At 69.2% G+C, this 57,671-nt stretch carries 40 protein-coding genes and 1 riboswitch (1 of these 41 running past the window's edge); of the genes, 23 read left to right on the top strand and 17 right to left on the bottom strand.

Annotated features, from left to right (window positions below; all coding sequences use genetic code 11):
• The 4 genes from glgB to ACWCP8_RS19725 all read right to left on the bottom strand — a co-directional run.
• Nucleotides 1-2,026, bottom strand: partial view of a 1,4-alpha-glucan branching enzyme gene (glgB, locus tag ACWCP8_RS19740; protein ID WP_451117153.1) — the 5' portion only. Its footprint begins 422 nt before the window's first position; 2,026 of the gene's 2,448 nt are visible here — the first part of the coding sequence; it begins with the start codon at nucleotides 2,024-2,026; its stop codon lies beyond the left edge, outside the window.
• 98 nt (nucleotides 2,027-2,124) lie between these two features.
• Nucleotides 2,125-3,543, bottom strand: coding sequence for a maltokinase N-terminal cap-like domain-containing protein (locus ACWCP8_RS19735; RefSeq protein ID WP_352262916.1), 1,419 nt, complete (start codon nucleotides 3,541-3,543; stop codon nucleotides 2,125-2,127).
• 318 nt (nucleotides 3,544-3,861) lie between these two features.
• Nucleotides 3,862-5,568 (bottom strand): maltose alpha-D-glucosyltransferase, encoded by a 1,707-nt coding sequence (gene treS, locus ACWCP8_RS19730; protein ID WP_352262918.1) that lies wholly within the window; start codon nucleotides 5,566-5,568, stop codon nucleotides 3,862-3,864.
• On the bottom strand, nucleotides 5,565-7,631 hold the full coding sequence (locus ACWCP8_RS19725; protein WP_352262920.1) for an alpha-1,4-glucan--maltose-1-phosphate maltosyltransferase: 2,067 nt from the start codon (nucleotides 7,629-7,631) through the stop codon (nucleotides 5,565-5,567). The genes treS and ACWCP8_RS19725 overlap by 4 nt, the downstream gene beginning before the upstream one ends.
• Before the next feature lie 868 nt (nucleotides 7,632-8,499).
• Between ACWCP8_RS19725 and glgP the strand changes: the two genes are divergently transcribed.
• Entirely contained in the window at nucleotides 8,500-11,103 is a 2,604-nt protein-coding gene (glgP, locus tag ACWCP8_RS19720) for an alpha-glucan family phosphorylase (RefSeq protein ID WP_352262922.1), read from the top strand.
• A gap of 201 nt (nucleotides 11,104-11,304) precedes the next feature.
• Nucleotides 11,305-12,537: an alginate lyase family protein gene (locus ACWCP8_RS19715; RefSeq protein ID WP_451117149.1), complete on the top strand. Its 1,233-nt coding sequence runs from the start codon at nucleotides 11,305-11,307 to the stop codon at nucleotides 12,535-12,537.
• A 109-nt stretch (nucleotides 12,538-12,646) separates the two neighbouring features.
• Here the strand turns inward: ACWCP8_RS19715 and ACWCP8_RS19710 are convergent, their stop codons facing one another.
• The 5 genes from ACWCP8_RS19710 to ACWCP8_RS19690 form a co-directional block, all read right to left on the bottom strand.
• On the bottom strand, nucleotides 12,647-14,671 hold the full coding sequence (locus tag ACWCP8_RS19710; protein ID WP_451117147.1) for a M4 family metallopeptidase: 2,025 nt from the start codon (nucleotides 14,669-14,671) through the stop codon (nucleotides 12,647-12,649).
• A 471-nt stretch (nucleotides 14,672-15,142) separates the two neighbouring features.
• Nucleotides 15,143-16,954 (bottom strand): ABC transporter ATP-binding protein, encoded by a 1,812-nt coding sequence (locus ACWCP8_RS19705; protein WP_451117145.1) that lies wholly within the window; start codon nucleotides 16,952-16,954, stop codon nucleotides 15,143-15,145.
• Nucleotides 16,951-18,741 carry an ABC transporter ATP-binding protein gene (locus ACWCP8_RS19700; RefSeq protein ID WP_451117143.1) on the bottom strand — a complete coding sequence of 597 codons (1,791 nt, stop codon included), beginning with the start codon at nucleotides 18,739-18,741 and terminating at the stop codon, nucleotides 16,951-16,953. Before ACWCP8_RS19700 ends, ACWCP8_RS19705 begins: the two co-directional genes overlap by 4 nt.
• A gap of 62 nt (nucleotides 18,742-18,803) precedes the next feature.
• Entirely contained in the window at nucleotides 18,804-20,783 is a 1,980-nt protein-coding gene (locus ACWCP8_RS19695; RefSeq protein WP_451117141.1) for an ABC transporter ATP-binding protein, read from the bottom strand.
• Between the two features lie 98 nt (nucleotides 20,784-20,881).
• Nucleotides 20,882-22,810, bottom strand: a complete 1,929-nt coding sequence (locus ACWCP8_RS19690) for an ABC transporter ATP-binding protein (RefSeq protein WP_352262932.1) — start codon at nucleotides 22,808-22,810, stop codon at nucleotides 20,882-20,884.
• Between the two features lie 142 nt (nucleotides 22,811-22,952).
• Between ACWCP8_RS19690 and ACWCP8_RS19685 the strand changes: the two genes are divergently transcribed.
• The 4 genes from ACWCP8_RS19685 to ACWCP8_RS19670 all read left to right on the top strand — a co-directional run bounded on the left by ACWCP8_RS19685 (nucleotide 22,953) and on the right by ACWCP8_RS19670 (nucleotide 26,701).
• On the top strand, nucleotides 22,953-23,885 hold the full coding sequence (locus tag ACWCP8_RS19685; RefSeq protein ID WP_451117139.1) for an ABC transporter ATP-binding protein: 933 nt from the start codon (nucleotides 22,953-22,955) through the stop codon (nucleotides 23,883-23,885).
• 1 nt (nucleotide 23,886) lies between these two features.
• Nucleotides 23,887-24,666 carry an ABC transporter permease gene (locus tag ACWCP8_RS19680; protein ID WP_451117137.1) on the top strand — a complete coding sequence of 260 codons (780 nt, stop codon included), beginning with the start codon at nucleotides 23,887-23,889 and terminating at the stop codon, nucleotides 24,664-24,666.
• Between the two features lie 32 nt (nucleotides 24,667-24,698).
• On the top strand, nucleotides 24,699-25,982 hold the full coding sequence (locus tag ACWCP8_RS19675; RefSeq protein ID WP_355997602.1) for a sensor histidine kinase: 1,284 nt from the start codon (nucleotides 24,699-24,701) through the stop codon (nucleotides 25,980-25,982).
• Nucleotides 25,983-26,050: 68 nt separating this feature from the next.
• On the top strand, nucleotides 26,051-26,701 hold the full coding sequence (locus tag ACWCP8_RS19670) for a response regulator transcription factor (RefSeq protein WP_355997604.1): 651 nt from the start codon (nucleotides 26,051-26,053) through the stop codon (nucleotides 26,699-26,701).
• Between the two features lie 41 nt (nucleotides 26,702-26,742).
• Here ACWCP8_RS19670 and glgX read toward each other — a convergent pair whose 3' ends face one another.
• Nucleotides 26,743-29,010 (bottom strand): glycogen debranching protein GlgX, encoded by a 2,268-nt coding sequence (gene glgX / locus ACWCP8_RS19665; RefSeq protein WP_451117135.1) that lies wholly within the window; start codon nucleotides 29,008-29,010, stop codon nucleotides 26,743-26,745.
• Between the two features lie 152 nt (nucleotides 29,011-29,162).
• Between glgX and ACWCP8_RS19660 the strand changes: the two genes are divergently transcribed.
• The 6 genes from ACWCP8_RS19660 to ACWCP8_RS19635 all read left to right on the top strand — a co-directional run bounded on the left by ACWCP8_RS19660 (nucleotide 29,163) and on the right by ACWCP8_RS19635 (nucleotide 35,996).
• Nucleotides 29,163-30,440 (top strand): Ig-like domain-containing protein, encoded by a 1,278-nt coding sequence (locus ACWCP8_RS19660; protein ID WP_451117133.1) that lies wholly within the window; start codon nucleotides 29,163-29,165, stop codon nucleotides 30,438-30,440.
• Nucleotides 30,441-30,671: 231 nt separating this feature from the next.
• On the top strand, nucleotides 30,672-31,922 hold the full coding sequence (locus ACWCP8_RS19655) for a L,D-transpeptidase (protein ID WP_451117131.1): 1,251 nt from the start codon (nucleotides 30,672-30,674) through the stop codon (nucleotides 31,920-31,922).
• 87 nt (nucleotides 31,923-32,009) lie between these two features.
• A complete protein-coding gene (locus ACWCP8_RS19650; RefSeq protein ID WP_352262945.1) occupies nucleotides 32,010-32,777 on the top strand; it encodes an enoyl-CoA hydratase/isomerase family protein in 768 nt (255 codons plus the stop codon).
• Between the two features lie 251 nt (nucleotides 32,778-33,028).
• Nucleotides 33,029-33,544 carry an ATP-binding protein gene (locus ACWCP8_RS19645; RefSeq protein WP_352262947.1) on the top strand — a complete coding sequence of 172 codons (516 nt, stop codon included), beginning with the start codon at nucleotides 33,029-33,031 and terminating at the stop codon, nucleotides 33,542-33,544.
• A 422-nt stretch (nucleotides 33,545-33,966) separates the two neighbouring features.
• On the top strand, nucleotides 33,967-34,797 hold the full coding sequence (locus tag ACWCP8_RS19640) for a polysaccharide deacetylase family protein (protein WP_352262949.1): 831 nt from the start codon (nucleotides 33,967-33,969) through the stop codon (nucleotides 34,795-34,797).
• Nucleotides 34,797-35,996, top strand: coding sequence for a YVTN family beta-propeller repeat protein (locus ACWCP8_RS19635; RefSeq protein WP_352262951.1), 1,200 nt, complete (start codon nucleotides 34,797-34,799; stop codon nucleotides 35,994-35,996). The genes ACWCP8_RS19640 and ACWCP8_RS19635 overlap by 1 nt, the downstream gene beginning before the upstream one ends.
• Nucleotides 35,997-36,045: 49 nt before the next feature.
• Here ACWCP8_RS19635 and ACWCP8_RS19630 read toward each other — a convergent pair whose 3' ends face one another.
• On the bottom strand, nucleotides 36,046-36,687 hold the full coding sequence (locus ACWCP8_RS19630) for an N-acetyltransferase (protein WP_355997622.1): 642 nt from the start codon (nucleotides 36,685-36,687) through the stop codon (nucleotides 36,046-36,048).
• A gap of 140 nt (nucleotides 36,688-36,827) precedes the next feature.
• Here ACWCP8_RS19630 and ACWCP8_RS19625 point away from each other — a divergent pair, with 140 nt between their 5' ends.
• Nucleotides 36,828-37,043 carry an EF-hand domain-containing protein gene (locus ACWCP8_RS19625; RefSeq protein ID WP_073963851.1) on the top strand — a complete coding sequence of 72 codons (216 nt, stop codon included), beginning with the start codon at nucleotides 36,828-36,830 and terminating at the stop codon, nucleotides 37,041-37,043.
• Nucleotides 37,044-37,201: 158 nt separating this feature from the next.
• Here ACWCP8_RS19625 and ACWCP8_RS19620 read toward each other — a convergent pair whose 3' ends face one another.
• The 6 genes from ACWCP8_RS19620 to gcvT form a co-directional block, all read right to left on the bottom strand.
• Nucleotides 37,202-38,086: a terpene synthase family protein gene (locus tag ACWCP8_RS19620; protein ID WP_451117128.1), complete on the bottom strand. Its 885-nt coding sequence runs from the start codon at nucleotides 38,084-38,086 to the stop codon at nucleotides 37,202-37,204.
• A gap of 705 nt (nucleotides 38,087-38,791) precedes the next feature.
• The gene (locus tag ACWCP8_RS19615) at nucleotides 38,792-41,191 is read right to left on the bottom strand and encodes a SpoIIE family protein phosphatase (protein WP_451117126.1); all 2,400 of its coding nucleotides are present in this window, start codon (nucleotides 41,189-41,191) and stop codon (nucleotides 38,792-38,794) included.
• Between the two features lie 418 nt (nucleotides 41,192-41,609).
• Nucleotides 41,610-42,992, bottom strand: coding sequence for an L-serine ammonia-lyase (locus tag ACWCP8_RS19610; RefSeq protein WP_352262957.1), 1,383 nt, complete (start codon nucleotides 42,990-42,992; stop codon nucleotides 41,610-41,612).
• Nucleotides 42,993-43,148: 156 nt separating this feature from the next.
• Entirely contained in the window at nucleotides 43,149-44,408 is a 1,260-nt protein-coding gene (glyA, locus tag ACWCP8_RS19605; protein WP_352262959.1) for a serine hydroxymethyltransferase, read from the bottom strand.
• Nucleotides 44,409-44,428: 20 nt separating this feature from the next.
• Nucleotides 44,429-44,806, bottom strand: a complete 378-nt coding sequence (gcvH, locus tag ACWCP8_RS19600; protein WP_030931004.1) for a glycine cleavage system protein GcvH — start codon at nucleotides 44,804-44,806, stop codon at nucleotides 44,429-44,431.
• Between the two features lie 69 nt (nucleotides 44,807-44,875).
• Nucleotides 44,876-45,991 (bottom strand): glycine cleavage system aminomethyltransferase GcvT, encoded by a 1,116-nt coding sequence (gcvT, locus tag ACWCP8_RS19595; RefSeq protein WP_352262962.1) that lies wholly within the window; start codon nucleotides 45,989-45,991, stop codon nucleotides 44,876-44,878.
• A gap of 141 nt (nucleotides 45,992-46,132) precedes the next feature.
• A riboswitch (glycine riboswitch) is annotated at nucleotides 46,133-46,230 on the bottom strand.
• A 158-nt stretch (nucleotides 46,231-46,388) separates the two neighbouring features.
• Here gcvT and ACWCP8_RS19590 point away from each other — a divergent pair.
• The 10 genes from ACWCP8_RS19590 (at nucleotide 46,389) to ACWCP8_RS19545 (ending at nucleotide 57,404) form a co-directional block, all read left to right on the top strand.
• Nucleotides 46,389-47,069, top strand: coding sequence for an AAA family ATPase (locus ACWCP8_RS19590; protein WP_451117123.1), 681 nt, complete (start codon nucleotides 46,389-46,391; stop codon nucleotides 47,067-47,069).
• An 80-nt stretch (nucleotides 47,070-47,149) separates the two neighbouring features.
• Nucleotides 47,150-47,920: an enhanced serine sensitivity protein SseB gene (locus ACWCP8_RS19585; protein ID WP_352262965.1), complete on the top strand. Its 771-nt coding sequence runs from the start codon at nucleotides 47,150-47,152 to the stop codon at nucleotides 47,918-47,920.
• Between the two features lie 185 nt (nucleotides 47,921-48,105).
• On the top strand, nucleotides 48,106-48,882 hold the full coding sequence (locus ACWCP8_RS19580; RefSeq protein ID WP_352262967.1) for an enhanced serine sensitivity protein SseB C-terminal domain-containing protein: 777 nt from the start codon (nucleotides 48,106-48,108) through the stop codon (nucleotides 48,880-48,882).
• A gap of 392 nt (nucleotides 48,883-49,274) precedes the next feature.
• Nucleotides 49,275-50,267 carry an ABC transporter permease gene (locus tag ACWCP8_RS19575; RefSeq protein ID WP_352262969.1) on the top strand — a complete coding sequence of 331 codons (993 nt, stop codon included), beginning with the start codon at nucleotides 49,275-49,277 and terminating at the stop codon, nucleotides 50,265-50,267.
• Nucleotides 50,268-50,371: 104 nt separating this feature from the next.
• Complete coding sequence (locus ACWCP8_RS19570; protein WP_352262971.1) at nucleotides 50,372-52,135, top strand: ABC transporter substrate-binding protein; 1,764 nt, start codon at nucleotides 50,372-50,374, stop codon at nucleotides 52,133-52,135.
• A gap of 121 nt (nucleotides 52,136-52,256) precedes the next feature.
• Nucleotides 52,257-53,258, top strand: coding sequence for an ABC transporter permease (locus tag ACWCP8_RS19565; RefSeq protein WP_352262973.1), 1,002 nt, complete (start codon nucleotides 52,257-52,259; stop codon nucleotides 53,256-53,258).
• Nucleotides 53,259-53,266: 8 nt separating this feature from the next.
• Nucleotides 53,267-54,364, top strand: coding sequence for an ABC transporter ATP-binding protein (locus tag ACWCP8_RS19560; RefSeq protein WP_451117171.1), 1,098 nt, complete (start codon nucleotides 53,267-53,269; stop codon nucleotides 54,362-54,364).
• Nucleotides 54,365-54,375: 11 nt separating this feature from the next.
• On the top strand, nucleotides 54,376-55,779 hold the full coding sequence (locus ACWCP8_RS19555; RefSeq protein ID WP_451117119.1) for a dipeptide ABC transporter ATP-binding protein: 1,404 nt from the start codon (nucleotides 54,376-54,378) through the stop codon (nucleotides 55,777-55,779).
• A gap of 18 nt (nucleotides 55,780-55,797) precedes the next feature.
• On the top strand, nucleotides 55,798-56,469 hold the full coding sequence (locus ACWCP8_RS19550) for a trimeric intracellular cation channel family protein (RefSeq protein WP_267001591.1): 672 nt from the start codon (nucleotides 55,798-55,800) through the stop codon (nucleotides 56,467-56,469).
• An 89-nt stretch (nucleotides 56,470-56,558) separates the two neighbouring features.
• Complete coding sequence (locus tag ACWCP8_RS19545; RefSeq protein WP_355997640.1) at nucleotides 56,559-57,404, top strand: thioesterase family protein; 846 nt, start codon at nucleotides 56,559-56,561, stop codon at nucleotides 57,402-57,404.
• The last annotated feature ends 267 nt before the right edge of the window (nucleotides 57,405-57,671 follow it).

Raw genomic sequence — 57,671 nt, 5'->3', positions numbered from 1 at the left:
GGTCGAGCAGCCACCAGTCCGGGCCGTGCCCCTCCGACCACTCGGCGCCCTGGGCGAACTCCTGCCCCATGAACAGCAGTTGCTTGCCCGGGTGCGCCCACATGAAGCCGAGATACGCCCGGTGGTTGGCGCGCTGCTGCCACCAGTCGCCGGGCATCTTCGACGCCAGCGCCCGCTTGCCGTGCACCACCTCGTCGTGCGAGATCGGCAGCACGTAGTTCTCGCTGTACGCGTACACCATCGAGAAGGTCATCTCGTTGTGGTGGTACTTGCGGTGCACGGGCTCCTTCGACATGTACTCCAAGGAGTCGTGCATCCAGCCCATGTTCCACTTCAGGCCGAAGCCGAGCCCGCCGAAGCCGCCGGGGCCGACATGGTGGGTGGCGCGCGTGACGCCGTCCCAGGCGGTGGACTCCTCGGCGATGGTGACGACGCCGGGATTCCGCCGGTACACGGTGGCGTTCATCTCCTGGAGGAAGGCGACAGCATCCAGATTCTCCCGGCCGCCGTGCTCGTTCGGAGCCCACTCCCCGTCCTCGCGCGAGTAGTCGAGGTAGAGCATCGAGGCGACGGCGTCGACCCGCAGCCCGTCGATGTGGAACTCCTCGCACCAGTACGTGGCGTTGGCGACCAGGAAGTTGCGCACCTCCGTGCGGCCGAAGTCGAACTCGAGCGTGCCCCAGTCGGGGTGCGCGGCGCGTGCCGGGTCCGAGTGCTCGTACAGCGGGCGGCCGTCGAACTCGGCGAGCGCCCAGTCGTCGCGCGGGAAGTGCGCGGGCACCCAGTCGACGATGACGCCGATGCCGGACCGGTGCAGCGCGTCGACCAGATACCGGAAGTCGTCAGGGGTGCCCATGCGCGAGGTGGGGGCGAAGAAGCCGGTGACCTGATAGCCCCAGGAGCCGCCGAAGGGATGCTCGGAGACCGGCATCAGCTCCACATGTGTGAACCCCAGATCCCTTACGTAGGCCGGAAGTTGCTCGGCGAGCCGGCGGTACGTGAGTCCCGGCCGCCAGGACGGCAGATGCACCTCGTACACGGACAACGGTGCCTCGTGCACGGGTACGTCCCCGCGGCGCGTCATCCACTCCTGGTCCTGCCACTCATGGTGCGAGGCCGTCACGACCGAGGCATTGGCGGGCGGGACCTCGGTGTGCCGGGCCATCGGGTCGGCGCGCACCGTGTGCGTACCGTCCGGGCGGCAGATGTCGAACTTGTAGAGCGCACCCTCGCCGATCGCGGGGAGGAACAGCTCCCAGACCCCGCTGGAACCGAGCGAACGCATCGGGAAGCCCGTGCCGTCCCAGTAGTTGAAGTCCCCGATGACCCGCACACCGCGGGCATTGGGCGCCCAGACGGTGAACCGCGTACCGGCGACCCCCTGGTGCTCCATGGGCTGTGCGCCGAGGGCGGTCCACAGCTCCTCGTGCCGCCCCTCGCCGATCAGATGCAGATCGAGATCGCCGAGCGCGGGCAGGAAGCGGTAAGGATCATGGACCTCGATCTCGTTGTCCGCGTAGCCGACCAGGAGTTGGTACTCGGGGACGGACGGCATCGGCAGCAGTCCGGAGAAGAGGCCGTCGCCGTCGTCGTGCAGCTCGGTCCGCAGCCCCTTGGCGAGCACGGTCACCGATCGCGCGTACGGACGGAGCACCCGGATCACCACACCGTCGCGGACCATGTGCGCGCCGAGCAGATCGTGCGGGGCATGGTGCTCACCGGCGAGCAGCCGTCCCCGGTCGGCGTCGTCGAGGGCCCGCACCGGCCGGACGCCGCGACCGCCGCCACGACGCGGCCGCGAGGGTGAGGCATCGGCCCGCTTCTCCGCTGTCTTCTTCCGCTTGGCCGGGGAGGTCGTCGAGCCCGCGGGTGCCAAGGGTGCTGCAGTGGCCTTGGAGGCTGAGAGTGCCGCGGTGGCCGCTGGGGCTGCGGTGGCCGGCTGGGCCGCTGGGGTCGGCTTGGTCGCGGGCGCTGATGGGGTCGCGGTGGGATCGGGCGCGTTGCGGGACGGCTTGCGGGCGGTCACAGGGACGGCCTCCTCGAGGGCTGTTGGTGAGGCAGGGATCAGGTGGCCGGGCAGGGAAGAAGCCGCCCGGCCGAAGAAGGCGCGCACCGCGCAGGGCATCAGTCGACGGCGGCGGCCAGGCGGTGGATCGCGGCCATCGGGACCGGCAGCCAGTCGGGCCGGTGCCGGGCCTCGTACACCACCTCGTACACCGCCTTGTCGGTCTCGTGGGCCCGCAACAACTCCGGTTCACTGCGCGGATCGACGCCCGCGGTCTCCGCGTACCCGTCGCAGTAGGCCGCTCGGCAGCGGGCCGCCCACTCGGCGTTCCACGGCCGGTGCGAGCGGGCCGCGTAGTCGAAGGAGCGGAGCATGCCCGCGATGTCGCGCACCGGCGGCTGCGGACGGCGGCGTTCCAGGAGCGGGCGCGCCGGTTCGCCCTCGAAGTCGATCAGTGACCAGAAACCGTCGGCCGCGCGCAGCGTCTGGCCGAGATGGAGGTCGCCGTGGACGCGCTGTGCGGCCCAGCTGCGGCCCTTGTGGCCCAACGCGGCAACGGCGTCGAACGCGGTGCGCAGTCCGGGGACGTAGGGCACGAGCGCCGGCACGGCCTGGGCGGCCGCCTCCAGCCGCTGCAGCATACCGGCGGCGAGATGCTCGGTCTGGGCGCTGCCCAGCACGGGCGTCGGCAGGGCGCTGGCGAGCGCCGTGTGCACCTCGGCCGTGGCCCGTCCGAGGGCGCGGGCCTCGCGGGTGAAGTCATGGCCCGCGCCCAGCGCACGCAGCGCCAGCTGCCAGCCGTCCTCCGCGCCGCGCAGGAATGGCTGGAGAACGCCGAGGGTGAGTGGCTCCGGGGCTGTCGCCTCGAACCAGGCGACGGGTTCCGGCACCCGCCCGCAGCCTTCCCGGGAGAGCGCGAGCGGCAGTTCCAGATCCGGGTTGGTGCCGGGGAAGACCCGGCGGAAGATCTTGAAGATATAGGCGTTGCCAAAAACGAGGGAGGAGTTGGACTGCTCGGTGTCGAGCACGCGGGGGGTGAGCCCGGCTGGGATGGGGGCCACGCCCCGGTCGAACCGGAGGGTGCCGAGGGTGCCGGGGGTACGGAGCCGTTCCAGCAGGAGTTCGGCGAGGCGAGGATCGTGCAACCCCTCGTAGACCGTCCGGCCGGCGAGCGGACCGCCCGCCACATGGCCGATGAGGGCCGGGGCGAGCCGTGGCGGCAGCGTGGACCGTACCCCGAGCAGCATTTGGTAGCAGTCGTCGGGCGACTGGGCGGGCAGGGACGGCTGGTGAACCCGGATCAGCAGATGGAGCAGCCCCGGCCCCGTCCCGGAGCCGGTCCCCTGGCCGATGCCGGGGGAATCGGCATCCACCGGCAGTATTTCGGTCGCCGAGACAAGGGAGAAGGCCGTGACCGGCCGTCCCTTGCCCGCGAACCACCGCTGCCGGGGCAGCCATTCATGCAGCAGTGGGGCGAGTGACGGGAGCAGGGCTGTGCTGTTCGCGAGGGCGACCCGAGTGGATGCAGCCTCCGACATGGCATCGCGTCCTTTCCCCGGGCACACCACAGGATGCGAAGAGTGTCCCGGATTGCGGCAATAGCTGTCCGGCTGTGCGGGACGTGTCGGGTCAGGATGGTCCGTACGGACTCGACGTGAGGGCCTCGAAAAGGCACGAGGCCCCGGAAGGACTCGATCGACTCCGGGAGAGCCGCCCCGAAGGGCCCCGAAGTTCTGCAACTCTCTGAAGAGCCCTGAAGAACCCCGAAGAGCCCTGAAGAGCTCGATGTGGGTGAGAGTGCCCCGTGCGGGGCGGCGGAAACCGCCCCGCTGTCAGTGGTGGGAATTGACGCCGTATCAGCTCGGTGGTGCGTCCTTCCGCAACCGGAACCAGTAGAACCCGTGCCCGGCGAGAGTCAGCAGGTAGGGCCACTGGCCGATCGCGGGGAAGCGCACCCCACCGATCAGCTCCACCGGATGACGCCCGTTGAACAACTGCAGATCGAGCTCCGTCGGCTGCGCGAACCGCGAGAAGTTGTGTACGCACAGGACGAGATCGTCCTTGTACTCACGGGTGAAGGCGAGCACGGCGGGGTTCGATGACGGCAGTTCGCTGTACGAGCCGAGACCGAACGCCCGATTCTGCTTACGGATCTCGATCATCCGCCGTGTCCAGTGCAGCAGCGACGACGGCGAGGCCATCGAGGCCTCGACATTGGTCACTTGGTAGCCGTAGACCGGATCCATGATCGTGGGGAGATAGAGGCGTCCCGGATCGCTGGAGGAGAATCCCGCGTTCCGGTCGGGCGTCCACTGCATCGGGGTCCGTACGGCATCCCGGTCGCCCAGCCAGATGTTGTCGCCCATCCCGATCTCGTCCCCGTAGTACAGAATCGGGGAGCCCGGCAGGGACAGGAGCAGCGCCGTGAACAGCTCGATCTGGTTGCGGTCGTTGTCCAGCAGGGGTGCGAGCCGCCGGCGGATGCCGATGTTCGCCCGCATCCGGGGATCCTTGGCGTACTCGGCGTACATGTAGTCGCGCTCTTCGTCCGTGACCATTTCGAGTGTGAGCTCGTCGTGGTTGCGCAGGAAGATGCCCCACTGACAGCCGGACGGGATCTCCGGGGTCTTCGCCAGGATTTCGGAGACCGGGTAGCGGCTCTCGCGCCGTACGGCCATGAAGATCCGCGGCATCACCGGGAAGTGGAAGGCCATATGGCATTCGTCGCCGCCGGCCGGGAAGTCGCCGAAGTAGTCGACGACGTCTTCCGGCCACTGATTGGCTTCGGCCAGCAGCACGGTGTCCGGGTAGTGTGCGTCGATCTCCTTGCGGAGCCGCTTGAGGAACTGGTGGGTCTCCGGGAGGTTCTCGCAGTTGGTGCCCTCCCGCTGGTAGAGATACGGCACGGCGTCGACGCGGAAGCCGTCGATGCCGAGATCCAGCCAGAAGCGGAGTGCGGAGATGATCTCCTCCTGCACCGCCGGGTTCTCGTAGTTGAGATCGGGCTGGTGGGAGAAGAACCGGTGCCAGTAGTACTGCTTGCGCACCGGGTCGAAGGTCCAGTTGGACGTCTCGGTGTCGACGAAGATGACCCGGGCGTCCTGGAACTGCTTGTCGTCGTCGGCCCAGACGTAGTAGTCGCCGTACGGGCCGTCGGGGTCGCTGCGGGACTGCTGGAACCAGTCGTGCTGATCGCTCGTGTGGTTCATGACGAAGTCGATGATCACGCGCATGCCGCGCTGGTGCGCGGCATCGACGAACTCCACGAAGTCGGCGAGATCGCCGAACTCCGGCAGTACCGCGGTGTAGTCGGAGACGTCGTAGCCGCCGTCGCGCAGCGGCGACTTGAAGAACGGTGGCAGCCAGAGGCAGTCGACGCCCAGCCACTGCAGGTAGTCCAACTTGGCGGTGAGACCCTTGAGGTCACCGATGCCGTCACCGTTGGAGTCCTGGAAGGACCGGACGAGGACCTCGTAGAAGACGGCGCGCTTGAACCAGTCGGGATCGCGGTCCTTGGCGGGGGTGTCCTCGAACTTGTCGTGGACAGGCTCATTGACAATCATGGTGTGGGTGACCCTCCGGTCGGCGGGGACGGTCGCAGGACGACGACGTGCGCGGGCGTGACGCCCGGCTCTAGGCGCACATAGAAGTTCCTGCCCCAGTGATAGGTGTGGCCGGTGAGCTCGTCGCGCACCGGCACGGTCTCGTGCCAGTCGAGGCCGAGTTGCGGCATGTCCAACGAGACCGTGGCCTCCTGGGTGTGGTGAGGGTCGAGGTTGACGACCACCAGAACGATGTTCGAACCCGAGCGCTTGCTGTACACGATCAGCGCGTCGTTGTCCGCGGCGTGGAAGTGCACGTCGCGCAGCTGCTGCAGAGCGGGGTGGCGGCGCCTGATCCGGTTGAGCGAGGTGATGAGCGGAGCCAGGGAATGGCCTTCGCGCTCCGCCGACTCCCAGTCCCTGGGCCGGATTTCGTACTTCTCCGAGTTCAGGTACTCCTCACTGCCGGCCCGCACCGCGGTGTTCTCGCACAGCTCGTACCCCGCATACACGCCCCAGGTCGGCGACAGCGTCGCGGCGAGCACGGCCCGGGCCTCGAAGGCCGGACGTCCGCCGTCCTGGAGATAGCCGGGCAGGATGTCCGGAGTGTTCACGAAGAAGTTGGGCCGCATGTAGGAGGCCGCGTCACCCGACAGCTCGGTGACGTACTCCGTGAGCTCCTGCTTGGTGTTGCGCCAGGTGAAGTACGTGTACGACTGCTGGAAACCGACCGTCGCGAGCGTGTGCATCATCGCGGGGCGGGTGAACGCCTCGGCCAGGAAGATCACATCGGGGTCGGTGCGGTTGATGTCGGCGATCACCTTCTCCCAGAAGACCACCGGCTTGGTGTGCGGATTGTCGACGCGGAAGATCCGTACGCCGTGGTCCATCCAGAACCGGAGGATGCGGAGGGTCTCCGCGACCAGGCCGCGCAGGTCCTTGTCGAAGGCGATCGGATAGATGTCCTGATACTTCTTGGGAGGGTTCTCGGCGTAGGCGATGGTGCCGTCCGGCCGGTGGTGGAACCACTCGGGGTGCGTCTCCACCCACGGGTGGTCGGGGGAGCACTGGAGCGCGAAGTCCAGCGCGATCTCCATGCGCAGGGTGCGGGCGGTCTCGACGAAGTGGTCGAAGTCGTCGAGCGTGCCGAGCTCGGGGTGCACTGCATCGTGCCCCCCTTCGGCCGAACCGATCGCCCACGGCACCCCGACATCGTGGGCGGCGGGGGACAACGAGTTGTTGGGGCCCTTGCGGTGGGTGGTTCCGATGGGGTGGATGGGCGGGAGATAGACGACGTCGAACCCCATGGCGGCGACAGCGGGAAGCCGCTCGGCAGCGGTACGGAACGTGCCGCTGATGATCCTTCCCTGCTGTTGCTCCTCCGTCCTGGCCGTAGTCTTCCCCGCCCTGCCCTTCTTGGCGGCCTTGGTCGCCTTCACCGGCTCGGCCGGTTCGATCCTGCCCCCCTCGGACCGGGGGAACAGCTCGTACCAGGAACCGAACAGGGCCCGTCGGCGCTCGACGACGAGGGGGAGCGGTCGGGCCGCGGTGACCAGCTCGCGCAGCGGGTGGCGGGCGAGTGCGGCGGTTGCCTCGGGAGCGAGCGCGGCGGCGAGCCGGGCGGCGGCCGGACGGGACTCGTCACGAAGCGCGTCGGCCGCGGCCAGCACCGCCTCGCGCCCGTCCCGCTTCGGTACGCCTTCGGCGGCCCGTTCGTACAGCGCGGCGCCCTCGGCCAGGACGAGCGCGGAGTCGATCCCGGCGGGGATCTTGATCCGGGCGTGCTGGCGCCAGGTGGTCACCGGATCGCTCCAGGCCTCGACCGTGTACGTCCAGCGCCCTTCGGAATCGGGGGTGACATCGGCGCCCCAGCGGTCGGAGCCGGGGGCGAGCTCGCGCATCGGTGTCCACGGGCCGGTTCGTCCGCTCGGATCCCGCAGAACCGCATTGGCGGCCACCGCGTCATGGCCTTCACGGAACACGGTGGCCGTGACCTGGAAGGTCTCACCGGCGACGGCCTTCGCGGGCCTTCTGCCGCAGTCGACGAGCGGGCGGACGTCGAGGACGGGAATGCGACCGATCATGGAATCACCTGGGGACTGGAGCTCGGGCTGCACGGGGCGCGGCGAGGCCGGGAAGGGCTGAGCGAGTACGCCGCGACTGTGGGGGTCCGTCCTTTCTAGCTGCTCCGTTGTCGGCTGATGGGGTGTGAGCATGGCCGCTCCTGTCCGCGTTCACTCGAATGGCACTCGAATGGCTGGGGCACGGGTGTGGTGTACGGGTGGGTACCGGATGCACACCGGACCGTACGCACTGCATACGAGCCGCTGCTGGACCGCAGATGATCCGCATTCGGGCGGTATTCGGGCTGTGTACCGCAGAAGCCTTCCCACTGTTCTCGGGGGGCCAATCCGGTGGTTTGTTAACTACTCGGGCGTAGCTGTGAAGGTCTGAATGCGCCGGGCTCCGTCCCCGGTGACGGGGCGGCCGGCGTGGTCGGCCTTGCCGGTGCTCGGGCAGGCCGTGCCGGGCGTTGGACGTCGTCGTGCCCGTCCCATGAGCCGAAACCTCCTCCTCGACGTGGAACTCGCCGCACGGAGTCGCGCCGGTGGCCGGCCGGTCCCCCCTGACCCCGTACGCGCCACACGGCAGCCTTCCCTGTGGGATGAGGTGCCACAAGGCCACCCGAGAAGGTGGAATCGGCCATAACCCCCGTGGCGGATGTGAAGCGATTCGCTCCGAGGGGGCAGTGGTACGGAGGGGACCCATGCCTGCGGTGCTTCGGTCGGGGGCGTGGCCGGGGCGGGCGGCTCACCGGGCGTCGCCCGCTGTGAGCCGGTCGCGCGCCGTGGTTTCGCAGTACGGCACACCGCTACCGTCGAGGGTGACGGAGAGGGCGCACACCGTGGTGCGTCCCCTCGGATTCGTACGTCCCCTGTAAAGGTGGAATACGTGAAGGCCATTCGTCGATTCACCGTGCGTCCCGTCCTCCCCGACCCCCTTCAACCGCTCAGCGACCTCGCCCGCAACCTGCGCTGGTCCTGGCACACCGAGACACGTGAGCTCTTCCAGGCCGTCGCCCCGGAGGGCAGCCGGTCGGCGGACTCCGACCCCGTACGTCTGCTCGGAGCCGTCTCCGCCGGGCGGCTCGCCGAGCTGGCCCGGGACGAGCAGTTCCTGCACCGGCTCAACGAGGTGTCCGGCGCCCTCCAGGAGTATCTGGACGGCCCGAGGTGGTACCAGGAGCAGCAGGCGCAGGGCACGGAACTGCCGGCCGCCGTGGCGTACTTCTCGCCCGAGTTCGGCGTGGCCGCAGCCCTTCCCCAGTACTCCGGCGGACTCGGCATCCTTGCCGGGGACCATCTGAAGGCCGCCAGCGACCTGGGCGTACCCCTCGTCGGGGTGGGGCTGCTCTACCGGCACGGCTACTTCCGCCAGAGCCTGTCGCGCGAAGGCTGGCAGCAGGAGCACTATCCCGTCCTCGACCCGAACGAACTGCCGCTCACCCTGTTGCGCGAGGCCGACGGAACACCGAGCCAGGTGGTACTGGACCTTCCCGGCGGCCGCTCGCTCCACGCCCGCATCTGGCAGGCCCAGGTCGGCCGTATCCCGCTGCTCCTGCTCGACTCCGACGTGGAGGAGAACGCGCCCGGCGAACGCGATGTGACCGACCGGCTGTACGGCGGCGGCAGCGAGCACCGTCTGCTGCAGGAGATGCTGCTCGGCATCGGCGGGGTACGGGCCGTACGGACGTACTGCCGGCTCACGGGGCACGCGGAGCCGGATGTGTTCCACACCAACGAGGGACACGCCGGCTTCCTGGGGCTGGAACGCATTCGCGAACTCTCCGGCACCGGGCTGGATTTCGACTCGTCGGTAGAGGCGGTGCGGGCCGGCACGGTCTTCACCACCCACACCCCGGTGCCTGCCGGAATCGACCGTTTCGACCGGGAGCTCATCGCCCGCCACTTCGGCGACGACGGTGAACTGGCGGGCGTGGGCGTCGAACGGATCCTCCAGCTGGGCATGGAGACCTACCCCGGCGGTGAGCCCGGTCTCTTCAACATGGCGGTCATGGGCCTGCGGCTGGCCCAGCGCGCCAACGGTGTCTCCACCCTGCACGGCGCGGTCAGCCGGAAGATGTTCGCGGGACTGTGGCCAGGATTCGACGCTGCGGAGGTGCCGATCACCTCGGTGACCAACGGCGTGCACGCGCCCACGTGGGTCGCGCCCGAGATCTTCGAACTCCGGGACCGGTACGGGGGCACGCCGGGACGCTGGGACGCGGCAGCCGGGATCCCGGACCGGGAGATCTGGGACCTGCGGCGGAACCTGCGCGAGCAACTGGTGACCGAGGTGCGCAAAAGGCTCTCCGCCTCGTGGCGCACACGGGGCGCGGAGCCGGCCGAACTCGGCTGGATCGACGGTGTGCTGGACCCGGACGTACTGACCATCGGCTTCGCCCGCCGCGTGCCCTCGTACAAGCGGCTGACCCTGATGCTGCGCGACCGTCACCGGCTGATGGAACTGCTGCTCCACCCGACCCGGCCGATTCAGATCGTTGTCGCAGGCAAGGCACACCCTGCCGATGACAGTGGCAAGCGGCTGGTGCAGGAGCTGGTGCGGTTCTCCGACGATCCCAGGGTCCGCCATCGCATCGTCTTCCTGCCCGACTACGGGATGGCGATGGCACAGAGGCTCTACCCGGGCTGCGACGTCTGGCTCAACAACCCGCTGCGCCCGCTGGAGGCGTGCGGCACGAGCGGGATGAAGGCTGCCCTCAACGGCTGTCTCAATCTGTCCGTGCTCGACGGCTGGTGGGACGAGTGGTTCGAACCGGACTTCGGCTGGGCGATCCCGACCGCAGACGGGTCCGCCATGGACGAGGACCGGCGCGACGAGCTGGAGGCGAATGCCCTCTACGAACTGATCGAGGAGCGAGTCGCACCACGCTTCTACGACCGGGGCGTCGAAGGGCTGCCCGAGCGCTGGGTCGAGATGGTCCGTCGCACGGTGGGCTCCCTGGGGCCCAAGGTTCTGGCGGGACGCATGGTGCGTGAGTACGTGGAGCGGCTGTACGCACCGGCCGCGCTGGCCCACCGCTCCCTGGACGCCGCCACGGCGCGGGAACTCGCGGACTGGAAGGCCCGGGTCCGTGCGGCTTGGCCGCGGGTCGCCGTCGACCACGTGGAGGCCGTGGCGCCGAGCACTGCGGGCAGTTCGGCCGAGCTGGGGTCCACGCTGGCGCTGCGGGTCCGGATCGCCCTCGGAGCACTGGAGCCGGACGATGTGGAGGTGCAGGCGGTGGCCGGGCGGGTCGACTCCGCCGACGCGATCTCGGATGCCCAGGTCTTCCCGCTGAAGCCGACCGGCGGCCAGGACCTGGAAGGCCGCTGGTTGTACGAGGGGCCGCTCGCCCTCGACCGCACGGGGCCCTACGGCTACACCGTGCGGGTACTCCCTGCCCACCCGCTGCTCGCGACCAGCGCGGAACTGGGCCTGGTCGCCCTGCCGACGGAAGCGACAGGAGACGGTGCGGGCGTGCTGATGCGCTGACGACCCGACCCCTGGGGCCCGGCACCTGCGAGGTGCCGGGCCCCTTCGTTTTCTGAACGCAATGCCTTGACGTGTCCATGAGATGCATTTAGGTTCCTCACTCATTGTAGAGTTCACAACTCGACTCGATGTTCATGTCTGTGAACTGAACTGGTTCTGAAGAGAGTTGCTGAACCTCCTCCGCACCGGAAGGCACCCCACATGCGTACCGGATCCATCGGGCGCGGCCTCGGCCTCGCCACAGCACTGGCCGCCCTGCTCACCGCGGTCTTCATGGCCCCGGCCTCGGCAAGCAGAGCCGCACCCGCCGACGCCCCGCAAGCGGTGAAGGCCGCCGCGGCCGCGGCCCCAGCCTCCTTCACTCACCCCGGCGTCCTCGTCAGCCGCCCCCAGCTCGACTTCGTACGCGCCAAGGTGCAGGCCGGAGCCCAGCCCTGGAAGGGCGCGTACGACCAGATGCTGGCCAGCAAGTACGCCTCGCTCACCCGCACCGCAAAGCCACGCGCCATCGTGGAGTGCGGCTCGTACTCCAACCCGAACTACGGCTGCACCGACGAGCGCGAAGACGCGATAGCCGCCTACACCCTCGCGCTGGCCTGGTACATCACTCAGGACAGCCGCTACGCCCAGAAGTCCATCGGGATCATGGACGCCTGGTCGGCCGTGATCCAGGACCACACCAACAGCAACGCCCCGCTTCAGACCGGCTGGGCCGGCTCCTCCTGGCCCCGGGCCGCCGAGATCATCAAGTACACGTACAGCAGCTGGCCGAACTCCGGCCGCTTCGCCACCATGCTGCGCAACGTCTACCTCCCCGAGGTCATCAACGGCTCCAACAGCAACGGGAACTGGGAACTGAGCATGACCGAGGCCGCGATCGGCATCGCGGTCCACCTCGAGGACCGCACCGCCTACGACAAGGCCGTCACCAAGTTCCGCGGACGTGTCCCCGCGTACATCTACATCACCACCGACGGAGCTCTGCCGAAGACCGCACCGGGCAGCGGTCTCGACACGCGCGACGAGATCATCGGCTACTGGCAGGGGCAGTCCACCTTCATGGACGGTCTCTCCCAGGAGACCTGCCGCGATCTCACCCACACCGGCTACGGCATCTCCGCCATCTCCCACATCGCCGAGACAAGCCGTATCCAGGGCCAGGACCTCTACCCCGAGATCGCCGAACGCCTGCGCCACGCACTGGGCCTGCACGCCAAGTACCAGCTGGGTGCGACAGTCCCGTCGACGCTGTGCGGCGGCACGCTCAAGGACAACCTCGGCCCGATCACCGAAGTGGGTTTCAACGCGCTGCACAACCGGATGGGTATCGCCATGACCAACACCCAGACCCTCACCGAACAGCAGAGGCCCGCCGGATCCAACAACCTGTTCGTCGCCTGGGAGACCCTGACTCACGCGAACAACCCCAACTGACCGGCAACCAGGAGCAAGTTGCTTCGCGGAACGGCGAAACCGCCCGGGAGGAAGGAGAGTCCCTCCCGGGCGGTTTCGCCTATCGACTGCCCTGAACGTGCTGCTGGGTTCAGAAGGTCAGCTTGAAGCTGTTGATCGTGCCGATGTCCTGCGAGGCGACGTCCTGGACCTTCAGCTTCCAGGTGCCGTTGGCGACCTCGGACGATGCGTTGACGGTGTAGGTTGTCTGGACGTTGTCCGCCGAGTCGCTGGACGAGGAGTTCTTCAGCCGGTAGGCCGTACCGTCCGGGGCGACGAGGTCGATGACGAGGTCACCGCGCCAGGTGTGGGTGATGTCCACCCCGACCTGGAGGGTGCTGGGCGCGTTGCCCGTGACGCCGGTGACGTTGACCGAGCTGGTGACGGCCGCGCCGTTGTCCGGGATGGGCACGAGGGTGGTGTTCTGGAAGACGGTCCCTCCGCCTCCGCCACCGCTGCGCGAGCCGACGCTGACGCCGGCCCAGGCGTCGGCCACCGCCTTGTACTCGGCGCTGGTCGTGCCGTACAGCTCACCGGCCGCAGCGAGGGTGCCGGTGCGGGCCGCCGCGTAGTTCGTCGTGGAGCTGAACTTGGTGGTGAGCGCCTTGAACCAGATCAGCGCGGCCTTGTCGCGACCGATGCCGGTGACCGGCAGGCCGTCGGAAGTCGGGGAGTTGTACGAAACGCCGTTGATGGTCTTGGCGCCGCTGCCCTCGGAGAGGAGGTAGAAGAAGTGGTTGGCAGGACCTGAGGAGTAGTGGACGTCCACTCCGCCGATGCCGGAGTACCAGGCGTCCTTGGACGCGCCGTCCTTGCTCGGCTTGTCCATGTAGCGCAGCGGGGTGCCGTTGCCGTTGATGTTGATCTTCTCGCCGACCAGGTAGTCGCCCAGGTCGGTGGCGTTGTTGGAGTAGAACTCGACCGCGGCGGCCATGATGTCGCTGGTCGCCTCGTTGAGGCCGCCGGACTCGCCGCTGTAGACCAGGCCGGCGGTGGCGGAGGTGACACCGTGCGTCATCTCGTGGGCGGCCACGTCCAGGGAGGTCAGCGGTGCGGCGTTGCCGCTGCCGTCTCCGTAGGTCATGCAGAAGCAGCTGTCGTCCCAGAAGGCGTTGACGTAGTTGTTGCCGTAGTGGACGCGGGAGTACGCGCCGACGCCGTCGCCCCGGATACCGGTGCGGCCCTGCACGTTCTTGTAGTAGTCCCAGGTCTCGGCCGCGCCGTAGTGGGCGTCCGCCGCGGCCGTCTCGACGTTCGTCGGACTTCCGTTGCCCCAGATGTCGTCGGAGCCGGAGAAGAGCGTCCCGGTGCCGGACGTGCCGTGGTTCAGGTTGTACGTCTTGTGGTTGCCGCGTGTCGTGTCGGTCAGCGTGTACGACGGTGCGGTGCCGAGCGTGACCTGGCCGCTGTACTGGGTGTTGCCGGTGCCGGTCTCGATGGCCTGCCACTCGTAGAGCTTCGCACCGGTGGACGCGTCGGTGATGACGTGCAGCTCGTTGGGGGTACCGTCGTCCTGGAGTCCGCCGACGACGGTCTCGTAGGCGAGCTGCGGCTTGCCCTGGGCCATCCAGACCACCTTGCGCGGTGCCCGGTCGGCGACGGTCTTCTTGGAGCCGGCGGCCTTGGCTGCACCGAGAGCCTGCGACTCGGCCCTGGCCGGGGCGACATCGGCGGCGGTGTCGACGGCCTTCAGCTGGGCAGAGGTGGCCCTGGACGCCTTGGTGACGCTCTCGGTCTCACCGGACTTGGACTCCTGGACGACCAAGTCCCCACCGAGGACCGGAAGTCCGCCGAAGGTGCGCTCGTAACGCGTGTGCGTGGTGCCGTCGTTGTCCTGGATGACATCGCGGACGACGAGCTTCTCCTGAGAGCCGAGACCGAGCTCCTTGGCCGTGGCCGCCTTGCTCGCGTTGGCCTCGCGGATCAGCTCGGCGCGCTGGGAGGGGGAGAGCTGCTTGGCCAGTGCCCCGTGATTGACACGGGTGGCGGCCGGGGCGGCAGCGGAACTGTCGGGTACGGCAGCTGCCGTACCCGTCTGGATTCCTGCGGCGAGGAGGGCTGCTGCGGCTATCAGAGCGCCGGTCGCGGTGGCGCGACGGCTGGGCGTGGATCTCACGCGGACTCCTTCTGCGAGGGGGGTAACGGCGGCTGGGTGAGCCGTCCGGGCAGAGCAAGCAGTGCGCAGAACGGGGGAAGAGTGTCAGCAGATGGACGTCCCTGTCAGGACCGCGTCAACAACTTGGCCGGAATTCGTCCGTTGCCGGAAAGGTCATGTTCGTTAAGCGGACGTTTCACCGATCATCACCGCGACGCCATCCAGGGGTCCGGTGCAGGCCGAATTCGAAGAGCGATCGAAGTCGAGCCCGCATGCATCGTGTTCGAACAGCGGGCTGGGCGCGGGGTAGCGCCCGTCAGTCGAAATGGCCTCGAACTGTGGCTCGTTCCGAACCGTCCACGGCCCGGACGTTCGCCGAACGATGCTGCCCGACGCTCCGCCGCCGAGCCCGAGACGCCCGGCGGCGCGGTCATGGCGGCAGCCGCCGTTCTCTCCGTGGTCCTGTCGCGCAGGGCCGGCCCCGCGCCATGTTCACAACGGCGGCGAATGAGGCCGGTCGGCATGCCAGGAACGCCAGAGCGCGGCGTAGGCGCCGTCGGCGGCCACCAGATCGTCATGGGCACCGAGTTCGGTGATCCGGCCGTCCTCCATGACGGCCACCCGGTCCGCGTCATGGGCCGTCTGCAGGCGGTGCGCGATGGCGATGACGGTTCTGCCTTCGAGGACGGCGGCCAGTGCTCGCTCGGTGTGCCGTGCGGTCCTCGGGTCCAGGAGCGCGGTGGCCTCGTCGAGTATCAACGTGTGCGGGTCGGCCAGTACGACACGTGCCAGCGCGAGTTGCTGGGCCTGTGCGCCGTCCGGACGGTGTCCCGCATGGCCCAGATCGGTGTCCAGGCCGTCCGGGAGCTCGCCGGCCCACTCGGCGCCGACGGCGGCGAGCGCCGCACGCAGTTCGGCGTCGGTGGCCGACGGGGCTGCTATCCGCAGGTTGTCCCGGACCGTGCCGAGGAACACATGGTGCTCCTGGGTGACGAGGACGACCTGGCGGCGCAACCGGTCGGGCGTCAGGCCGGCCACCGGTACCCCGCCCACCGTCACCGAGCCGGTGCGTGGCACGTCCACGCCGGCCAGCAGCCTGCCCAGCGTGGTCTTGCCGGCGCCGGACGGGCCGACGATCGCCAAGTGCTCGCCGGGCCGGACCGTCAGATCGACTCCGTGCAGGACATCGGCGGCGTCGTCGCCCCCGCCGCCGTAGGTGTAGTGCACACCGGTCACCGCGATCCGGTCGTCCGCCGGTGTGCGGGAGCGGGCCGCGGGCACCTGCGGCACCACCCCGATCCCCTCGACCCTGGCAAAGGACGCACTGCTGCTCTGCAGTTGTTCGACCCGCTGCAGGATGGTGTCCAGCGGCTGGGAGAGCTGCCGCAGATACAGGGCCGAGGCGACCACCGCACCCAGGCTCATGGCGCCGTGGCTGTGCAGCACACCACCGATCAGCAGGACACCGGCCACGGGAATGACATAGGAGATGTCCACGGCAGGGAAGAGCACGCTGCGCAGGAAGAGCGTGCGGGTCCGGGTGCGCCGGCACTCTTCGATCGCCCGGTGACATGCGTCGATACGGCTCTGCTGCAGCCCGAGCGCCTCGACGGTGCGGGCGCCGGCGGCGGTGGCCGCCAGCTGCTCCGCCAGTGCCGAATTGGCCGCCCCCTCGGCGAGGTAGGCGGTGAGCGCCCGGCGCAGATACCAGCGGACGGCGAACCAGATGCCCAGCAGCCCGAGCACGCCGCAGGCACCGAGCAAGGGGTTGAGCGCGAAGACCGCCCCGAGGATGAACAGCGCCTGGACCGCGGCGATCAGCACATCGGGGCCGACGTCGCGGAGGGTGGTGCCGACCGCCGCGACATCCGTGGTTCCGCGGGTCGTCAGGTCACCCGTGCCGGCTCGCTCGACCACCGAGGCGGGCAACGCCAGTGCGCGGTCGGCGAACTGCTCGCGGACGCGCGCCAGGGTCCGTTCGCCGAAACGGTGTCCGACCAGGCCGGCGTAGCGGGCCAGCAGGAGCTGTACCAGCGCGAAGACCAGGATGGTGAGCGCCAGCCGGTCCACGGTGCCGACTCCGCCGCCTGCCCTGACCTCGTCGATGACACGGCCGAGCAGCCACGGGGCGACGAGTCCGGCGCCGGCGGCCAGCGCGTTGAGCGCGAGCAGCGCGGCGAAGGCGCGGCCGTCCTGCCGGACGAGCCGGACTGCCGCGCGACGGATCCGGAACGGCTCGGCGACCGGCAGAGCCCCGGACGGCGACCGGGGCTCTGCCGGGGCAGCGGACGAAGAGGCAGTCATGAGGTGGCCTCCTGGGGCGCAGGGCCGTCCCCGTCGTCCACGGGGACGGCGTCGTCATCGTCCGCACCACGGGACACCAGGAGGCGATAACCGGGGTGTTCGTCCAGCAGGTCGCGATGGGTGCCGACGGCTGCGACGGAGCCGTCGACCAGGTAGTACACGGTGTCGGCCCGGTCCAGGACGAGAGGGGAGGTGCTGGTGAGGACCGTGGTCCGGCCGGACCGTGCCGTGCGCAGCCGGGACGCCATGGCTGCCTCGGTGTGCGCGTCGACGGCCGAGGTCGGCTCGACCGCCAGGAGAATCTCGGGGTCGGCCAGCAGGGCCCGGACGAGGCGGACACGCTGCCGCTGGCCGCCGGAGAGATTGCGGCCCTGGGCGTCGACGGTGGAGCCGAGCCCGTCGGGCAGGCCGCGGACGATGTCCTGGGCCGCGGCGGCGTGGACGGCACGGCGGAGCGCCTCGTCGTCCCGGTCCCGGCTGCCGGAGACGACATCACGCAGCGTGCCGGCGAACAGGTCGGCCTCGTTGTCCGCGACGAGAATCCGCGCGCGGACCTGGGCCGGCTCGATCTCGTCGAGGCGTGCGCTGCCCCAGGTCGCTGCCGACGGGGCGAAGCCGCCGAGACGGTCGATCACCGTCGCGGAGTCCGACGGCCGGGCGCCGACCAGAGCGGTCAGCTTCCCGGGGACCACCTCGACCCCGGACTCGGGATCGTGGAGGACGGAGGGTGACTCGGGCCCGTTCAGAGGTGGCGAAGACGCCTCCCGGACCCCCGATTCGGGCTCCAGGGACAGGAAGCGGGTGACTCTGCGCGCGGCGACCAGACCGCGGCTGATGTCGTAGCCGCCCTCGATGAAGAAGGAGACAGGCACGACGAGAACCGCCGTGTAGCCGTACACCGCTACCAGTTCGCCGACGGTGAGCTCGCCCTGCACGGCCATCCGGGCCGCCAGCCAGGTCACGGCGCCCAGGAACAGGGTGGGCAGGCCGACGCCGAGTGTCTGGATCCAGCTGGTCACCGCCCCGACCCGGTACCCCTCCGCCTGCAGCTCCTGCGAACCGCGCCGGTAGCGCTCGGCGTAGACGTCCTTGCCGCCGATGCCGTTGAGGACACGCAGACCGCCGGCGATGTCGGCGAAACGGGCGGCAAGGCTGCCCTGCCGGTCGCGGTACGCCGACTCGGCTCCCTGAAGCCGGCCCAGCAGCGGGCCGACCAGCACCGCGAGCAGCGGCACGCCCAGCAGCACCACCGCGGCGAGCAATGGCGAGACGGTCAACAGCAGTGCGGCCACGACGACATAGGCGAGGACTGCGCCGACACCGGGCCCGGTGGCGGTCAACGTATCGGCGATCCTGGCGACGTCACCGAACCCGATGGTGACGACCTCGCCGGCCGTGGCCCGGCGCGGCAGCGCCGCGCCCAGCCTGGTCGCCTGGGCGACCACCACCCGCACCGTACGGAAGGCGCCGTCGAGCCGCACCCTGGTCATCGTGCGGTGCCGCATGATGGCCAGCCAGGCGTTGAGCACTCCGACACCCACCAGCGCCGCGACCCAGCCGACCAGCGCGGAGCGGCCCCCGGGCCGCAGCCCGTCGTCGATGGCGCGCGACAGCAGGTACGGCGGCAGGGTCAGGCAGATCATCCAGGAGCTGCCGAGCAGTGCCCCGGCGGCAACGCGACGCCATTGACGGGTGACCAGCCACCACAGATACCGCCCGGGGCCGCGGAGGTCCGGGGTCTCCTGGCCCACATACGGACCGACCGGGCGATCCACGGGCTCAGTCATGTACGCACCATAGACCGCCGGTGCGGGAGGCCGACGGGGGAGACCGTCAGCCGCGGTCGGTCTCAGGCCAGGCTCTCCCGCCAGGCGCGGTGGAGCCCTGCGAACCGGCCTGTCCCACCGATGAGTTCGGACGGGAGGCCGTCCTCCACGATTCGGCCGTGCTCCATCACCAGCACCCGGTCCGCGATCTCCACGGTCGACAGCCGGTGGGCGATCACCACCGCGGTGCGGCCGTGCAGCACCGTGTCCATGGCGCGCTGCACCGCACGTTCGCCGGGGATGTCGAGGGAGCTCGTCGCCTCGTCGAGAATCAGCACCGCCGGGTCGGCGAGCAGGGCGCGGGCGAAGGCGACCAACTGGCGCTGGCCGGCCGAGATCCGCCCGCCCCTCTTCCGTACGTCCGTGTCGTATCCGTCGGGCAGACTACTGATGAAGTCGTGCGCTCCGATCGCCTTCGCGGCCTGCTCGATCTCCTCAGGAGTGGCGTCCGGGCGGCCGATGGCGATGTTCTCGGCAACCGTCCCGGAGAACAGGAACGCTTCCTGGGTCACCATCACCACACCGCGCCGCAGTTCGGGCGTGGCGAGGTCCCGGAGATCGGTCCCGTCCAGCAGCACCCGGCCGTCGGTCGGGTCGTAGAACCGGGCCAGCAGCTTGGCGAGCGTCGACTTCCCGGCGCCCGTGGAACCGACCACGGCCACGGTCTGCCCTGCCGGGATCGTCAGATCGAAGCGAGGCAGCACTTCGCCGCCCGTTCGGTAGGCGAAGCTCACCGAGTCGAAGACGACGTCCCGGCCCGGCTGCTCACCCGTGCGGGCGGGCAGCTCCCGCGGGTTCGCGGTCTCCGGCACGGTGGGGGTCTGGGCCAGCAAGCCGGCGATCTTCTGCAGCGAAGCCGCGGCCGACTGGTAGGAGTTGAGGAACATGCCGAGCCGGTCGATCGGGTCGTACAGCCGTCGCAGATAGAGCACGGCCGCCGCAAGCACGCCGAGTGCGAGAGCGCCGGAGGCGACTCGGTACGCACCCCACAGCACGATCCCGGCAACTGCCGTGTTCGCGACCAGCCGGGAGCCGACGACGTAGCGCGCCATCTCCAGCAGCGCGTTGCCGTTGGTCCGGCAGTGCTGCTGGTTGAGCCTGTCGAACTCGGCGTCGTTGGTGCGCTCGCGGCGGAAGGCCTGGACGGGACGGATTCCGTTCATCGTCTCCGCGAACTTCACGATGACCGCCGCGATCGCCGTCGACCGCGCAGCGAAGATCACACCGGCCCGCCGCTGGTAGAGCCGCACCAGCGCATACAGCGGTACGAACGAGAGGACGGCGACCGCACCGAGATCGAAGTCCAGCCACAGGAGCATCAGTGAGATGGATACGAAGGAGAGCACCACGCCGATCAGTTCCTGCAGGCCCTCGCTGAGCAGCTCCCGCAGCGACTCCACATCCGTGGTGGAGCGGGAGATCAGCCGGCCCGAGGTGTAGCGCTCATGGAAGTCCACGCTCAGCGCCTGCGCATGGCGGAAGATCCGCCCGCGGAGATCGAGCAGCACATCCTGGTTGATGCGGGCGGAGACCTGGATGAACGCGTACTGCATGATTCCCGCGGCTGCCGAACACAGTGCGTATCCGATGGCCACGGCGATCAGCGGTCCGTAGTCCTTGTCCCGGAACGCCGGCACGCCGCTGTCGATCGCGTACGCGACGAGCAGTGGGCCGGCCTGGACGGCTGCCTGCTGGATCAGCAGGAACAGCGCAGCCACCACCACCCGGCCCCTGAGCGGGCCGAGCAGGGACACCAGCAGGGTGCGGGTGGCGCCCCGGGGCGTGGGCAGGTCGTCCCGGTCGAAGGGGTCCCCGGCCCCGGCGTCGACGGCGGAGTCGGGTTCCAGGTCGGTGGCCTCGGCCTTCGGACGCGGTTCGCCGCCCTGCCCAGGACCCTTCCCGGCACCCGTGCCGTTCAGGTCGCGGGCCTTGATCTCCGTGGCCGTGGCCGAGCCCGCAACCGTGTTCGTGCCCGCGCCGGGGCTCGTGACCGGGTTTGTCATTGCACCCTTCGTGGTGGCGGCCATTGACTCCGGGCCGGCCCCGGGGCGGTTCCCGTCGTCGCCGTCCGTCCCTGCGGGACACCCTGTCGTCGCATTGGTCATCGGGCACTGCCCTCCTCGGCAGGGACGTCCATGGCACGCACGTCGGCGTCGGACATGTATGCGGTACTTGCGTCCTCGGCGGTCACGTCGTCGGTGAGCTCAGCGGACACCGAGCTTCCGGCGCCGGACATCAGCCAGGCGTACTCGGCGTTGGTGCGCAGCAGTTCCTGATGGGTGCCGACTGCGCTGATCCGGCCCTCCGACAGAAGTGCCACCCGGTCGGCGAGCATCACCGTGGACGGCCGGTGGGCGACCACCACGGCCGTGGTCGATTCCAGCACGCGCCGCAGGGCGGCCTCCACCAGCGTCTCCGTATGCACATCCAGAGCCGAGAGCGGGTCGTCGAGCACCAGGAAGCGCGGCTGTCCGACGACGGCGCGGGCCAGTGCGAGGCGCTGCCGCTGACCGCCGGAGAGGCTGAGACCCTGCTCGCCGACCTGGGTGTCGATGCCGTGCGGCAGGTCGTACACGAAGTCGGCCTGCGCGATCGACAGCGCCCGCCGCAGCTCGTCCTCGCCGGCACCCTCGGCGCCCATGAGAACGTTCTCCCCAACGCTCGCCGAGAAGAGCGTCGGCTCCTCGAACGCCACGGACACCAGCTCACGCAGCCGTTCGCGCGGCAGAGTGGTGATGTCCGCACCGTCCAGCGTGATCCGCCCGGCGGTGGCGTCGTGCAGTCGCGGTACGAGTGCGGTGAGCGTCGTCTTCCCGGATCCGGTGGCCCCGACCAGGGCCATCGTCTCGCCGGGGCGGATCCGTAGGTCGATCCGGGTCAGCACGGGTACGGACCCGGCCTCCGCGTCCGGGTAGCGGAACTCGACGCCTTCGAAGACCATCCCGCCGTCCGCGGAAGACTCCGCAGCAGACTCCGGGAATGACTTCGTGGACGTCCCCGCGGACGGCTCCTCGCTGAACTCCCCGGCCGTCTCACGCTCCTCCGCCACGTCCATCACCTCGAAGAACCGCTCGGTCGCCGTGGCCGACTCCTGGCTCATCGCCAGCAGGAAGCCGATCGACTCGACCGGCCACCGCAGCGCCAGCGCCGTCGACAGGAACGCGACGAGCGTGCCGGCCGACAGTCCGCCGTCCGCGACCTGGATCGTGCCGAGCACCAGCGCCGCCCCGATCGCCAGCTCGGGGATGGTGGTGATGAACGCCCAGATGCCGGCCAGCAGCCGTGCCTTGTCGAGTTCCGTACCGCGCAGCCGCTGCGCGAGACCACGGAAGGCCAGGGCCTGGCTGCGGTGGCGGCCGAAACCCTTGATGATGCGGACGCCGAGCACGCTTTCCTCGACAACCGTCGTCAGATCGCCGACCTGGTCCTGGGCCTTGCGCGCCACCACCGCGTACTTCGTCTCGAAGACCGAGCAGAGGATCACCAGCGGCACCACCGGAGCCAGCAGCACCAATCCCAGCGTCCACTGCTGCACCAGCAGAATGATGAAACCGACCAGGATCGTGGTGGCGTTGACCAGCAGGAACGTCAGCGGAAAGGCCAGGAACATACGCAGCAGCATCAGATCCGTGGTGCCGCGCGACAGCAGCTGACCCGATGGCCACCGGTCGTGGAAGGCCACCGGTAGCCGCTGCAGATGCCGGTACAGGTCGGCCCGCATCGATGCCTCGACGCCCGCCAGCGGCCGCGCCACCAGCCACCGCCGCAGTCCGAAGAGCAGCGCCTCGACGATGCCCAGCAACAGCAGGTAGAGCGCGCCGAGCCAGACCCCGCCCGGATCGTGGTGCGCGACCGGGCCGTCCACGATCCACTTCAGTACGAGGGGTATCACCAGGCCGAGGCAGGAGGCGATGACCGCCACGGCAGCCGCGCCGGACAGGCGGATCCGTACAGGCTTCACGTAAGGCCACAGCCGCAGCAGGGAGCGCGCGGCGGACCGGTCCTTGGGCTCTACATGGTTTTCGGGCATCAGGGGCGAGCCTACGGTTCACCACTGACATCCCTCATCTGGTTTTCTTCGCGGTCGCACCTGGCATCAACCGATCGGCTGATGCCGTTTCCAGCGCGATGGACGATGCCGCGCGGGCCCGCCCGGCAGGATCCTCGTACCCATGGCCATCATCGAAGTGAACGGGTTGCGCAAGGCCTACGCCGGGCGCCCCGCGGTGGACGGAGTGACCTTCGCCGTCGACGAGGGGGAGATCTTCGGGATCCTCGGCCCCAACGGCGCGGGCAAGACCACGACCGTCGAATGCGTCGAGGGACTACGCGTCCCCGACGCCGGCACGGTCCGGGTCGCCGGACTCGACCCGGTCGCCGACCACGGGCGGGTGACGCACCTGCTGGGAGCCCAGCTCCAGGAGAGCGAGCTGCAGGCCAAGCTCACGGTGCGCGAGGCACTGGAGCTGTACAGCGCCTTCCACCCGCACCCCGCCGAGTGGCGGACCCTGGCCGAACGGCTCGGTCTGCACACCAAGCTCACCACCCGGTTCGCCAAGCTGTCGGGCGGTCAGAAGCAGCGACTGTCCATCGCCCTCGCCCTGGTCGGCAACCCGCGGGTCGTGGTGCTCGACGAGCTGACCACCGGACTTGATCCCCGGGCCCGCCGTGACACCTGGCAACTGATCGAAGAGGTACGCGACAGTGGCGTGACCGTCCTTCTCGTGACCCACTTCATGGAGGAGGCCAGGCGGCTCTGCGACCGGATCGCCGTGATCGACAAGGGGAAGGTCGTCGCCCTCGACACCCCGTCCGGTCTGATCAGCAGAGCCGGCAGCACCACCGCCATCTCCTTCACACCCTCGCAGCCCCTCGCCACCGGCGATCTGGCGGAGCTCCCCGGAGCGGCGTCGGCCGAGCAGAAGGGGGGCCGGATCGTCATCAACGGCACCGACGAGACCGTCAACGCGGTGATCTCGCTGCTGGCCCGGCACCGCATCACCGCACACCAACTGCGCGTCACCGAAGCGACCTTGGACGATGCGTTCCTCGACCTCACCGAGACAGAGCCGGAACCCGAAGCGGACAAGGAAACGGCGGCCTGAGATGCCCACCACCTCTCCCGCATCAACCTCTCCGGCCCCTGGCAGCCCCTCTTTCGCCGTCCTCAAGTGCGAGACCCGGCTCTTCCTCCGCGAGCCCGGCAGTCTCTTCTGGATCCTCGTCTTTCCCACCGTCCTGATGACGATCCTCGGGCTGGTCCCGTCCTTCCGGCATCCCGACGACGCCCTCGGCGGCCGCCGCGTCATCGACCTGTATGTGCCGGTGGCCGTACTGCTCGCCATGATCATGGCCGGGCTGCAGGCCATGCCGCCCGTCCTCACCGGTTATCGCGAACGCGGCATCCTGCGCCGTATGTCGACCACTCCGGTGCGGCCGTCCGCCCTGCTCACCGCGCAGATCGCCCTCCACGGCGCTGCCGCCCTGGGCTCGGCCGTGCTGGTCATGGTCGTCGGACGGATCGCCTTCGACGTGCGGCTGCCCGGTCAGCCCGCCGGCCATCTGCTGGCCCTGTTCCTGGCGACCGCGAGCGTTCTCTCCCTCGGGGCGATGGTCAGCGCCCTCTCCGCCACCACCAAGGCCTCCGCCGCCGTCGGCTCGGTCGTCTACCTCGCGATGATGTTCACGGCCGGGGTCTGGGTACCGGTCCAGGCGATGCCGGGCGCCCTCCGCCGGATCGTCCAGTGCACCCCCTTCGGCGCGGCCTCCCAGGCACTGGACAGGGCAGCCTCCGGCGACTGGCCGAGCTGGGCGCATCTTGGGGTGATGGCCCTGTGGACCGCCCTGCCGGCTGCCGCGGCGACCCGTTGGTTCCGGTGGAAGTAACGCGGCCGGCCGGGCCGGGGCAGACTGACCGCATGGGGACGGTGCGTACCGGCGGTGATACCGCGGCAGGCAGGACGGCCGAGCAGTGGTGGGAACGGTTCTTCAGGTACGGGCCGTACGGTCTGCTGGGGCTGGCCACCGTCATCTCGGCGATGTCCGCCGACCTCGTCATGAGCCGTACCGGGATGTACGTGGCCGGGGTGTTGGTCCCGGTGGCGCTGGCGCTCCAGATCTGCTGGAGCCGGATCCGGCACCGGCCCTCCAGGCCGTCGTGGGCCGCGCCGGTCTACTTCGTCGTACGCACACTCCTCGCCTTCGTACTGTCCTGGTGCAGCCCGTTCTTCTCGATGTACGCGGTCCTCAGCTACTTCGACGCGGGGAGCCTCCTCTCCCGGCGGGCCGCGCGGGCCGGGATGCTGGCCAATGCCGTGACCATGGCGGGTTCCCAGTGCGGCAGCGGCTTCCCGCCGGACACTCCGACGAACTGGGTGGCCTTCGGCATCCTGCTCACCCTGCACGGCACCCTCATCCTTGTCTTCGCGCAGATCGGCACCCGGGAGGCCGAGCACGCCCGCACTCAACTCGACATCATCGACGAACTGGAGTCCGCCAACGCCCGTCTCGAACAGGCCCTGGCGGAGAACGCCGGCCTGCATGCCCAACTCCTCGTCCAGGCACGCGAGGCGGGGGTCGCCGACGAACGGAGCCGGCTCGCCGCGGAGATTCACGACACGATCGCCCAGGGGCTGACCGGCATCATCGCCCAGCTCCAGGTGGTCACCTCCACCGCCGAGTCCGATCCTGCGACGGCCCGCGTACACCTCGACCGCGCCGCCGCCCTCGCCCGCCACAGCCTCGGTGAGGCACGTCGGTCGGTGAGTAATCTGGTCCCCGCCGCACTGGCCCACGACAACCTTCCCGAGGCACTCGGGAAGACCGTCGCGAGCTGGGCGGAACGCACGGGTGTACGCGCCGAGTGCACGGTCACCGGCACCGCCGAGCCGCTGCACGACGAGGTCGGGGCCACCCTGCTCCGGATCGCGGAGGAAGCCCTCGCCAACGTCGGCCGTCACTCCGGGGCCACCAGGGTCGGCGTCACACTCTCTTTCATGGGTGACGAAGTCACCCTGGACGTACGGGACGACGGTTGCGGCTTCGACCCGGTCGCCGTGCCGCCGTACCGGGGCTCGGACGGTTTCGGTCTCGGCGGTATGCGTGCCCGCGCCGAACGCATGGCGGGAGCCGTCGTGGTGGAGTCGGAACCGGGCAACGGAGCGGCGGTCTGCGTCCGCGTCCCACTGGTTCCTCAGCAATGAGCACCGCGCATCCGAACACCGCGCATCCCAACGCGGCGTATCCGAGCACCGCGTACGGTGGAACCGCCATGGTCGACGAAACCGCACGCACCATCACCCTCGTCGTCGTCGACGACCACCCCGTCGTACGGGACGGTCTGCGCGGCATGTTCGAGTCGGCCCCGGGCTTCGAGGTGCTCGGCGAGGCGGCCGACGGCGTCGAGGGAGTCGATCTTGCCGCCCGCCTGGACCCCGACGTCGTCCTGATGGACCTGCGGATGCCGGGCGGCGGTGGAGTCGCGGCAATCGCCGAACTCACCCGGCGCGGTGCCCGCTCCAAGGTGCTCGTCCTCACCACGTACGACACCGACTCCGACACCCTCCCGGCGATCGAGGCGGGAGCCACCGGCTACCTGCTCAAGGACGCGCCCCGCGACGAACTGTTCACCGCCGTGCGCGCCGCCGCCGACGGCCGCACCGTGCTGTCTCCCGCGGTCGCCTCCCGGCTGGTCAACCGGGTGCGCATGCCCGCCGGCGCCGCCGACCAGTCGTTGTCCGCACGCGAGCGCCAGGTGCTCGAACTCGTCGCCAGGGGGACCTCCAACCGGGAGATCGCCGCCGAACTGTTCATCAGCGAGGCAACGGTGAAGACCCATCTCACGCACATCTTCAGCAAGTTGGGCGCCAAGGACCGCGCCGCGGCCGTCGCGGTCGCCTACGACCGCGGCATCCTCGGCTGACCTGCCCCCGCCATCCGTACCGGCACGCCCTGCGCTCCGTTTCACTCCCTGACGCGCAGCAGCACCACCGCCCTCGCCGGCACCGTCAGTACCTCGTTCCCCCGGTGCACCGTCGCCGGCGCCGTCGACTGGTCCTCCTGCGAGGTGTCCAGCACCAGTTCGTACGCCTGTGCCCACGGCTGCCCCGGAAGCCGGAAGCTGATCGGGCGGTCGGCAGCGTGCAGGATCGCCAGGAAGCTGTCGTCGGTGACCTGCTCGCCGCGTGCGTCTCGGCCCGGGATGTCGCGCCCGGAGAGATAGAGACCGATTGTCGCGGCCGGTGCGTACCAGTCCGTCTCCGTCATCTCCTTACCCTGCCGGGTGAACCACGCCAGGTCCTGCAGCCCGTCCGCGGCCTGCGCCCGGCCGGAGAAGAACGCCCGGCGGCGCAGCACCGGATGGGTGTGGCGCAGCGCGAGCAGCCGGGCCGTCAGCTCGGTCAGCTCCCGCCACTGGCGCTGGTCGAGCAGGGACCAGTCCAGCCAGCTCACCTCGTTGTCCTGGCAGTACGCGTTGTTGTTGCCGCCCTGCGTACGGCCCATCTCGTCGCCCGCGACCAGCATCGGCACCCCGGTCGACAGCAGCAGCGTGGTGAGCAGATTGCGCAGCTGGCGGCGGCGCAGCGCGTTGATGCCGAGGTCGTCGGTCTCGCCCTCGGCGCCACAGTTCCAGGCCCGGTTGTCCGACGTGCCGTCCCGGTTGCCCTCTCCGTTGGCCTCGTTGTGTTTCTGCTGGTAACTGACCAGATCGCGCAGGGTGAAGCCGTCGTGCGCGGTGATGAAGTTGACCGAGGCGTAGGGCCGGCGGCCGCCCCATGCGTAGAGATCGCTGGATCCGGTCAGCCGGTAGCCCAGATCCCGTACATCGGGCAGGGCGCCGCGCCAGAAGTCCCGCACGGCATCCCGGTAGCGGTCGTTCCACTCGGTCCACAGCGGCGGGAACGCGCCCACCTGGTAGCCGCCGTTGCCGACGTCCCACGGCTCGGCGATCAGCTTCACCCGGCGCAGCACCGGGTCCTGGGCGATCACCGCGAGGAACGGGGACAGCATGTCGACGTCGTGCATCGAGCGGGCCAGCGCCGCCGCCAGATCGAAGCGGAACCCGTCGACGCCCATCTCCGTGACCCAGTACCGCAGCGAGTCCGTGATCAGCCGCAGCACGTGCGGCTGCACCACGTGCAGGGTGTTGCCGCAGCCGGTGTAGTCGGCGTATCTGCGGGCGTCGGACTGGAGCCGGTAGTAGCCGCGGTTGTCGATGCCGCGCAGTGACAGCATCGGCCCCAGCTCGCTCGCCTCCGCCGTGTGGTTGTAGACCACATCGAGGATCACCTCGATCCCGGCGTCGTGCAGCGCCCGCACCATCCGTTTGAACTCGCCGACCTGCTGGCCTCCCGTACCACTGGCCGAGTAGTCCGCGTGCGGGGCGAAGTAGCCGATCGAGTTGTAGCCCCAGTAGTTGTGCAGCCCGCGCCGGAGCAGATGGTCCTCATGGGCGAACTGATGCACCGGCAGCAGCTCCACCGCGGTCACCCCGAGCCGCTGCAGGTGGCCGATGGCCGCCGGATGAGCGAGACCGGCGTACGTGCCACGCAGCTCCTCGGGGATCCCCGGGTGCAGCTTGGTGAAGCCGCGTACATGCAGCTCGTAGATGACGGAGTCCGCCCACGGGGTCTTGGGCCGCCGGTCCTCCGCCCAGTCGTCGTCGTCGTGGACGACGACACCCTTGGGTACGAACGGAGCGGAGTCCCGTTCGTCGCGCACGGTGTCGGCGACCTGCTGCTGCGGCCAGTCCCTCACATGGCCGTACACCTCGGCCGGCAGGGTGAATGAGCCGTCCACGGCCCGTGCGTACGGATCGAGGAGCAGCTTCGCCGCATTCCACCGGGCACCCGTCCACGGGTCCCAGCGGCCGTGCACCCGGTAGCCGTACCGCTGACCCGGCCGCACGCCCGGCACGAAGCCGTGCCAGACCTCGTGGGTCAGTTCGGTCAGCGGGAGGCGCGTCTCGTTCCCCTCCTCGTCGAAGAGGCAGAGCACGACCGCCTCGGCGCCGCCCGCCCAGAGTGCGAAGTTGGTGCCCGCCACCCCGTCGGGCCCCACCCGGAAGCGGGCCCCGAGCGGCATCGGCGCACCGGGCCACACGGCCGGCTGATGTTGCCCGCCGGAGGGGACCCGCCCGCTCGCCGGGCCGGTTCCCGCCTCTTCCGCTGTCCGCTCCACCGCCTCCCTGACCGGCCCTGGCACTGTCTCCTGCTCGGCTGCGCTCGACACTCTCAGCCTCCCGCGGCTCGTCCGGACCCGGCACCGAAGAGGAGCGCACGGCGTCCCGGCCGTGGCTCCTCGAGTGTGGTCCTCCCTCTGTTCTGCCCAGGGCAGGGCCCGCACTCACGTTTCCCCCCGGCCGCTCCGGTCGTTGGGGGAACGTGAACCACAACGCGAAGAAGGCGGGAGCGGGCCCGGCCACCGTGCTGACATGGGCAGGACTGCTCGCCCTACCGGCCGTACTGGGCGTACTGGGCGTACTGACAGGTTGCACCGACGCGGAACCATTCATGAACGGGAAGCCGCGGTCGTTGCCGTACGCGATCAGGATCACCCCGCAGGACGGGGCCAAGGACATCAGGCCGGACGCCCGGGTCGAGGTGAAGGTTTCCGACGGGCGGCTGGAACACGTCAAGGTGACGCAGATCGAGGTCGCGGAGCCGCCTGCGAACGCAGGGCGGAGCAAGGACGCAGGACAGCGCGAGATGCAGGGTCTGATCTCGCAGGACGGCCTCTCCTGGACCTCGCGCGGTGCCTCGGGCCGGCTCAGCCTGGCCGCCAGGTACAGCGTCGAGGTGGTGGCCGTGGACGGTGCGGGTCGCCGCTCGGCCCGCCACTCCACCTTCACCACCGCGGTCCCCCGGCACCGCTTCACCAGCAGCTTCGAGCCGGACGAGCGGTCGACCGTCGGCACCGGCATGATCGTCTCCTTCCACTTCGACCCCGTCATCACGAACCGTGCGGCGGTGCAGCGGGCCATCCGGATCACCGCCGAGCCTGCGGTCGAGGTGGTGGGGCACTGGTTCGGCGGCGACCGGCTGGACTTCCGCCCGGCCGCCTACTGGAAGCCGGGCACCGAGGTCACTGTCGCGGTGGCGCTGCACGATGTGGAGGGCGCGCCCGGTGTGTTCGGCACTCAGCGGAAGACGGTCACCTTCACGGTGGGCCGCTCGCAGGTGTCCAGGGTGGACGTGGCCGACCACACCATGGAGGTACGCCGCGACGGCCGGCTGGTGTCCAAGGTCCCGGTCACGGCGGGCGCCCCGGCGACGAGCACGTACAACGGCAAGATGGTGGTCACCGAGATGCAGGAGGTGACCCGGATGGACGGCCGGACCGTCGGCTTCGGCGGTGAGTACGACATCAAGGACGTCCCGCACGCCGTGCGGATCACTGACTCCGGCACCTTCGTGCACGGCAACTACTGGGCGGGCGGTGGCGTCTTCGGCTCGGCGAACGTCAGCCACGGCTGCGTCGGGCTGCAGGACGTGAAGGGCGGCAGCGGGGACACCCCGGCCGGCCGGTTCTTCGACCGGACGATCGTCGGGGACGTGGTCGAGGTGGTCAACTCCGAGGACAAGCAGGTCGCTCCGGACAACGGTCTGGGCGGCTGGAATCTGGACTGGATCCAGTGGAAGGCGGGCTCCGCGCTCCACTGACCCGGATCGGCCGGACTCGCACCGGACACTCCCGCGCAGCGCTCCGAACCGTGTGTCACCTGGGGAAGTTCCGCACCAACTTGGGACTGAACGGTGACATCCGAGGGGGGATCTCCCCATGGTCGGTGTGGTTATCTTTCGCTGAGCGCGCATGAGCAGCGCGCGGGGGTGGGAGCCTGCGGGCTCCCTGGGCCTTGGCGGGGCCAGGCCGTGTGAGGGGAGACGACCACATTGAACGGGCAGCCGATATCGGGGGGATCGGTCGGGGCGAACGGCAGGCGGCGTGGTCGGGGGACCACCGGACTGCTGGCTCTGGTACTGGGAGCGCTGCTGCTGGTGACGGCATGCGGCGGGGGAGACACCGATGCCGGGAGCAAGGGCAAGAACACCGGTGGGGGCAAGAACGAGGACACGACCGCCTCGCAGGCGGTGGTGACCGTCGCACCGAAGGACGGCGCCGACTCCGTCGCCACCAGCGGGACACTGAAGATCTCCGCCGAGCAGGGCAAGCTGACCACGGTCAAGGTCGCCGACCCCAAGGGCGTCGAGGTCGAGGGCGAGATCGCGGCGGACGGCACGAGCTGGGAGCCCGGACAGCACCTGGCCGCGGCGACGAAGTACCGCGTCCACGCGGTCGCCAAGGACTCCAAGGGCCGTCAGTCGGCGAAGGACACCACCTTCACCACACTGGTCCCGAAGAACACCTTCATCGGGCAGTACACGCCGGAGGACGGCTCCACGGTGGGCGTCGGCATGCCGGTCTCGATCCACTTCACTCGCGGCATCACGGACCCGGACGCCGTCGAGAAGGCCATCGAGGTGACGGCGGAGCCGTCCGTCCCCGTCGAGGGCCACTGGTTCGGCAACGACCGTCTCGACATCCGCCCCGAGAACTACTGGGCTGCGGGCACCAAGGTGACCGTGAAGCTCAACCTCGACGGGGTCGAGGGACGCCCGGGGGTCTACGGCAAGCAGGCCAAGACGATCTCGTTCACCATCGGCCGCCGCCAGGTCAGCACTGTCGACGCGAGCACGCACCGCATGAAGGTCGTCCGCGACGGCAAGCAGCTCAGGAACATCCCGATCTCCGCGGGCGCCCCGGCGACCACCACGTACAACGGTGAGATGGTCATCAGCGAGAAACTCAAGGTGACCCGGATGAACGGTGACACCGTCGGCTTCGGCGGCGAGTACGACATCAAGGACGTGCCGAACGCGATGAGGCTGTCCACGTCGGGCACGTTCATCCACGGCAACTACTGGGGCGGGCCCGGCGTGTTCGGCTCGACCAACACCAGCCACGGCTGTGTCGGTCTGCAGGACGTACGCGGCGGCTGGAGCAAGACGACCCCGGCGGCCTGGTTCTTCAACCACTCGATCATCGGCGACGTCGTGGTCGTGAAGAACTCCCAGGACAAGACGATCCAGCCGGACAACGGTCTCAACGGCTGGAACATGAGCTGGGCGGAGTGGACCAAGTAGTTCGCGACGTACGACACGACGGCGGGCCCGGTGCTGTGACCAACAGCACCGGGCCCGCCGTCGTTAGCGCCGGTTAACCTGCCTCCCATGACCGTAACCCTCGAAGCAAGCGACGGCGTCGGCACGATCCGGCTGGACCGCCCGCCCATGAACGCCCTGGATGTCGCCACCCAGGACCGGCTGCGTGAACTCGCCGAGGAGGCGACCCGGCGCGACGATGTGCGCGCCGTCGTCCTCTACGGCGGCGAGAAGGTGTTCGCGGCGGGAGCGGACATCAAGGAGATGCAGGCCATGGACCACGCGGCGATGGTTGTGCGGTCCAAGGCGCTGCAGGACTCCTTCACCGCGGTGGCCCGGATCCCCAAGCCGGTCGTCGCCGCGGTTACCGGCTATGCGCTCGGTGGCGGCTGCGAACTGGCGCTCTGCGCCGACTTCCGGATCGCCGCCGACAACGCCAAGCTGGGTCAGCCCGAGATCCTGCTCGGTCTGATCCCCGGTGCGGGCGGCACCCAGCGGCTGGCCCGGCTGGTCGGCCCGTCCAAGGCCAAGGACCTGATCTTCACCGGCCGCCACGTGAAGGCCGAGGAGGCCCTGACGATCGGTCTGGTGGACCGGGTGGTGCCGGCGGCCGAGGTGTACGAGCAGGCGCACGCCTGGGCCGCACGGCTGGCCAAGGGGCCTGCCCTGGCACTGCGCGCCGCGAAGGAGTCCATCGACGCGGGGCTGGAGACCGACATCGACACCGGTCTCACGATCGAGCGGAACTGGTTCGCCGGCCTGTTCGCCACGGAGGACCGTGAGCGCGGTATGCGCAGCTTTGTCGAAGAGGGTCCGGGCAAGGCCAAGTTCCTCTGACCGACGGCCAGTTGGGTACAGACGGCCGTGGGTTCATCCGTGCGGGCGGATTAGCTGAGTCTTAAGACAACCTTAAGACTCAGCACTCCGGTGATCGTTGCAATCCTGTTCGGGCGGCACATATGTGCAGGTCGGAGTAGGTGTCGAGAGGCGCATTCTGCCGCTGGCATATGCCTACCGACTTGCACGAAATGCCTGCCTCGGGGGTGGGGATTCCCTCGGAACGTCCCCGGAGCGCCCGCCGTGCGGCCATGATGGTGTGCATGGCGGGCCTGGAGGGTGTGGAACAGCCGCGACAGCGCGGCGGCGCGACTGCGGCACGCTGGATGTCGGCCGTCGAGGACGAACAGGCGTTCAAGGCGCTGGAGTTGTTCGGAAATCCGACGGAGGACGAGGTCCGGCTGCCGTCCCGCCCGGAGTCCGCGGCGACCGCTCGCCGGCTCACCTCGTGCGTGGTGCTTCGCCAGTGGGCGCTTTCCCCGCAGACCGCCGAGCATGCCGTTCTGCTCGTTTCGGAACTCGTCGGCAACGCGGTACGGCACACCGGTGCCCGCATCTTCGGGCTCCGGATGCTGCGCCGCCGCGGCTGGATCAGGATCGAGGTGCGTGACCCCTCGCGCGGCCTGCCGTGTCTCATGCCGGTCCAGGAGATGGACATCAGCGGCCGCGGCCTCTTCCTCGTCGACAAGCTCTCCGACCGGTGGGGGGTGGATCTGCTGCCGCGCGGCAAGACCACCTGGTTCGAGATGCGGATCTCGGACCGCTGAGCCGGTCCTGCCTCCCGGGCCCCTGCTTCCCCTGTCCGTCCGGATGACGCACAGAAGCCCCCGGTCTGCCGTGGTACGGCGCCTCGGGGGCTTCTGTGTGGGGACCGTGAAATGGGGGGTGTGTTCACGGCCGCGTAGGACGACCTGGCCCGGGTCAATGGGGGTCGTGGAACCGACTATGGCAGATGGGTGACCGCGGAGCCAAAAGTGTTAATCGGTTGAAACTGGTTATATGCGGACACTTCGACGGTGAATCGTAGGTGTGATGAGTCACTGGCCTGGCAATGCATGAATGACTATGTGGTTCGACGGGTGATTCATCGAGCATCCGGGTTGCCGGTGGCATCCCCCGGGATCCCCTGAATGGGTATGAATGGGGTCAATTTCCATCTTCCTGGTATTGCGCCCCTACTGTTCTGCTCATGAACGCCTCCGAGACATCGGTGTACCGCCGCAGCGCTCTGCGCGCGGGCGTAGGGGCAGCCCTGGTCGGGGCCCTTGCGGCCGGATGTACGGAAGGACACGGCGCCGCCGGCACTTCCACGAAGACCTCCGCCGAGACGCCCGCGGACGCCCCCGCGCAGACCACCGGCAAGAGCGACGCGAGCGCGCGGCCCCCGCACTCCGCGCCCGCCCCGCACCGCTTCCCCGGGCAGCCGGTCCAGATCGACCACGGCCCTCGCAACCGCCCCCGCGTCGCACTGACCTTCCACGGCCAGGGTGACCCGGCCATCGCCCGTGCCGTGCTCGCCGAGGCAGAACGTGCCCACGCCCGGGTCACCGTCCTTGCCGTCGGCAGCTGGCTCGACGAGCACCCCGAGATGGCCCGCCGGATCCTCGACGGGGGGCACGACCTCGGCAACCACACCCAGAGCCACGTCGACATCTCGGCGATGGGCGAGGCGGCGGCGTACGCGGAGATCACCGGCTGCGCCCAGCGGCTGCGCCGGCTCACCGGCTCCATCGGAACCTGGTTCCGCCCCTCGCGAAGCCGGTACGCCACCCCGCTCGTCCAGCGCCTCGCGCGCAGGGCGGGCTACCCGCACGTCCTCTCGTACGACGTGGACTCCCTCGACTTCACCTCTCCGGGCGCTGCGGCCGTCACCCGCAAGGTCGCCGGGGAGATCCGCAACGGATCGGTGGTGAGCCTGCACTTCGGCTACGCGGACACGGTTGCCGCACTGCCTGTCCTCCTCACCGAAATCGACCGCCGACAACTGCGTGCGGTGACGACTACGGAGCTGCTGACCTGATGCTTCCCTCCACCAAGCGCACCGTGGCCCTGCTCGGGGGCGTACTCATCGCCGTCCTCGCGGGCTGTGGCACCCCCGCCGAGAAGGGGAAGGCCGAGGCCGCCGACACCGAGGCCGCCGCGGCGCCCGTCGTCCCGAACAACGCCACCTCGAAGCGCGTCACCCCGCCCGGGCTCGCGGGGATGCCGCCGGTGCTCGATCCCAAGGACGTGTACGCGGCCGACCGGGCCGGAATGTTATCACCGGTCGTCAAGAAATTCCCGGCGCGGGTGTACGTACCCAACACCAAGTCCAACACCGTGTCGGTCATCGACCCGAAGACGTACAAGGTCATCGGGACCATCCCGGTCGGCCACCAGCCGCAGCATGTCGTCCCGTCCTGGGACCTCAAGACGCTCTGGGTCAACAACGACCTCGGCGACAGCCTCACGGCGATCGACCCGGCCACCGGGAAGGCCGGCCGGACGGTCGCGGTCTCCGACCCGTACAACCTCTACTTCACGCCGAACGGCAAGTACGCCATCGTGATGGCCTCGATGGACCGGCAGCTGGTCTTCCGCGACGCGCACACCATGAAGGAGGCCAGGACCGTCCCGGTCGACTGCGCGGGCGTCAATCATGCCGACTTCTCCACGGACGGCCGGTACTTCATCGTCTCCTGCGAGTTCTCCGGCGAACTCCTCAAGGTCGACACGGCGAGGATGAAGGTCGTCGGCCGGCAGAAGCTGCCGCTCAAGGGCGCGATGCCGCAGGACGTGAAGCTGGCGCCGGACGGCGGAACGTTCTACATCGCGGACATGATCGCGAACGGCATCTGGGTGCTGGACGGGCAGAAGTTCACCAGACCGAAGCTGCTGCGCACCGGCAAGGGCGCCCACGGTCTGTACGTCAGCCGCGACTCCAAGCAGATGTACGTCACCAACCGTGGTGAAGGCTCCATCTCCATCTTTGACTTCGCGAAGAAGAAACTGACGAAGAAGTGGCACCTGCCGAACGGCGGCAGCCCCGACATGGGCGGCGTCTCGGCGGACGGCAAGGTCCTCTGGCTGTCCGGGCGTTACAACGCCGAGGTGTACGCGATCGACACGGCCACCGGCAAGCAGCTCGCCCGGATCCCGGTGGGCAGCGGACCTCATGGGCTCGCCGTCTATCCGCAGCCGGGCCGCTACTCGCTCGGCCACACCGGAGTCTTCCGCTGATCGCCCGGCCACCCCGGCGCCCTCGGCCCGTCCGCCGGGAGTCCGCGGGTCAGCCCGCGATCAGCAGGGCCTCCGAGCCCACCGGCCGGTAGCCCGCCGCCTGGAACGTCCGCACACTGCGGGCGTTCCCCGGCGACTGCTGCGCCCACACCACCGTGTCCGGCACCAACTGCCGGGCCGCTCGCGCCAGCCGCTCCCCGAGCCGTCGGCCGCGCGCCTCCTCGGCCACCTCGATCGCCGTCTCCCAGCGTCCGGCGACCCCACGGCCCAGAATCAGCACACCGCCGTCGGCGGCCCAGACCCGCACCTCGTCGCGGAACTTCATCGCCCGTGCCACCCGCGGATGTTCCGGGTCATCGATCTCCCGGAGCCCGATGTCGGGATCGCCCGGCAGCGCGCTCGCGACCGTCAGCAGATCGATGGTGTTCATGTGTCGTCCGGTACGGGCCAGCAGCGCGCCCAGGAAGTAGGGGTTCATCGTCGCGGCGAGCGGATCACCGGGGGTTGCGGCCAGCGTGGCCCGTACCCATGCGGGATCCTCGTCGGTGAACACCACCGAGTGCGCGGTGAAGGCCAGCACCCCGGCGTCCCGTGCGTTCGGCTGTGCCACCACCGTCGTGCCCCCGTCCGGCGCGGGGAAGCACCCGTGCGCGGCAGCTGTCAGGGTCCGAGCCAGTGCGTCCTTCGTCAAGCGTCCCACTCCCCGGTCCCGGGCCCCGCCCGCCGTCCGCGGACACCCCACCCATGATGGACGACCGGCCGCCGCGATCGGAGCCGGTCGCGCCCGTTAATCTGGCCCCCGTCAGTTAGGCATGATGAAGGGGCGGAACAGTGGCGGACATCGAGTCGGCGCGCAAGGCATTCGAGCGGTACGACCTGAACGGCGACGGGCTGATATCGGCTGCCGAGTACAAGAGTGTGATGGCTCAGCTGGGTGACCCCTACGTCACCGAGCCGGTGGCCCAGGCCGTCATCAACTCCCACGACGCGAACGGTGACGGTCTGCTCACCTTCGACGAGTTCTGGGCTTCCCAGAACAAGGGCTGATCGCCGGGAGGACCCCCGGCCGTGGTCGGCCGGGGGCCGCCGGACCCGTACCCCCTCAGCACCCCTCAGCTTTCCGGACCGAACACGTCCGCCAGGGGATCAGGCCGGATCAGGCCGGTCCGGATTCAGGCCTGGCCCGGCGCCCCGCTCCCGGCCGGTCAGGCAGCGAAGTTCCGGGACAGGGAGTGCTGTTCGTCGACTTCCATCAGGTCGGGGCGGGTGTACCGCTCCGCCCGTGCGTGGTAGTCGAAGTCTCCGCGGACGAGCCCCCGATAGTCCTGGACGCAGCGCTCAAGGGCGGCGCGTGCCGGGCCGTCGATGCGTGCGGCCTCTATCTCCTCGACGAGTTCCTTTTCCGCTCGCTGCACCCGGTCGGCGATCCTCGCCAGCCATATCCCGGCCTCGTCGACGGCCTCCTGGAGCGTGCCGTCGCGGTCCCGCTGAATGAGCCGGACGGTATTGTGCTCGTAACCGAGCATGGCTTCCTTCTCGAATGAGCAGATGTCGTTGCAGAGTCCCGAGTGATCGGCCACTGCATTGCGCAGTGCGATGTACGCGGGAAGGGAGCGGGCGGATTCCGGGAGATCTATTCCGGCAGTGATCTCGTGCAGGTCGAGGAACGGCTGCATGGCCACCGAGTCACGGCGGTGCTTCACGAAGTCGGCGGTGCTCGGCACATGGCCCGCGGCCCGGTCGACGGCCTCCGCGTAGTACGTCCACAGCCAGCCGACCGTGTCCCGGCGGAACTGCCGGGCCCAGCGCAGCGATCGCCCCTCGCAGGTCCGCGCCATCAGACCGTCGAGAGCGTGCTCCATGGGGCCGTTCGGCGCGCTGGTTCCGTCGAGCACGTCCACCAGCCGGGCGATGGCCTCCTCGCACACGTGCGGGTCGCGGCCGGCCGGGCCGTCGTCGAACTCGTCGTCCACCAGGAACGCCCAGAAAAGCCACTGGCAGAAAAGATCGAGGTGTTCCTGCGAGGCTGCCGGGAATATCAGGGATATCCAGAGTTCCGGGCGTGTCCGGATCATTTTCTTCTGAGCCACCGGAGACAGGACGAGATCATTTTCGGCCGCCCATCCCCAGGCGGCTTGTTTGGTTGCCTGAATACCTGGATTACAGCCCGTGCTCTCGAACGGCATATGGAATTCTGGAAGCGTGATTTTGCTCATGGTGCCCCTCGTCTGAACGTTGCGAACAGGGAATGGGAATGAGTCACTTTCACGAATCAGTGCAGGCGCGCGGGCAATCGATTCCGGGAGAGCTCATCGCTGTCCTCTTTCCTCCGCCGGGGCATCGGAGCCGGGCCGGTTGGCCACGGCGGCGGACCGCATACGGACAGCGATCGCGTCACCACTCGTCACATCCAGTGAACCCTGAGAGCGTGGTGGATGGAAGCAGTTCGTGACCGAAACTGCTTGATCGTCATGAACGCCTGTTCGCTTATGAGCAGTTGGTGAACCGCTGAGTCGAGCGACTCGCGGCCAGGGCGTCGGGTCTGGCCGGATCGCCCAGGAGCCGTCCGCCGCGACCGGCAGGCGGAGTGCCCACGTCCGGACAAACCGTGCCCGGACGAGGGCCATGGATCAGGACAGGGCGAGCTCGGTGACGTTGTCCGCCTCATGGACCCAACCGGCGCTGAGGCTGCCGTCCTTCATGTGGGTCACCGCCCGGTGAGCGCCTGGCCGACCCGGTCGAGCGCCACGGTGTGCCGGTCGACCGGGCGCTCTGTCGGCGTCGGGGCCGATGGTTCAGGGCAGGGCCTGTTCTGCCCAGATCGTTTTTCCTCGGGCGGTGAAGCGGGTACCCCAGCGGCCGGCCAGTTGCGCGACGAGGTACAGGCCGCGGCCACCTTCGTCGGCGAGATCCGCCTGGCGCAGGTGGGGGGCTGTGCTGCTGTTGTCGGTGACTTCGCAGATGAGGGTCCGGTCCCGGATCAGGCGTTGCTGGATGGGTCCGGTGGCGTAGCGGATGGCGTTGGTGACCAGCTCGCTCACCAACAGTTGGGTGGTGAAGTCGAGTTCCTGCAGTCCCCAGGTGGCCAGTTGCCGGCTGGTGAGGCTGCGGGCGTTGGTGACGACCGAGGGGTCGTTGGGGAGGGTCCAGGACGCGACCTGGTCGGCGGCGAGGGCGCGGGTGCGGGCCAGGAGCAGGACGACGTCGTTGTCGTCCGTGAGGGGGTGTTGTGCACGGATCACGGCGTCGCAGGTGTCCTGGAGTGCGGGGAGCGGGTTGCCCAGGATGCGGCGCAGTCGGGTGAGGCCCTGTCGCGGATCGCTGTCGTGGGATGTGATGAGGCTGTTGGTGAACAGGGCGAGGGTGCTGCCCTCGGGGATTTCCAGCTCACTCGTCTCGTAGGGCGGGCGGCCGCTTCCCAGTGCCGGTCCGGCAGGTATGTCGGGTGTGCCCACCGCGCCATCGGGGGAAGCGATGACGGGGGCGGGATGGCCGGCGCGTGCCAGCGTGCAACGCCGGGAGATCGGGTCGTAGACCGCGTACACACAGGTTGCGCCGATCGCCTGTTCACGGGCCGGGTGGGTGCGGGTGGAGGGCGCGCCGTGGCCGGCGGCGCCCGTCACCAGGTCGTCGAGGTCCGCAAGCAGTTCGTCGGGGGCCAGGTCCTGGGCGGCCAGGGTGTTGATGGCGGTGCGCAGTTGGCCCATGGCGGCGGCGGCGTGCATGCCGTGTCCTGGCACGTGTCCGACGACGAGGGCGACGCGCGCCCCGGACAGCGGGATGACGTCGTACCAGTCTCCTGCGGCGGCGGATACGTGGTGCAGGGCGACTTCGACGGCGTTCTGGGCAGGGAGGGCCTCCGGCAGCAGGCTGGAGCGCAGGATGAGGGCGGCGGTGCGTTCACGGGTGTACCGGCGCGCGTTGTCGATGCACAGGGCGGCCCGGGCGCCGAGATCCGCCGTGAGGGCGAGGATGTCCTCCTCGAACGGGTCCGGTGTCGCGGTCCGGTAGAAGCTGGCCAGGCCGAGGACGACGCCGCGCGCGGTGAGTGGTACGACCATGAGCGAATGGGCCCCGGTCCGGCGGATCAGCTCAGCGCGCCGGGCGTCGTGTACGGCCCACTCACTGTCGATCTCCAGGTGCTGCACGAGGCGGGGCTGCAGATCGGCCAGACAGTCCCGGAAGGACCGGGGATACGACAGGTTGGCCTCTCCGACACGGTAGGCGACCGATGCGTGTTCCCCTTCGGTGGACTTGAAGGCCGCACGTCGCAGCACGGCGTGGGAGCTCACCGGACCGGGTTGCGGAGCCTTCCCCTGCAGCACTTCGTCGACGATGTCCACGACGGCGATGTCGGCCAGGCTCGGCACCGCGACCCCGACCAGTTCCTCGCACGTCGTCCCCACGTCCAAGGTGGTGCCGATGCGGGTGCTCGCGTCGAGGAGCAGGTCCAGGCCCGCGCGAGCCCGCTGCCGCTCGGAGATATCGGTCGATGCCGCCAGCAGGCCGAGGACGCCCCCGGCGCGGTCCTGGAGACGGTAGAGCGAGACGGAGTAGATGTGCTCGTGATCGGGGTCGGAGGGTGGCCGCCCGACATGCTCGACGTCGATCACGGGTCGACCCGTGTCCAGGACGCCTCTCAGCATCCGCTCCAACGCATCGTCGACCACACCCGGTGCCACTTCGCGAATCGACCGGCCGATGACCTCTTCGCCCAGCAGACCGCGCACCCCCGGCGCGGCGGTGCTGAACCGCATGAGCCGCAGATCGGGATCAAGAACCTGCAGGCCGAGCGGGGACTGGGTCAGCACCGCGCGCAATACCGCGCTGTCGATACTCGGTCGACCGGAACCCGCCGCCGGGGTCAGAAGCACGGACCACCACACGGCATCGCCCTCACCCGCTATGGGCCATACCTGGATGCCGACCGCGAGTCCCTGCCCGGACCGATGGCGGACGGCCGGCTCACGGGCAGACTTCCTCACCTCGGAAGCCTCCGGATCCGTGTGCTCACCGGGCCCTGTCAGCAGGACCGCCACCCCGCGCCCCAGCACCTCCTCGGCCGAATAGCCGAGCAAGGCCTGCGCCTGCGAGCTCCACTCGACCACGACCCCGTGGTCATCCACCACCAGCCGTGCGCCCTGATCCGCAACCGACCCGTCCTGGCAACCGGCGGGGTCCTCACGTGTGCTCATCCGTGCCAGTGCCTCCTTACGGACAACACCTCGGCGCACTCCCGGCCACGCCCGGTCCACTGCGTCCATCGCACCCCACCGGCGTCATCCGCTACCGCAGGGAACGTGGAGTTCCTGGGGGCCCCACCTACCCAATATGCCGTGGTGCTCGGCACGGCGCAGCGCAAGCGGCGCCCAGCGGGTCCACCGTCGCTCACGCCTCCGCCGCCGAGGCCCTCGCCATGGCCCACAGGCGACCGGCGGGGCCTGCGGTCCGGCGTCCGGTGGGACCTGCGGTCCGGCGTGGAGCCGAGAGGTCCCGCCGCAGTGGGCGAGCTCCCCCCGCCTCCCAGGGACTTCGCAGGGGCATTTCGCTGCGTGGGGAGGGAAGGACCCGACAGCTCCGCAAGATGCGAGGAGCAGGTCAGGGCCGCTTTCCTCAGCACTCGATGATGTTGACCGCCAGCCCGCCGCGCGCGGTCTCCTTGTACTTCACGCTCATGTCCGCGCCGGTCTCCTTCATGGTCTTGATGACCTTGTCGAGGGAGACCTTGTGGGTGCCGTCGCCGCGCAGCGCCATCCTCGCCGCGGTGACGGCCTTGACCGCCGCCATGCCGTTGCGCTCGATGCACGGGATCTGGACGAGGCCGCCGACCGGGTCGCAGGTCAGGCCGAGGTTGTGTTCCATGCCGATCTCGGCGGCGTTCTCGACCTGCTCGGCGGAGCCGCCGAGGACCTCGGCGAGGGCGCCCGCGGCCATCGAGCAGGCGGAGCCGACCTCTCCCTGGCAGCCGACCTCGGCGCCGGAGATCGAGGCGTTCTCCTTGAACAGCATGCCGATGGCGCCCGCCGCGAGGAGGAAGCGGACGACGCTGTCCTCCTTCTCGGTCTCGGTGGCGCCGCCGGCCGCGAAGTTCATGTAGTAGTGCAGCACGGCCGGGATGATGCCCGCGGCGCCGTTGGTCGGGGCGGTGACGACGCGGCCGCCCGCGGCGTTCTCCTCGTTGACCGCCATCGCGTAGAGGGTGATCCACTCCATCGCGTGGGCCTGCGGGTCGCCCTCGGCGCGCAGCTGGCGTGCGGTGTTCGCGGCGCGGCGGCGGACCTTGAGGCCGCCGGGCAGGATCCCCTCGCGGGACATGCCGCGCGACACGCACGCCTGCATGACGCGCCAGATGTCGAGCAGACCGGAGCGGATCTCGTCCTCGGTACGCCAGGCGCGCTCGTTCTCCAGCATCAGCGAGGAGATCGACAGGCCGGTGTCCTTCGCGAGCCGCAGCAGTTCGTCGCCGGTGCGGAAGGGGTGCTTGAGGACGGTGTCGTCGAGAACGATCCGGTCCTCGCCCACCGCGTCCTCGTCCACGACGAAGCCGCCGCCGACGGAGTAGTACGTCTTCTCCAGCAGCGGGGCGCCCTCGTGGTCGTACGCGAAGATCGTCATGCCGTTGGCGTGGTACGGCAGTGCCTTGCGGCGGTGCAGGACCAGCTGCTCGTCGGCGTCGAAGTCGATCTCGTGCATGCCGAGGAGGTTGAGCCGTCCGGAGGCGCGGATCTCGGCCACCCGGTCGTCGGCGGACTCGACGTCGACGGTACGGGGGGACTCGCCCTCCAGGCCGAGCAGGACGGCCTTGGGCGTGCCGTGGCCGTGTCCGGTGGCGCCGAGCGAGCCGAACAGCTCGGCGCGTATCGAGGCGGTGTGCGCGAGCAGGCCCTCGTTCTTCAGCCGGCGCGCGAACATACGGGCCGCGCGCATCGGGCCGACCGTATGGGAGCTGGACGGGCCGATGCCGATCGAGAACAGGTCGAAGACCGAGATGGCCACGGGTGACTCCTAAGGGGTTGGTAGACGTCGTTGTCTGCCGGGTGGTGCGGTACGGACCGGTCGGTCCGAAGAGCAGCGGTACAAGGGATGGGGCACCGCGCTCACTGTCCAGTGTGCGCGGTGCCCCGCCTCAAACGTACAGAACCGATTCCCGGACTACTTCAGGCCGGGGTACAGCGGGAACTTCTCGGCCAGCGCGGTGACGCGGGCCTTGAGGTCGTCCGCGTCGTACGAGGGCTTCAGGGCCGACGCGATGATCTCGGCGACCTCGGTGAAGTCCTCGGCCTGGAAGCCGCGGGTGGCCAGGGCCGGCGTACCGATCCGCAGACCGGAGGTGACCATCGGAGGCCGCGGGTCGTTCGGGATGGCGTTGCGGTTGACCGTGATGCCGAGCTCGTGGAGCCGGTCCTCGGCCTGCTGGCCGTCCAGCTCGGAGTTGCGCAGGTCGACGAGGACCAGGTGGACGTCGGTACCGCCGGAGAGGACGGAGACACCGACCTCGGTGACGTCCGGCTGCACCAGACGCTCGGCGAGGATGCGGGCGCCGTCCAGGGTGCGCTGCTGGCGCTCCTTGAACTCCTCGGTCGCCGCAACCTTGAACGAGACCGCCTTGGCCGCGATCACGTGCTCCAGCGGACCACCCTGCTGGCCGGGGAAGACGGCAGAGTTGATCTTCTTGGCGAGCTCCTGCGTCGACAGGATGACGCCACCGCGCGGACCGCCGAGGGTCTTGTGCGTGGTGGTCGTGACGACATGGGCGTGCGGCACCGGGTTGGGGTGCAGACCCGCGGCCACCAGGCCCGCGAAGTGTGCCATGTCGACCATCAGGTACGCGCCGACCTCGTCCGCGATGCGGCGGAAGGCGGCGAAGTCCAGCTGGCGGGGGTACGCGGACCAGCCGGCGACGATCAGCTTCGGCTTGGACTCCTTGGCCAGACGCTCGACCTCGGCCATGTCCACGACACCGGTGTCGTCCACGTGGTACGGGACCACGTTGTAGAGCTTGCCGGAGAAGTTGATCTTCATGCCGTGGGTCAGGTGACCGCCGTGGGCCAGGTTCAGACCCATGATCGTGTCGCCCGGCTTCAGCAGCGCGAACATCGCGGCGGCGTTGGCCTGCGCACCCGAGTGCGGCTGGACGTTCGCGGCCTCGGCGCCGAACAGCGCCTTGATCCGGTCGATGGCGATCTGCTCGACCACGTCGACGTGCTCGCAGCCGCCGTAGTAGCGGCGGCCCGGGTAGCCCTCGGCGTACTTGTTGGTGAGGACGGAGCCCTGGGCTTCCATGACCGCGACCGGAGCGAAGTTCTCCGAGGCGATCATTTCGAGAGTGGACTGCTGACGGTGGAGCTCGGCGTCGACGGCGGCGGCGACGTCCGGGTCCAGCTCGTGGAGGGAGGAGTTGAGAAGCGACATCAGGTGGTCCCTTGGGGTCTTTAGTTGCCGGAGAACTCGGAGTACTCGTCTGCGGAGAGCAGGTCCTTCGGCTCTTCCGTGATGCGTACCTTGAACAGCCAGCCGCCCTCGAAGGGAGCGGAGTTCACCAGCGCCGGGTCGTCCACGACGTCCTGGTTCGCGGCGGTGACCTCGCCGGTGACCGGCGAGTACAGGTCGCTGACGGACTTGGTCGACTCCAGCTCACCGCAGGTCTCGCCCTCGGTCACCGTGTCACCGACCTCGGGGAGCTGGGCGTAGACGACGTCGCCGAGCGCGTTGGCCGCGAACTCGGTGATACCGATCGTGGCCACACCGTCCTCGACGGCCGACAGCCACTCGTGCTCCTTGCTGTAACGCAGCTGCTGGGGGTTGCTCATGACCTGAATTCTCCTGTACGCGGGGGAGTGCTGATGAACGGTGGTCTTACGGGGTGAGACGCGACTGCGTCACTTCTGCCGCTTGTAGAACGGCAGGGCCACGACCTCGTACGGCTCGTGGCTGCCGCGGATGTCCACTCCGACGCCCGTGGTCCCGGGCGCGGCGTGCGCGGCGTCCACGTACGCGATGGCGATCGGCTTGCCGAGGGTCGGGGACGGGGCGCCGGAGGTGACCTGGCCGATGACCTGCCCCTCGGCGACGACGGGGAACCCGGCGCGCGGCACCCGGCGGCCCTCGGCGATCAGGCCGACCAGCTTGCGCGGCGGGGCGGTCTCGGCGCGCTCGGCGGCGGCCTCCAGCGCCTTGCGGCCGACGAAGTCGCCCTCCTTCTCGAACTTCACGACCCGGCCCAGACCGGCGTCGAACGGCGTCAGCTCGGTGGTCAGCTCGTGCCCGTACAGCGGCATGCCGGCCTCCAGGCGCAGCGTGTCACGGCAGGACAGACCGCACGGGATGAGGCCGTGCGGGGCGCCCGCCGCGGTGAGGGCCTGCCAGAGCTGTTCGGCGTGCTCGGGGGCGACGAACAGCTCGAAGCCGTCCTCGCCGGTGTAGCCGGTACGGGCGATCAGCGCGGGCACACCGGCGACGGTGCCGGGCAGGCCCGCGTAGTACTTCAGACCGTCCAGGTCGGCGTCGGTGACCGAGGCCAGGATGGCGGGGGACTCGGGGCCCTGGACGGCGATCAGCGCGTACCCGTCGCGGTCGTCGCGGACCTGGGCGTCGAACCCGTCGGCGCGGGCGGTCAGCGCGTCCAGCACGATCTGGGCGTTCCCGGCGTTGGCGACGACCATGTACTCGGTCTCGCCGAGGCGGTAGACGATCAGGTCGTCCAGGATCCCGCCGTCCTCGGCGCAGATCATCGTGTAGCGGGCGCGGCCGACGGCGACGGTGCCGATGTTGCCGACCAGCGCGAAGTTCAGGAATGCCGCTGCCTGCGGGCCGGTGACGGTGATCTCGCCCATGTGCGACAGGTCGAAGAGGCCGGCCTTCGTACGCACCGCGTTGTGCTCGTCGCGCTCACTCGCGTACCGCAGCGGCATGTCCCAGCCCGCGAAGTCGGTCATGGTCGCGCCCAGCGAGCGGTGCAGGGCGTCGAGGGCGGTGAGACGGGGGGCGTTGCTCATAGGTGTGGCTCCCAGGGCATGACGGCGAGGACGATCCCTCCCCATCTGTCATCGGAACCTGAGAGGTTCGCCGAGAGACCCTGACGGGTTCGGCTTGCACCTTGGGTGGAGCCGCCGCGGCGGCTCGCTTTTCAGATCTGCCTCATCCACGCGGTACGGGGCCTGAGAGATTCAAGGGAGGATCTTGCTCCTTCGGCGCCCGGCACAGTCAGTGGCCGGAACTCTCCCGCGCGGATTCAAGCGGCCTTTATGCAGTTGGCCGGGTCATCATTGCACGCATTGCGGAAGAGTGGGGCGTCGGTACCGCGTGAGCGAAACGAACGGTGGGACGGTTGTCTCGCATTGCCTTTTCTTTACACTTCGTGGGCAGGCGTGGGCGACCGACAGGGGGAGGGCAATGACGTTGCAGCGGTACGCGACGACCGTAGGGGCCGCGCACGGCGCGATGCCCGCACAGCCGGGCACACCCGTCCGGGGAAGGCTCGGCACGCACGCACCCGTCGTGCGCGATCTGCGCGAGCGCGCCGGGCGCAGCCCGCGCGGCCTGCACTTCGCCGCGGGCGATGTGGTGGTGGTCTCCGGGCTGCCCGGCAGCGGCAAATCGACGCTCATCCGGCGAGCGGTGACCGTACGGGCCATCGACTCCCAGGACACCCGGGACCGCTGGGCGCAGCGAGTGCCCCGCTTACTCCCGTACGCCCTCTATCGCCCGCTGGTCCGCGTCGCCCACTACTGGGGGCTCTGGCGGGCGCTGCGCTCCGGTGACTCGGTCGTGGTCCACGACTGCGGCACCCAGGCGTGGGTACGGGGCTGGCTGGCCCGGGACGCGCGACGCCGCGGCCGTGTCCTTCACCTCGTGCTGCTGGACGTCACCCCGCAGGTGGCGAGGGAGGGTCAGCGCGAGCGCGGACGCGGAGTCTCCGGTTACGCCTTCGCCCGGCACCGCAGGGCCGTCGGCAGGCTGCTGCGGGATACCGAGGCCGGCATCCTGCCGCCCGGCTGCTGCTCGGCGGTGCTGCTGGACCGGGGGTCGGCCGGGATGCTGGCCCGGATCACGTTCGCCGACAACAGTCCCTAGCGCCTGTGCCGCCCGTCAGCGCGGAGGGGCGCGCCGGAGTTACTGTTCTGCGGCAAGCCATGGGGCGAGAAGGGGAAGCAGTGGACATTCCGGCACCGGTCCAGACCCATCCGCAGGGCGGATGGCCGGCCAATGAGCTCGAACAGGTGCTCGGCGCCTCGCTCGGCAGCCCGGAGGCGGGCGGCCGGCTCGTCGAAGTGCTCGGCCGCAGCCACCTCTGGGTGCCGCTCCCCAACGGCGGCGGTCCCGACGCCCCGTCGCTCGATCTGCCCACGGTGGAGATCGAGGGCGCGGCGTACGTCCCCGTCTTCAGCTCCGAACAGCAGTTCCTGAGCTGTGTCGGCACCCATATGTCGTTCACCGTGGCGCCCGCCCGCGAATTCGCCCGCGGACTGCCCCCGCAGCTCGGCATCGCGGTGAACCCGGGTGGCGCCGTCGGCATGCCGCTGCCGCCGCCCGCCGTCGCCGAGCTCTGCCGCGCCGGACGCACCTCTCTGGACGGGCCGGCCAGCGGCGGCCGGGTCCGGCTGTACGAGCCGGACTGGCAGGAGGAGCCCGTCGACTTCCTCGCCGCCGCGGCCGGTGAATTCGAGGAGAGCGGTGTCGTGCGCACCGCCCGCCGCACGCTGGCCAGCATCGAGGGCGGCGACCCCGTCCTCTTCATAGGTGTCGAGTTCTCGACCTGGGACGGCGCCGGACGCAACGCCCCGATGGATGCCCTGGGCCGCGCGCTCGGCCGTGTCGAGGTGCCCTGGCCGGTCAACCTGGTCCTGCTGGACGTGGCGCAGGACCCGGTCGCCGACTGGATGCGGGCCAGGATCCGGCCGTTCTACCAGCGCCAGGGCCACTGAGCGGCCGGTACCCCCTTGCCGGAGCCCGGCGGCCGGTGCGCGACCCGTCGGCCTGTGACGTCAAGTCGGTGTCAGGGACGCCGCTTAAGCTGGTTTGATGGCTAGTGCCTCGGCCACCGTGCCGCACCCGTGTGCCCCGGGAGCGGCAGGCCGACACAGTGGATCGAAGAGGGGCGGGACCCAGGGTGAGTGCGTCAGGCACCGCGGCGGCCGGGCAGGTCGAGCACATGCTGCGCCAAGTGACGCCCGGGCGCTACGACGCGTACGAGGCGTTGCTGCGGGCCCTCGCCCAGGACCGGATCTGGATGCTGCTCTGGCACGGCCGGGCCGGATCGCCGGACGCCCAGTACGGGAACATGGAGATCGACGGGCTGGGCTACGCCCCCTGTGTGACCTCGGCCCAGGAACTCGCGGCCAGCGGCTGGAACCGGGCCCATGAGGTGGTCACCGGCGTCGACATCGCCCGCGCCCTCTTCCCCGACCGCTGGGGCATCTGGCTCAACCCGCACGCCCCCGGCGGCGGCGTCGGCATTCCCTGGCTGGATCTGAGGCGGATCGCCACCGGCCTCGACCGGATGCCCGCAGGGCCGCTCCGGCTCACCGAGCCGGCCATCGAGATCCCGCAGTTCTACGCACTGCTCTCGCAGAACGCCCATCACACCCCTGCGATCCGCTCGTTGCGCCGCGCCTGGGTGCAGCCCGCGCTCGGCGTCCCGTATCTCGCCATCGGTCTGGATCTCTACGACACGAGTCAGTCCTCCGTCGACGCGGTGCGCGCGATGATGCAGCAGTCGATCGGCGCGGTCCCGGACGGGCTTCCCGTCTCGACCGTCGCCATGTCCGACGAGTACGACCCGGTCGCGATGTGGCTGCGTGCCAACGCCCGCCCGTTCTACGACCGCGAGGCGCACGTCGCGCCCGCTCCCGCCGCTGGTTACGGCTACCCCCAGGCCCGCGGCTGACCCGTCCGGACGCCTGCCAATTGGCCCCAGGATGGGTGCTGTTGGGGTACCTGTCCGATCTGGGCGAAGAATGCCGACTTGGTCCGCTGGGACGATCACGATGTTCGGATAACGGAAGCCGCCAGGCCACATCACGGTTGCGCATCCATTCCCCGTCAGGGCTGGCGGGTGATCCGCGACGCGTTGAAGACTCCCCGGAACAAGGAGCGTTCGGTCCCCTGCGCGACCTGCGGCTTCTGGTTGAACCAGTTGATCTGTTCCATCCGCACCACCTGCTTCTTCCGTACCACCCGCACCAAACGTGCGACTTGCACCTGTGATGAGAACAAGCCGCTACCGCGGCGGGCACGGGCCGGCCACCGTCGGTCGAGCCGAGAGAGGTCCCCACAACGATGACGGCACCACTGCACGACAGCGCGGCCGAGACCGCGACCGTCGACGTCCCGGCCGATGTCCCGGCCAAGGATATCGAAGGCCGTTCGCCAGGACGTATCGCCTGGACACGGCTGAAGCGCGACAAAGTGGCGCTCGCCGGTGGTGTGGTCGTGCTCCTGCTGATCCTGATCGCGGTCTTCGCACCCCTGATCGTGAATCTCCTCGGCCACCCGCCGAACGAGTTCCACGAGGATCTGCTCGACCCGGACCTCGGCATCCCCAAGGGCTCCTTCGGCGGGATGAACTCGGACTACCTGCTGGGTGTCGAACCCACCAACGGCCGCGATGTGTTCAGCCGCATCGTCTACGGCGCGCGCATCTCGCTTCTGGTGGCCTTCCTCGCCGCGATGGTCTCGGTGGTCATCGGCAGCATCCTCGGCTCGGTGGCCGGCTTCTTCGGCGGCTGGATCGACGCACTCATCAGCCGGCTGATGGACCTGCTGCTCGCATTCCCGCAGTTGCTGTTCACCATCGCCCTCGTCTCCGTTGTGCCCAACTCCCTCTGGGGGCTCACCGGTACGGGCGTCAGAATGGGCGTGCTGATCGTAGTGATCGGCTTCTTCGGCTGGCCCTATATCGGCCGTATCGTCCGGGGGCAGACGATGTCCCTGCGCGAGCGGGAGTACGTCGAGGCGGCACGTAGCCTGGGCGCCGGGCGGGGCTACATCCTCTTCAAGGAGCTGCTGCCCAACCTGGTCGCGCCGATCCTCGTCTACTCGACGTTGATCATCCCGACCAACATCCTCAGCGAGGCCGCGCTCAGCTACCTGGGCGCGGGTGTGAAGCCGCCGACCGCCTCGTGGGGCAAGATGCTCTCCGACGCGATCAACACCTACCAGGCGGACCCGACCTACATGGTTGTCCCCGGACTCGCGATCTTCATCACCGTTCTGGCATTCAACCTCTTCGGCGACGGGCTGCGTGACGCCCTCGACCCGAAGGGCAGCTGAGCCGACCCCAAAGGTCTCCGGCGCGAGCCGGTTGGCACTCGAATGACCGTCGGGCGCGGACTGCGTACCCACGGGCCACACCACATCACGGAGGTTGCAAGACAGTGAATCGCTCACGGAAGGCAGTTGCGCTCACGGCCCTCGCGGCCGCGGTGGCGCTGACCGCAACCGCCTGTGGCGGAGGGGGCGGCGACAACAAGCCGTCCTCGAACCAGGGTGCCGGTTACGACGCGGCCACCAAGGGCAAGGTCATCAACGCGTCCGACAAGAAGGGCGGCACGCTGAAGCTGATGTCCCCTCAGGACGTCGACTTCCTCGACCCGGCCCGTGCCTACTACGGCTTCGTCTGGAACATGCAGCGGCTGTACATCCGCCAGCTGCTCGCGTACGACTCGAAGCCCGGTGAGGCCGGCACCAAGCTGGTCCCCGACCTCGCCGAGTCGCTGCCGACGCTGAGCAACGGTGGCAAGACGTACACCTTCAAGCTGAAGGCCGGCGTCAAGTTCGAGGACGGCACGCCGATCACCTCGAAGGACATCAAGTACGGCATCGAGCGCGTCTTCGCGCAGGACGTCCTCTCCGGCGGTCCGACCTACCTGATCGACACCCTCGACCAGGGCCAGAAGTACCCCGGCCCCTACAAGGACAAGGACGCCAACAAGCTGGGTCTGAAGTCGGTCCAGACGCCGGACGACCAGACGATCGTCTTCAACCTGGCGAAGCCCAACTCGGACTTCTCGTACCTGATGGCCATGCCCGACTCCTCGCCGGTGCCGCAGGCCAAGGACGACGGCGCGAAGTACACGAACCACCCGGTCGCGACCGGCCCGTACAAGGTCCAGTCCTTCGCCGCCGGCAAGGAGACGATCTTCGTCCGGAACCCCAACTGGGACCCGAAGACCGACCCGATCCGCAAGGGTCTGCCGGACAAGGTCTCGTTCACCGTGACCTCGAACCCGGACGACATGGACGCGCGCCTGCTCGCGGGCGACGTCGACTACGCGGTCGACGGCACAGGTGTCCAGCAGGCCGCCAAGATCAAGATCCTGCAGAACGCCAAGTACAAGGCCAACGCCGACGACCCGTTCAGCGGTTACATCCGGTACTTCGCGTTCCCGCAGACGGTCGCGCCGTTCGACAACATCGAGTGCCGCAAGGCGGTCATCTACGCAGCCGACCCGAAGTCGCTGCAGACCGCCCGTGGCGGCCCGACCAGCGGTGACCTCGGCGCCAACATGCTGCCCCCGGGCATCCCGGGCTCGGACAAGTCCTACGACCCGTGGGGCCTGACCCAGGGCAAGCCGCAGCTCGACAAGGCCAAGGCGGCCCTGAAGGCCTGTGGCAAGCCGAACGGCTTCAAGACCACCATCGCGGTCCGCAACAACCGCAAGCCCGAGGTGGCCACCGCCGAGTCGCTGCAGGCTTCGCTGAAGGCCGTCGGTATCGACGCCTCCATCGACCAGTACGACGGCAAGAACTCTGCTTCCGTGATCGGTGCTCCCGACAACGTGAAGAAGAAGAACTACGGCATCATCGTGATGGGCTGGGGCGCCGACTACAACTCGGGTGCGGGCTTCCTGCAGCCGCTGGTTGACGGCTCCTTCATCCTGAAGAACGGCAACAACAACTACACGATGCTGAACGACAAGACGGTCAACGGTCTCTTCGACCAGGCCGCCTCCGCAGCGTCGCCCGAGGCCGCCGCGCCGTTCTACACCCAGATCAACAAGGCGATCATGGAGAAGGCTCTCTATCTCCCGATCAACTTCGACAAGGCGCTCGTCTACCGCAACCCGCGGCTGACCAACGTCTTCTACAACGAGTCCATGGGCCGTCTCGACCTCGCGGTCATGGGCGTCGTCAAGTAGCAGTTGGACATGCGGGTCCTTCACCTCGCATGCGCTAGTTCGAAGGGCAGGTGAAGGCCGCTGGCGGGTGGTTGTCGTCCTCACAAGGGACGGCAGCCGCCCGCCGATCAGGCCGACTGCAGTGCTCGTCTACCTCCTCCGGCGACTCGTCAACGTCGTCGTCATGCTGGTGATCGTCTCCATGGTCACCTTCGGCATCTTCTTCATGGTGCCGAAGATCACCGGAAGCGATCCCGCACTCCTCTATGCCGGCCGTGAGACCAACAAGACGGCCATCGAGGGCATCCGCAAGAAGATGGGCCTCGACAAGCCCCTCACCACCCAGTACGGGCTCTTCGTCAAGGGCATAGTCGCCGGCCGTGACTACGACACGGGCGCGGAGATCACCCACTGCCCGGCGCCCTGCTTCGGTTACTCGTTCAAGAACGAGCAGCCGGTGTGGGAGGACCTGAAGCAGCGCGTGCCCGTCACGCTGTCGCTGGCGGCGGGAGCCTCGGTACTCTGGCTGATCGGCGGTGTCGCCACCGGTGTGATCTCCGCACTACGCAGACGCACTCTGCTCGACCGGGTCACCATGATCACCGCGTTGGCGGGTGTATCACTGCCCATCTACTTCACCGGGCTGGTCTGTTCGGCCGTCTTCGTCTACAGCCTGGAATGGCTGCAGGTGAGCGACTACGCGCCGTTCACCGACGATCCGGTGGCCTGGTTCAACACCATGCTCCTGCCCTGGATCACCCTGGCCTTCCTCTTTGCGGCCACCTACGCCCGGCTCACCCGAGCCACCATGCTGGAGATCCTGGGCGAGGACTACATCCGTACGGCCCGCGCCAAGGGCCTCACGGAGCAGGTGGTCATCCGCAAGCACGCGCTGCGGTCCACCCTGACTCCGATCATCACGGTCTTCGGTCTGGACCTGGGAGCCCTGCTCGGCGGCGCGGTGCTGACCGAGTCGACCTTCAACCTTCCCGGACTCGGCAAGGCCGCCGTCGATGCCATCAACTCCGGTGACCTGCCGGTCATCATGGGCGTCACCATCATCGCGGCGTTCTTCGTAGTCATGGCCAACTTGATTGTCGACCTGCTGTACGCGGTCGTCGACCCGCGTGTGAGGCTGACGTGACCGACAACATCCCCACCCAGGACGAGCGGCCGGCCGGCCCGGCCGGTGTTCCCGAGCAGGGCGGCGCACGGCCCGAGGCCTTCCTCTCCGTACGCGACCTGAAGGTGCACTTCCCGACCGACGACGGCATCGTCAAGTCCGTCGACGGGCTCTCCTTCCAGCTGGAGAGGGGCAAGACCCTCGGCATCGTGGGCGAATCCGGCTCCGGCAAGTCGGTCACCTCGCTGGCCGTCATGGGCCTGCACCGATCCGGCCAGGCGCGCAGCCGCCCCCACATCAGCGGTGAGATCTGGCTGGACGGCGAGGAGCTGATCGGCGCCGGCGACGACCACGTGCGCAAGCTGCGCGGCCGACAGATGTCCATGATCTTCCAGGATCCGCTGTCGGCGATGCACCCGTACTACACGGTGGGTGCGCAGATCGTCGAGGCGTACCGCAACCACCACGACGTCAGCAAGAAGGTGGCCCGCACCCGGGCGATCGAGATGCTCGACCGGGTGGGCATTCCGGAGCCCGCCAAGCGCGTCGACGCCTATCCGCACGAGTTCTCCGGCGGTATGCGGCAGCGCGCGATGATCGCGATGTCGCTGGTCAACAACCCCGAGCTGCTGATCGCGGACGAGCCGACGACCGCCCTGGACGTGACCGTCCAGGCGCAGATCCTCGACCTGATCCGGGATCTGCAGAAGGAGTTCGGCTCCGCGGTCATCATGATCACCCATGACCTGGGTGTGGTGGCCGAGATGGCCGACGACATCCTGGTGATGTACGGCGGTCGCTGCGTCGAGCGCGGCACCGCCGAGGAGGTCTTCTACCAGCCCCGGCACCCTTACACCTGGGGCCTGCTGACCTCGATGCCGCGCATCGACAAGGAGGAGACCGACCGGCTCGTCCCGGTCAAGGGCTCCCCGCCCAGCCTCATCAACATCCCGTCCGGCTGCGCCTTCAACCCGCGCTGCCCGTACGCGGACGTGCCCAAGGGCGGCATCACCCGGACCACGCGCCCGGAGCTGCAGCAGGTCGAGGGCGACCACTTCGCGGCCTGCCACATGTCACCGGAGGATCGGACCCGGATCTGGACCGAAGAGATTGCGCCGAAGCTGTGAGCGAGAAGGCTGTGACTGAGAAGACCGGTGCCGAGACGGCGATCCCGCAGCAGGCCGAGGGCTCGCCCGAGCCGCTGCTCAGAGTCGAGAACCTGGTCAAGCACTTCCCCATCAAGAAGGGGCTGCTGCAGCGCCAGGTCGCTGCGGTCAGGGCGGTCGACGGCATCTCCTTCGACGTCCGTCCGGGGGAGACCCTGGGTGTCGTGGGCGAGTCGGGCTGTGGCAAGTCGACGATGGGCCGACTGATCACCCGGCTGCTCGAACCGACCAGCGGCAAGGTCGAGTTCGAGGGCAAGGACATCACGCACCTGGGCGTCTCGGCCATGCGGCCGATGCGCCGTGACGTGCAGATGATCTTCCAGGACCCGTACTCCTCGCTGAACCCGCGGCACACGGTCGGCACGATCGTGAGCGCGCCCTTCAAGCTGCAGGGCGTCACGCCCGAGGGCGGGGTGAAGAAGGCGGTCCAGGACCTGCTCTCGCTGGTGGGGCTCAACCCCGAGCACTTCAACCGCTATCCGCACGAGTTCTCCGGCGGTCAGCGCCAGCGCATCGGCATCGCCCGGGCGCTCGCGCTCAAGCCGAAGCTGGTGGTCGCCGACGAGCCGGTCTCCGCGCTGGACGTGTCGATCCAGGCGCAGGTGGTCAACCTCCTCGACGACCTCCAGGACGAGCTCGGTCTGACGTACGTGATCATTGCGCACGACCTCTCGGTCATCCGCCATGTCTCGGACCGCATCGCGGTGATGTACCTGGGGAAGATCGTCGAGCTGGCGGACCGCAAGTCGCTGTACTCGGCGCCGATGCACCCGTACACGACGGCCCTGATGTCCGCGGTGCCGGTACCGGACCCGCGGCGGCGCGGGGTGAAGAGCGAGCGGATCCTGCTCAAGGGCGATGTGCCGTCGCCGATCTCGCCGCCGAGCGGCTGCCGCTTCCACACGAGGTGCTGGAAGGCGACGCAGATCTGCAAGACGCAGGAACCCCCGCTGATCGCGCTGAAGACCGGTCACCAGGTGGCCTGCCACCACCCGGAGAACGCGCCGGACCAGGTGCCGGGCGAGAAGGTGCTGGCCGCGGCGCGGGAGGCGATCGAGGTGGTTTCGGTGACGAAGACGGTGGCGGCCGAGGTCGCGGAGCCTTCGGAGGACATTGCGCCGGCCGAGGTCGCGGAGCCTTCGGAGGACATTGCGCTGGCCGAGGTCGCGGAGCCTGCTCAGGTCACCGAGTCCTCGGAGGCCACTGACGCCGGCGAGTCGGCCGAGTCCTCGGAGACCGCTGAGGCCACCGAGTCGGTCGAGGCCGCTGAGACCTCGGTGTCCGACGACACGACCGACGGCGACGACACCGCCGCGCCGTCCTCGGACGACGCCGCGACGCCGTCCGGGACCTCGGAGGACAGCCCCAAGCAGTAGTACCGGCACAATTGCCCGGTGCTCAACGAACTGTTCACGCCCTCCGTCCAGCATGCGCTCGACATCGTCGGAATTTTTGTCTTCGCGATCTCCGGCGCACTGCTCGCCGTACGCAAGAACTTCGATGTCTTCGGCATCGCGGTGCTCGCCGAGGTGACAGCGCTGGGCGGGGGGCTGTTCCGTGATCTGATCATCGGGGCGGTGCCACCCGCCGCCTTCACCGATCTCGGCTACTTCCTCACCCCGCTGCTCGCCGCCGGCCTGGTCTTCTTCCTGCATCCGCACGTCGAGCGGATCCAGGTGGCGGTCAATGTCTTCGACGCGGCGGGCCTCGGGCTGTTCTGTGTCACCGGCACCGTCAAGGCGTACGACTACGGCCTGGGCCTCACCGCTTCGGCGGCCCTGGGCCTGGCCACCGCGGTCGGCGGTGGTGTGCTGCGCGACGTACTCGCCAATGAGACGCCGTCGCTGCTGCGCTGGGACCGCGATCTGTACGCCGTGCCCGCAATGGTCGGCGCAGCCATGATCGTGCTGTGCATCCGCTTCGGCACGATCAATGCCTTCACCAGCGGCACCGCCGTGATCACCGCCTTTGTTCTGCGGCTGCTGGCGATGCGGTTCCACTGGCGGGCGCCCCGGGCGTACAAGCGTTCCTCGGCCGCGGCCGAGGAGGGCTCCGCCGCCACCTGACCGGCCAGGGCCCGAGTCGCGATACGCCGACACATCACCGACTCAAAAAAGCTACCGCTCAGTAATACAATCGGTGTACGGTGCATCTCATGGCACAGGCAGCTCAGGCACTCATCGGCGACAGCGAGTTCGACAGGGACACCGCCGTCACCCTTCGCGAAGAAGGCGTCTACGACGCCGAGCTCTCCGCGGGCTGGACGATCATCCACGCCGTCAACGGCGGGTATCTACTGGCCATGCTCGGTCGCGCGCTCGGCGAGGCCCTGCCGCACCCCGACCCGTTCTCGGTCTCCGCGCACTACCTCACCGCTTCGGTTCCCGGCCCCGCGGTGATCCGAACGCAGGTCGTCCGCACCGGCCGTACTCTCTCCACCGGTCAGGCGTCGCTCTTCCAGTACGCGGAGGACGGCACCGAGGTCGAGCGCATCCGGGTTCTCGGCACCTACGGCGACCTGGACTCCCTCTCCGACGACATCCGCACGTCGGCCAAGCCGCCGGCCATGGCGCCGATCGAGCAGTGCTTCGGCCCGGGCGACGGCCCGGCGCCCATCCCCGGCAGCTCCGCGATCACCGAGCGGCTCAACATCAAGCTCGACCCGTCGACCGTCGGCTGGGCCATCGGCGCCCCGTCCGGCAAGGGCGAGATGCGCGGCTGGTTCGGCCTCGCGGACGGGCGCGACGCCGACCCGTACTCCCTGCTGCTCACCGTCGACGCGCTGCCGCCTACCTCGTTCGAGCTGGGGCTCAAGGGCTGGACGCCGACCATTGAGCTCACCACCCACATCCGTTGCCGCCCGGCCCCCGGCCCGTTGCGTGTCTCCATCACCACTCGCAACCTTGCGGGCGGCTTCCTGGAGGAGGACGCGGACGTCTGGGACAGCGCCGACCGGTTGGTCGCCCAGTCCCGTCAGTTGGCCCGAGCCCCGCGCAGCTGAACCACTGTGCCCGGACGCCGGAATACCTGACGTGAGAGCGTCAGGTATTCCAGGAGTCCGGGCGGGGTGAAATCCGAGCGCCGTTCTCGATCCTGCTGCTGCTCCGGACCTGTGGACCGGTCCCCGCCGCCGAGCATGCCGAGCGTCTCGAAGCCCCCGTACTCGGTCTCGATGCGACACCCAACTGTGCGCGGACTCGTCCGTTCCGCCTGCAGACAGCGGGTGAGCGCGGCGGTCGGCTCGGCCGGGGTGTCCGCCTGTACGAGA

The sequence above is a fragment of the Streptomyces sp. NPDC002206 genome (genome assembly GCF_053593595.1).
Note: the sequence above shows the minus strand (reverse complement) of the source record. Positions and strands in the feature narration are given on the sequence as shown.

Excerpts from the sequence above, each read along its gene's own strand:
- ACWCP8_RS19735 (WP_352262916.1), bottom strand. The coding sequence starts at position 3,543 with ATGTCGGAGGCTGCATCCACTCGGGTCGCCCTCGCGAACAGCACAGCC.
- treS (WP_352262918.1), bottom strand. The coding sequence starts at position 5,568 with ATGATTGTCAATGAGCCTGTCCACGACAAGTTCGAGGACACCCCCGCC.
- ACWCP8_RS19725 (WP_352262920.1), bottom strand. The coding sequence starts at position 7,631 with ATGATCGGTCGCATTCCCGTCCTCGACGTCCGCCCGCTCGTCGACTGC.
- ACWCP8_RS19715 (WP_451117149.1), top strand. The coding sequence starts at position 11,305 with ATGCGTACCGGATCCATCGGGCGCGGCCTCGGCCTCGCCACAGCACTG.
- ACWCP8_RS19705 (WP_451117145.1), bottom strand. The coding sequence starts at position 16,954 with ATGACTGCCTCTTCGTCCGCTGCCCCGGCAGAGCCCCGGTCGCCGTCC.
- ACWCP8_RS19700 (WP_451117143.1), bottom strand. The coding sequence starts at position 18,741 with ATGACTGAGCCCGTGGATCGCCCGGTCGGTCCGTATGTGGGCCAGGAG.
- ACWCP8_RS19695 (WP_451117141.1), bottom strand. The coding sequence starts at position 20,783 with ATGACAAACCCGGTCACGAGCCCCGGCGCGGGCACGAACACGGTTGCG.
- ACWCP8_RS19690 (WP_352262932.1), bottom strand. The coding sequence starts at position 22,810 with ATGCCCGAAAACCATGTAGAGCCCAAGGACCGGTCCGCCGCGCGCTCC.
- ACWCP8_RS19685 (WP_451117139.1), top strand. The coding sequence starts at position 22,953 with ATGGCCATCATCGAAGTGAACGGGTTGCGCAAGGCCTACGCCGGGCGC.
- ACWCP8_RS19680 (WP_451117137.1), top strand. The coding sequence starts at position 23,887 with ATGCCCACCACCTCTCCCGCATCAACCTCTCCGGCCCCTGGCAGCCCC.
- ACWCP8_RS19675 (WP_355997602.1), top strand. The coding sequence starts at position 24,699 with ATGGGGACGGTGCGTACCGGCGGTGATACCGCGGCAGGCAGGACGGCC.
- ACWCP8_RS19670 (WP_355997604.1), top strand. The coding sequence starts at position 26,051 with ATGGTCGACGAAACCGCACGCACCATCACCCTCGTCGTCGTCGACGAC.
- ACWCP8_RS19650 (WP_352262945.1), top strand. The coding sequence starts at position 32,010 with ATGACCGTAACCCTCGAAGCAAGCGACGGCGTCGGCACGATCCGGCTG.
- ACWCP8_RS19645 (WP_352262947.1), top strand. The coding sequence starts at position 33,029 with ATGATGGTGTGCATGGCGGGCCTGGAGGGTGTGGAACAGCCGCGACAG.
- ACWCP8_RS19640 (WP_352262949.1), top strand. The coding sequence starts at position 33,967 with ATGAACGCCTCCGAGACATCGGTGTACCGCCGCAGCGCTCTGCGCGCG.
- ACWCP8_RS19635 (WP_352262951.1), top strand. The coding sequence starts at position 34,797 with ATGCTTCCCTCCACCAAGCGCACCGTGGCCCTGCTCGGGGGCGTACTC.
- ACWCP8_RS19615 (WP_451117126.1), bottom strand. The coding sequence starts at position 41,191 with ATGAGCACACGTGAGGACCCCGCCGGTTGCCAGGACGGGTCGGTTGCG.
- glyA (WP_352262959.1), bottom strand. The coding sequence starts at position 44,408 with ATGTCGCTTCTCAACTCCTCCCTCCACGAGCTGGACCCGGACGTCGCC.
- gcvH (WP_030931004.1), bottom strand. The coding sequence starts at position 44,806 with ATGAGCAACCCCCAGCAGCTGCGTTACAGCAAGGAGCACGAGTGGCTG.
- gcvT (WP_352262962.1), bottom strand. The coding sequence starts at position 45,991 with ATGAGCAACGCCCCCCGTCTCACCGCCCTCGACGCCCTGCACCGCTCG.
- ACWCP8_RS19590 (WP_451117123.1), top strand. The coding sequence starts at position 46,389 with ATGACGTTGCAGCGGTACGCGACGACCGTAGGGGCCGCGCACGGCGCG.
- ACWCP8_RS19575 (WP_352262969.1), top strand. The coding sequence starts at position 49,275 with ATGACGGCACCACTGCACGACAGCGCGGCCGAGACCGCGACCGTCGAC.
- ACWCP8_RS19545 (WP_355997640.1), top strand. The coding sequence starts at position 56,559 with ATGGCACAGGCAGCTCAGGCACTCATCGGCGACAGCGAGTTCGACAGG.